The 57,671-nt window shown below is 43.2% G+C and carries 55 protein-coding genes, 2 rRNA genes and 4 pseudogenes (2 of these 61 cut by a window edge); 37 read left to right on the plus strand and 24 right to left on the minus strand.

Going from position 1 to position 57,671, the window contains the following annotated elements:
- The 8 genes from ACKTT9_RS08085 to ACKTT9_RS08120 form a co-directional block, all read left to right on the plus strand.
- Positions 1 to 2,481, plus strand: a 23S ribosomal RNA gene (locus ACKTT9_RS08085); it begins 435 nt to the left of the window's first position.
- Between the two features lie 149 nt (positions 2,482 to 2,630).
- Positions 2,631 to 2,747, plus strand: a 5S ribosomal RNA gene (gene rrf / locus ACKTT9_RS08090).
- Between the two features lie 260 nt (positions 2,748 to 3,007).
- A complete protein-coding gene (locus tag ACKTT9_RS08095; protein WP_407871143.1) occupies positions 3,008 to 3,397 on the plus strand; it encodes a hypothetical protein in 390 nt (129 codons plus the stop codon).
- A 391-nt stretch (positions 3,398 to 3,788) separates the two neighbouring features.
- Positions 3,789 to 4,400 (plus strand): zinc dependent phospholipase C family protein, encoded by a 612-nt coding sequence (locus tag ACKTT9_RS08100; RefSeq protein WP_407871144.1) that lies wholly within the window; start codon positions 3,789 to 3,791, stop codon positions 4,398 to 4,400.
- Between the two features lie 218 nt (positions 4,401 to 4,618).
- Positions 4,619 to 5,203 (plus strand): DUF2269 domain-containing protein, encoded by a 585-nt coding sequence (locus tag ACKTT9_RS08105; protein ID WP_407871145.1) that lies wholly within the window; start codon positions 4,619 to 4,621, stop codon positions 5,201 to 5,203.
- Between the two features lie 179 nt (positions 5,204 to 5,382).
- Positions 5,383 to 6,822, plus strand: a complete 1,440-nt coding sequence (locus ACKTT9_RS08110) for a spore germination protein (protein ID WP_407871146.1) — start codon at positions 5,383 to 5,385, stop codon at positions 6,820 to 6,822.
- Positions 6,823 to 7,920 carry a GerAB/ArcD/ProY family transporter gene (locus ACKTT9_RS08115; RefSeq protein WP_407871147.1) on the plus strand — a complete coding sequence of 366 codons (1,098 nt, stop codon included), beginning with the start codon at positions 6,823 to 6,825 and terminating at the stop codon, positions 7,918 to 7,920.
- Positions 7,917 to 9,056 carry a Ger(x)C family spore germination C-terminal domain-containing protein gene (locus ACKTT9_RS08120; protein WP_407871148.1) on the plus strand — a complete coding sequence of 380 codons (1,140 nt, stop codon included), beginning with the start codon at positions 7,917 to 7,919 and terminating at the stop codon, positions 9,054 to 9,056. The genes ACKTT9_RS08115 and ACKTT9_RS08120 overlap by 4 nt, the downstream gene beginning before the upstream one ends.
- 550 nt (positions 9,057 to 9,606) lie before the next feature.
- Here the strand turns inward: ACKTT9_RS08120 and ACKTT9_RS08125 are convergent.
- Complete coding sequence (locus ACKTT9_RS08125; RefSeq protein ID WP_407871149.1) at positions 9,607 to 9,921, minus strand: hypothetical protein; 315 nt, start codon at positions 9,919 to 9,921, stop codon at positions 9,607 to 9,609.
- A gap of 326 nt (positions 9,922 to 10,247) precedes the next feature.
- Positions 10,248 to 11,264: a DMT family transporter gene (locus ACKTT9_RS08130; RefSeq protein WP_407871150.1), complete on the minus strand. Its 1,017-nt coding sequence runs from the start codon at positions 11,262 to 11,264 to the stop codon at positions 10,248 to 10,250.
- Positions 11,265 to 11,398: 134 nt separating this feature from the next.
- Here ACKTT9_RS08130 and ACKTT9_RS08135 point away from each other — a divergent pair, with 134 nt between their 5' ends.
- Complete coding sequence (locus ACKTT9_RS08135; RefSeq protein WP_407871151.1) at positions 11,399 to 13,273, plus strand: ABC transporter substrate-binding protein; 1,875 nt, start codon at positions 11,399 to 11,401, stop codon at positions 13,271 to 13,273.
- A 345-nt stretch (positions 13,274 to 13,618) separates the two neighbouring features.
- Here ACKTT9_RS08135 and ACKTT9_RS08140 read toward each other — a convergent pair.
- From ACKTT9_RS08140 to ACKTT9_RS08165, 6 genes and pseudogenes are all read right to left on the minus strand, one after another.
- Positions 13,619 to 13,974, minus strand: a pseudogene (locus ACKTT9_RS08140) (Ohr subfamily peroxiredoxin).
- A 121-nt stretch (positions 13,975 to 14,095) separates the two neighbouring features.
- Positions 14,096 to 14,296 carry an alpha/beta fold hydrolase gene (locus tag ACKTT9_RS08145; RefSeq protein WP_407871152.1) on the minus strand — a complete coding sequence of 67 codons (201 nt, stop codon included), beginning with the start codon at positions 14,294 to 14,296 and terminating at the stop codon, positions 14,096 to 14,098.
- A 145-nt stretch (positions 14,297 to 14,441) separates the two neighbouring features.
- Positions 14,442 to 15,083 (minus strand): peroxiredoxin-like family protein, encoded by a 642-nt coding sequence (locus ACKTT9_RS08150; protein ID WP_407871153.1) that lies wholly within the window; start codon positions 15,081 to 15,083, stop codon positions 14,442 to 14,444.
- Positions 15,084 to 15,099: 16 nt separating this feature from the next.
- Entirely contained in the window at positions 15,100 to 15,375 is a 276-nt protein-coding gene (locus tag ACKTT9_RS08155; RefSeq protein WP_407871154.1) for a LysR family transcriptional regulator, read from the minus strand.
- A gap of 60 nt (positions 15,376 to 15,435) precedes the next feature.
- Positions 15,436 to 15,942 (minus strand): hypothetical protein, encoded by a 507-nt coding sequence (locus ACKTT9_RS08160; RefSeq protein ID WP_407871155.1) that lies wholly within the window; start codon positions 15,940 to 15,942, stop codon positions 15,436 to 15,438.
- Between the two features lie 520 nt (positions 15,943 to 16,462).
- Positions 16,463 to 17,302 (minus strand): SDR family NAD(P)-dependent oxidoreductase, encoded by an 840-nt coding sequence (locus ACKTT9_RS08165; protein ID WP_407871156.1) that lies wholly within the window; start codon positions 17,300 to 17,302, stop codon positions 16,463 to 16,465.
- A gap of 168 nt (positions 17,303 to 17,470) precedes the next feature.
- Between ACKTT9_RS08165 and ACKTT9_RS08170 the strand changes: the two genes are divergently transcribed.
- Entirely contained in the window at positions 17,471 to 18,382 is a 912-nt protein-coding gene (locus tag ACKTT9_RS08170) for an AraC family transcriptional regulator N-terminal domain-containing protein (RefSeq protein ID WP_407871157.1), read from the plus strand.
- A 230-nt stretch (positions 18,383 to 18,612) separates the two neighbouring features.
- Here the strand turns inward: ACKTT9_RS08170 and ACKTT9_RS08175 are convergent, their stop codons facing one another.
- The 3 genes from ACKTT9_RS08175 to ACKTT9_RS08185 form a co-directional block, all read right to left on the minus strand.
- Positions 18,613 to 19,257, minus strand: a complete 645-nt coding sequence (locus ACKTT9_RS08175) for a peroxiredoxin-like family protein (RefSeq protein WP_407871158.1) — start codon at positions 19,255 to 19,257, stop codon at positions 18,613 to 18,615.
- Between the two features lie 140 nt (positions 19,258 to 19,397).
- A complete protein-coding gene (locus ACKTT9_RS08180) occupies positions 19,398 to 20,099 on the minus strand; it encodes a cytochrome c biogenesis CcdA family protein (RefSeq protein ID WP_407871159.1) in 702 nt (233 codons plus the stop codon).
- 26 nt (positions 20,100 to 20,125) lie between these two features.
- A complete protein-coding gene (locus tag ACKTT9_RS08185; protein ID WP_407871160.1) occupies positions 20,126 to 20,380 on the minus strand; it encodes a thioredoxin family protein in 255 nt (84 codons plus the stop codon).
- Between the two features lie 191 nt (positions 20,381 to 20,571).
- On the opposite strand from ACKTT9_RS08185, the gene ACKTT9_RS08190 reads away from it, so the two are divergent.
- From ACKTT9_RS08190 to ACKTT9_RS08205, 4 genes and pseudogenes are all read left to right on the plus strand, one after another.
- On the plus strand, positions 20,572 to 21,285 hold the full coding sequence (locus ACKTT9_RS08190) for a response regulator transcription factor (protein ID WP_407871161.1): 714 nt from the start codon (positions 20,572 to 20,574) through the stop codon (positions 21,283 to 21,285).
- The gene (locus ACKTT9_RS08195; protein ID WP_407871162.1) at positions 21,282 to 22,316 is read left to right on the plus strand and encodes a sensor histidine kinase; all 1,035 of its coding nucleotides are present in this window, start codon (positions 21,282 to 21,284) and stop codon (positions 22,314 to 22,316) included. The genes ACKTT9_RS08190 and ACKTT9_RS08195 overlap by 4 nt, the downstream gene beginning before the upstream one ends.
- 554 nt (positions 22,317 to 22,870) lie before the next feature.
- Positions 22,871 to 22,978: pseudogene (locus tag ACKTT9_RS08200) on the plus strand (MBL fold metallo-hydrolase); the annotation flags it as partial.
- Between the two features lie 531 nt (positions 22,979 to 23,509).
- A complete protein-coding gene (locus ACKTT9_RS08205; RefSeq protein WP_407871163.1) occupies positions 23,510 to 23,635 on the plus strand; it encodes a hypothetical protein in 126 nt (41 codons plus the stop codon).
- A gap of 25 nt (positions 23,636 to 23,660) precedes the next feature.
- Here ACKTT9_RS08205 and ACKTT9_RS08210 read toward each other — a convergent pair whose 3' ends face one another.
- From ACKTT9_RS08210 to ACKTT9_RS08220, 3 genes are read right to left on the minus strand one after another with little or no spacing between them, the layout of a single operon-like run.
- Positions 23,661 to 24,761, minus strand: a complete 1,101-nt coding sequence (locus tag ACKTT9_RS08210) for a GerAB/ArcD/ProY family transporter (RefSeq protein WP_407871164.1) — start codon at positions 24,759 to 24,761, stop codon at positions 23,661 to 23,663.
- Positions 24,751 to 25,818: a Ger(x)C family spore germination protein gene (locus tag ACKTT9_RS08215; RefSeq protein WP_407871165.1), complete on the minus strand. Its 1,068-nt coding sequence runs from the start codon at positions 25,816 to 25,818 to the stop codon at positions 24,751 to 24,753. Before ACKTT9_RS08215 ends, ACKTT9_RS08210 begins: the two co-directional genes overlap by 11 nt.
- Before the next feature lie 25 nt (positions 25,819 to 25,843).
- The gene (locus ACKTT9_RS08220) at positions 25,844 to 27,310 is read right to left on the minus strand and encodes a spore germination protein (RefSeq protein ID WP_407871166.1); all 1,467 of its coding nucleotides are present in this window, start codon (positions 27,308 to 27,310) and stop codon (positions 25,844 to 25,846) included.
- A 529-nt stretch (positions 27,311 to 27,839) separates the two neighbouring features.
- Here ACKTT9_RS08220 and ACKTT9_RS08225 point away from each other — a divergent pair.
- The 5 genes from ACKTT9_RS08225 (at position 27,840) to ACKTT9_RS08245 (ending at position 31,486) form a co-directional block, all read left to right on the plus strand.
- Positions 27,840 to 28,682 carry a tyrosine-type recombinase/integrase gene (locus ACKTT9_RS08225; protein ID WP_407871167.1) on the plus strand — a complete coding sequence of 281 codons (843 nt, stop codon included), beginning with the start codon at positions 27,840 to 27,842 and terminating at the stop codon, positions 28,680 to 28,682.
- 209 nt (positions 28,683 to 28,891) lie between these two features.
- Entirely contained in the window at positions 28,892 to 29,245 is a 354-nt protein-coding gene (locus tag ACKTT9_RS08230; protein ID WP_407871168.1) for a hypothetical protein, read from the plus strand.
- A 144-nt stretch (positions 29,246 to 29,389) separates the two neighbouring features.
- Positions 29,390 to 29,680: a hypothetical protein gene (locus ACKTT9_RS08235; protein WP_407871169.1), complete on the plus strand. Its 291-nt coding sequence runs from the start codon at positions 29,390 to 29,392 to the stop codon at positions 29,678 to 29,680.
- 626 nt (positions 29,681 to 30,306) lie between these two features.
- Complete coding sequence (locus tag ACKTT9_RS08240) at positions 30,307 to 30,888, plus strand: MFS transporter (protein WP_407871170.1); 582 nt, start codon at positions 30,307 to 30,309, stop codon at positions 30,886 to 30,888.
- Between the two features lie 28 nt (positions 30,889 to 30,916).
- Positions 30,917 to 31,486: an MFS transporter gene (locus ACKTT9_RS08245; RefSeq protein ID WP_407871171.1), complete on the plus strand. Its 570-nt coding sequence runs from the start codon at positions 30,917 to 30,919 to the stop codon at positions 31,484 to 31,486.
- A 67-nt stretch (positions 31,487 to 31,553) separates the two neighbouring features.
- Here ACKTT9_RS08245 and ACKTT9_RS08250 read toward each other — a convergent pair whose 3' ends face one another.
- Entirely contained in the window at positions 31,554 to 32,447 is an 894-nt protein-coding gene (locus ACKTT9_RS08250) for a LysR family transcriptional regulator (RefSeq protein WP_407871172.1), read from the minus strand.
- A 377-nt stretch (positions 32,448 to 32,824) separates the two neighbouring features.
- On the minus strand, positions 32,825 to 33,388 hold the full coding sequence (locus tag ACKTT9_RS08255; RefSeq protein ID WP_145669738.1) for a TetR/AcrR family transcriptional regulator: 564 nt from the start codon (positions 33,386 to 33,388) through the stop codon (positions 32,825 to 32,827).
- Positions 33,389 to 33,611: 223 nt separating this feature from the next.
- Between ACKTT9_RS08255 and ACKTT9_RS08260 the strand changes: the two genes are divergently transcribed.
- The 5 genes from ACKTT9_RS08260 to ACKTT9_RS08280 all read left to right on the plus strand — a co-directional run bounded on the left by ACKTT9_RS08260 (position 33,612) and on the right by ACKTT9_RS08280 (position 37,726).
- The gene (locus tag ACKTT9_RS08260; RefSeq protein ID WP_407871173.1) at positions 33,612 to 34,619 is read left to right on the plus strand and encodes an oxidoreductase; all 1,008 of its coding nucleotides are present in this window, start codon (positions 33,612 to 33,614) and stop codon (positions 34,617 to 34,619) included.
- A 45-nt stretch (positions 34,620 to 34,664) separates the two neighbouring features.
- A complete protein-coding gene (locus ACKTT9_RS08265) occupies positions 34,665 to 35,129 on the plus strand; it encodes a cupin domain-containing protein (RefSeq protein WP_222432698.1) in 465 nt (154 codons plus the stop codon).
- 110 nt (positions 35,130 to 35,239) lie between these two features.
- Positions 35,240 to 35,665 carry an ester cyclase gene (locus tag ACKTT9_RS08270; protein WP_407871174.1) on the plus strand — a complete coding sequence of 142 codons (426 nt, stop codon included), beginning with the start codon at positions 35,240 to 35,242 and terminating at the stop codon, positions 35,663 to 35,665.
- Positions 35,666 to 35,948: 283 nt separating this feature from the next.
- A complete protein-coding gene (locus ACKTT9_RS08275; protein WP_407871175.1) occupies positions 35,949 to 36,968 on the plus strand; it encodes an SDR family NAD(P)-dependent oxidoreductase in 1,020 nt (339 codons plus the stop codon).
- 365 nt (positions 36,969 to 37,333) lie between these two features.
- Entirely contained in the window at positions 37,334 to 37,726 is a 393-nt protein-coding gene (locus tag ACKTT9_RS08280; RefSeq protein WP_407871176.1) for an NUDIX domain-containing protein, read from the plus strand.
- Between the two features lie 37 nt (positions 37,727 to 37,763).
- Here the strand turns inward: ACKTT9_RS08280 and ACKTT9_RS08285 are convergent.
- From ACKTT9_RS08285 to ACKTT9_RS08300, 4 genes and pseudogenes are all read right to left on the minus strand, one after another.
- Positions 37,764 to 37,946 (minus strand): annotated as a pseudogene (locus tag ACKTT9_RS08285) (Bcr/CflA family drug resistance efflux transporter); the annotation flags it as partial.
- 410 nt (positions 37,947 to 38,356) lie between these two features.
- A complete protein-coding gene (locus tag ACKTT9_RS08290; protein ID WP_407871177.1) occupies positions 38,357 to 39,196 on the minus strand; it encodes a carbohydrate ABC transporter permease in 840 nt (279 codons plus the stop codon).
- Positions 39,193 to 40,089, minus strand: a complete 897-nt coding sequence (locus tag ACKTT9_RS08295; RefSeq protein WP_407871178.1) for a carbohydrate ABC transporter permease — start codon at positions 40,087 to 40,089, stop codon at positions 39,193 to 39,195. Before ACKTT9_RS08295 ends, ACKTT9_RS08290 begins: the two co-directional genes overlap by 4 nt.
- Positions 40,090 to 40,207: 118 nt before the next feature.
- A complete protein-coding gene (locus tag ACKTT9_RS08300) occupies positions 40,208 to 41,542 on the minus strand; it encodes an ABC transporter substrate-binding protein (RefSeq protein WP_407871179.1) in 1,335 nt (444 codons plus the stop codon).
- A 296-nt stretch (positions 41,543 to 41,838) separates the two neighbouring features.
- Here ACKTT9_RS08300 and ACKTT9_RS08305 point away from each other — a divergent pair, with 296 nt between their 5' ends.
- Positions 41,839 to 42,627 (plus strand): response regulator, encoded by a 789-nt coding sequence (locus ACKTT9_RS08305; protein ID WP_407871180.1) that lies wholly within the window; start codon positions 41,839 to 41,841, stop codon positions 42,625 to 42,627.
- A 33-nt stretch (positions 42,628 to 42,660) separates the two neighbouring features.
- Positions 42,661 to 44,403 carry a sensor histidine kinase gene (locus tag ACKTT9_RS08310; protein ID WP_407871181.1) on the plus strand — a complete coding sequence of 581 codons (1,743 nt, stop codon included), beginning with the start codon at positions 42,661 to 42,663 and terminating at the stop codon, positions 44,401 to 44,403.
- Positions 44,404 to 44,947: 544 nt separating this feature from the next.
- Here ACKTT9_RS08310 and ACKTT9_RS08315 read toward each other — a convergent pair.
- Entirely contained in the window at positions 44,948 to 45,409 is a 462-nt protein-coding gene (locus ACKTT9_RS08315; RefSeq protein ID WP_407872989.1) for a hypothetical protein, read from the minus strand.
- A 2-nt stretch (positions 45,410 to 45,411) separates the two neighbouring features.
- Positions 45,412 to 46,203, minus strand: coding sequence for a hypothetical protein (locus tag ACKTT9_RS08320; RefSeq protein WP_407871182.1), 792 nt, complete (start codon positions 46,201 to 46,203; stop codon positions 45,412 to 45,414).
- Between the two features lie 524 nt (positions 46,204 to 46,727).
- On the opposite strand from ACKTT9_RS08320, the gene ACKTT9_RS08325 reads away from it, so the two are divergent.
- The 9 genes and pseudogenes from ACKTT9_RS08325 to ACKTT9_RS08365 all read left to right on the plus strand — a co-directional run bounded on the left by ACKTT9_RS08325 (position 46,728) and on the right by ACKTT9_RS08365 (position 52,279).
- Entirely contained in the window at positions 46,728 to 47,258 is a 531-nt protein-coding gene (locus ACKTT9_RS08325) for a hypothetical protein (RefSeq protein WP_407871183.1), read from the plus strand.
- A 305-nt stretch (positions 47,259 to 47,563) separates the two neighbouring features.
- Positions 47,564 to 47,863 (plus strand): YdcF family protein, encoded by a 300-nt coding sequence (locus ACKTT9_RS08330; protein WP_407871184.1) that lies wholly within the window; start codon positions 47,564 to 47,566, stop codon positions 47,861 to 47,863.
- A 69-nt stretch (positions 47,864 to 47,932) separates the two neighbouring features.
- Positions 47,933 to 48,391 (plus strand): GNAT family N-acetyltransferase, encoded by a 459-nt coding sequence (locus tag ACKTT9_RS08335; RefSeq protein WP_407871185.1) that lies wholly within the window; start codon positions 47,933 to 47,935, stop codon positions 48,389 to 48,391.
- A gap of 147 nt (positions 48,392 to 48,538) precedes the next feature.
- The gene (locus tag ACKTT9_RS08340) at positions 48,539 to 48,976 is read left to right on the plus strand and encodes a hypothetical protein (protein ID WP_407871186.1); all 438 of its coding nucleotides are present in this window, start codon (positions 48,539 to 48,541) and stop codon (positions 48,974 to 48,976) included.
- A 192-nt stretch (positions 48,977 to 49,168) separates the two neighbouring features.
- A pseudogene (locus tag ACKTT9_RS08345) lies at positions 49,169 to 49,760 on the plus strand (phosphotransferase-like protein).
- Positions 49,761 to 50,085: 325 nt separating this feature from the next.
- Complete coding sequence (locus ACKTT9_RS08350) at positions 50,086 to 51,009, plus strand: FAD-dependent oxidoreductase (RefSeq protein WP_315955285.1); 924 nt, start codon at positions 50,086 to 50,088, stop codon at positions 51,007 to 51,009.
- Positions 51,010 to 51,038: 29 nt separating this feature from the next.
- Positions 51,039 to 51,278: a glutaredoxin family protein gene (locus tag ACKTT9_RS08355; protein WP_127457915.1), complete on the plus strand. Its 240-nt coding sequence runs from the start codon at positions 51,039 to 51,041 to the stop codon at positions 51,276 to 51,278.
- A 44-nt stretch (positions 51,279 to 51,322) separates the two neighbouring features.
- Entirely contained in the window at positions 51,323 to 51,889 is a 567-nt protein-coding gene (locus ACKTT9_RS08360) for a peroxiredoxin (protein ID WP_407871187.1), read from the plus strand.
- A 123-nt stretch (positions 51,890 to 52,012) separates the two neighbouring features.
- Complete coding sequence (locus ACKTT9_RS08365; protein WP_127457913.1) at positions 52,013 to 52,279, plus strand: hypothetical protein; 267 nt, start codon at positions 52,013 to 52,015, stop codon at positions 52,277 to 52,279.
- A 65-nt stretch (positions 52,280 to 52,344) separates the two neighbouring features.
- Here the strand turns inward: ACKTT9_RS08365 and ACKTT9_RS08370 are convergent, their stop codons facing one another.
- Positions 52,345 to 53,391, minus strand: a complete 1,047-nt coding sequence (locus ACKTT9_RS08370) for a LacI family DNA-binding transcriptional regulator (RefSeq protein WP_407871188.1) — start codon at positions 53,389 to 53,391, stop codon at positions 52,345 to 52,347.
- 218 nt (positions 53,392 to 53,609) lie between these two features.
- On the opposite strand from ACKTT9_RS08370, the gene ACKTT9_RS08375 reads away from it, so the two are divergent.
- On the plus strand, positions 53,610 to 56,741 hold the full coding sequence (locus ACKTT9_RS08375) for a beta-galactosidase (RefSeq protein WP_407871189.1): 3,132 nt from the start codon (positions 53,610 to 53,612) through the stop codon (positions 56,739 to 56,741).
- A gap of 61 nt (positions 56,742 to 56,802) precedes the next feature.
- On the opposite strand, the gene ACKTT9_RS08380 is transcribed toward ACKTT9_RS08375, so the two are convergent.
- On the minus strand, positions 56,803 to 57,039 hold the full coding sequence (locus ACKTT9_RS08380; RefSeq protein WP_127457910.1) for an AbrB/MazE/SpoVT family DNA-binding domain-containing protein: 237 nt from the start codon (positions 57,037 to 57,039) through the stop codon (positions 56,803 to 56,805).
- A gap of 265 nt (positions 57,040 to 57,304) precedes the next feature.
- Between ACKTT9_RS08380 and ACKTT9_RS08385 the strand changes: the two genes are divergently transcribed.
- On the plus strand, positions 57,305 to 57,671 hold the 5' end (the start) of the coding sequence (locus tag ACKTT9_RS08385) for an ABC transporter substrate-binding protein (RefSeq protein WP_407871190.1). It continues 950 nt past the right edge of the window; only the first 367 of its 1,317 coding nucleotides appear in the window; it begins with the start codon at positions 57,305 to 57,307; its stop codon lies beyond the right edge, outside the window.

The raw sequence follows: 57,671 nt of genomic DNA on the forward strand, positions 1-57,671 counted from the left end.
TCGGAATCCGGCAGGACCATCTGCCAAGGCTAAATACTCCCTAGTGACCGATAGTGAAGCAGTACCGTGAGGGAAAGGTGAAAAGCACCGCGGAAGCGGAGTGAAAAAGAACCTGAAACCGTGTGCTTACAAAAAGTCAGAGCCCTCTATATGGGTGATGGCGTGCCTTTTGTAGAATGAACCGGCGAGTTACGTTCCCGTGCGAGGTTAAGTCGAAGAGACGGAGCCGCAGCGAAAGCGAGTCTGAATAGGGCGCATTAGTACGTGGACGTAGACCCGAAACCGTGTGATCTACCCCTGTCCAGGGTGAAGGTGAGGTAACACTCACTGGAGGCCCGAACCCACGAATGTTGAAAAATTCGGGGATGAGGTGGGGGTAGCGGAGAAATTCCAATCGAACTCGGAGATAGCTGGTTCTCCCCGAAATAGCTTTAGGGCTAGCCTCGGATGTGGAGTTGTGGAGGTAAAGCACTGATTGGGTGCGGGGCCCGCCAAGGGTTACCAAGTCCAGTCAAACTCTGAATGCCACAAACTTAAATCCGGGAGTCAGACAGTGAGTGCTAAGATCCATTGTCAAAAGGGAAACAGCCCAGACCATCAGCTAAGGTCCCCAAGTGTGTGTTAAGTGGGAAAGGATGTGGAGTTGCACAGACAACCAGGATGTTGGCTTAGAAGCAGCCACCATTGAAAGAGTGCGTAATAGCTCACTGGTCGAGTGACTCTGCGCCGAAAATGTAACGGGGCTAAACACGCCACCGAAGCTATGGCTTGCACTTTGTGCATGGGTAGGGGAGCGTTGTATGTACGTTGAATTCTGACCGTAAGGACAGGTGGAGCGCATACAAGTGAGAATGCCGGTATAAGTAACGAAAAGATCAGTGAGAATCTGATCCGCCGAAAACCTAAGGGTTCCTGAGGAAGGCTCGTCCGCTCAGGGTAAGTCGGGACCTAAGGCGAGGCCGAAAGGCGTAGTCGATGGACAACAGGTGGAAATTCCTGTACCACCGTAGCCGTTATGAGCAATGGAGTGACGCAGAAGGATAGTGACGCGAGCTGATGGATGCTCGTCCAAGCAGTGAGGCTGGTTAGTAGGCAAATCCGCTAACCGTAAGGCTGGGCTGTGATGGGGAGGGAAATTTTAAGTACCGAAGGTCATGATTTCACACTGCCAAGAAAAGCTTCTAGCCAGGCGAAGGTGCCCGTACCGCAAACCGACACAGGTGGGTGAGAAGAGAATTCTAAGGCGCGCGGAAGAACTCTCGTTAAGGAACTCGGCAAAATGACCCCGTAACTTCGGGAGAAGGGGTGCCTCGGTAGGGTGAATAGCCCGAGGGGGCCGCAGTGAAAAGGCCCAAGCGACTGTTTAGCAAAAACACAGGTCTGTGCGAAGCCGCAAGGCGAAGTATACGGGCTGACGCCTGCCCGGTGCTGGAAGGTTAAGAGGAGTGGTTAGGGGTTAAACCCGAAGCTATGAATTGAAGCCCCAGTAAACGGCGGCCGTAACTATAACGGTCCTAAGGTAGCGAAATTCCTTGTCAGGTAAATTCTGACCCGCACGAATGGCGTAACGACTTGGGCGCTGTCTCAACGAGAGATCCGGTGAAATTTTAATACCTGTGAAGATGCAGGTTACCCGCGACAAGACGGAAAGACCCCATGGAGCTTTACTGCAGCTTGATATTGGACTTTGGTACGATCTGTACAGGATAGGTGGGAGCCTTTGAAGCCTGAGCGCCAGCTTGGGTGGAGGCGCCGTTGGGATACCACCCTGATCGTATCGGAGTTCTAACCTGGTACCGTAATCCGGTATGGGGACAGTGTCAGGTGGGCAGTTTGACTGGGGCGGTCGCCTCCTAAAATGTAACGGAGGCGTTTAAAGGTTCCCTCAGAATGGTTGGAAATCATTCGCAGAGTGCAAAGGCATAAGGGAGCTTGACTGCGAGACCTACAAGTCGAGCAGGGACGAAAGTCGGACTTAGTGATCCGGTGGTACCGAATGGAAGGGCCATCGCTCAACGGATAAAAGCTACCCTGGGGATAACAGGCTTATCTCCCCCAAGAGTCCACATCGACGGGGAGGTTTGGCACCTCGATGTCGGCTCATCGCATCCTGGGGCTGAAGTAGGTCCCAAGGGTTGGGCTGTTCGCCCATTAAAGCGGTACGCGAGCTGGGTTCAGAACGTCGTGAGACAGTTCGGTCCCTATCTGTCGCGGGCGTAGGAAATTTGAGAGGAGCTGTCCTTAGTACGAGAGGACCGGGATGGACGTACCGCTGGTGTACCAGTTGTCTCGCCAGAGGCACCGCTGGGTAGCTATGTACGGAGGGGATAAGCGCTGAAAGCATCTAAGCGCGAAGCCCCCCTCAAGATGAGATTTCCCAGTATGTAAGACCCCTTGTAGACGACGAGGTTGATAGGTTCGAGGTGGAAGTGCAGCAATGTATGCAGCTGACGAATACTAATCGGTCGAGGGCTTAACCTATTCCCATTAAAGTGATGAAGAGCTCCGAAGTGGACTCAAGTACTTTAACGGGGCCCAAAGGATTTAACCCCTAAGGGCAAAATCTAAGATATTCAAACCTTTACGCAAGTTTCGTATCTAGTTTTCAAGGCGCAAACACGCTTTGACTGTTTGGTGATGATGGCGGAGGGGACCCACGCGTTCCCATCTCGAACACGACCGTTAAGCCCTCCAGCGTCGATGGTACTTGAACCGCAGGGTTCTGGGAGAGTAGAACGTTGCCAAGCACACAGACTTCACTTTAAAAGTGAGGTCTTTTTTATTTTTTTGAACGTTATCGATTATGCTAGCGGTGAACTTAGTTTAGCGATCAGGGAGCAGTTTGCCATCTTGGCAGCTGCTCCTTCTGTCGTTGCGCTAACGGGAGATTAGCGTGGTGATTGTCTCAAAAATTGAAGTATAATAATGGTATTAATTACTAACAAAGTGGGTGTAATTATACCCGAATGTTCACATTTCCAAACGAATTCCAGTAGGAGGAGAATAAATGGACAACTATCCCAAGTACGTAACTAGGGAAGCCATTGAAAGTCTCGTTAAAAAATTGAGCTTACCTAAACTCGAACCATTTACCCAAGATTGGGAATACGAAGTGGCAGATGATACAAGAATAGATGAATTTCTTTCTTGTTATGAAAGTTTAACTCTTAACGAAGAAGAAAAATTTGCTTTAATGATCGTAATTATTGGTTCACTCAATGACGCTATTGAAAAAGAAGATGTTAGTGATTCAATAATGAGAAAAGCAAAAGAGCTACTATTAAAAGATATAGCCATCCATACAAATACAATATTATATTGGTCATTAGAAAGTGAGGATCTAGAGGATTGCTTTGCCATAACTCCATTTATTAGGTGTGTTAAGGAGAGCATATAAATCAAACTGGTAGTAGTCTTGGAAAATTTGTAAAATTTCTAAATATGACGTCATACGTAATGTGCTAAATTTGCATTTTTTTTTGGAGTGAAATACATGAAGATTAGATGTACATGTGGAGATAGATATCATCTTAGATCAAACGAATTTTCATTCAAATAAAGGATACATCATTGCAGATCAAGATAATGAGTATTAGATATCTTATTGGTGAATTACACAATTCAAGAACAAGTATTTAATGCAGATTCTATATGTAGGAACCATCGCTTAACACCATATCTACGCAGCGTGCTGTTGCGACTAAAAAATATCCTATGATTATTATACTTAAAAATGATTGATTATCTTCCATATTTTGTGGTGAATTTATAAAGAAGGAGGCATACAGATGGGTTCAAGAATCATGCATTATTGTATTTCATCTCTATTAGCTGATAGGTTAGGTATTGAGAACAGGAACGAGTTTATGCTCGGGGGGATAGCACCTGATATACATGGGCTCATGGGTGTGGCAAAAGGAGTAACACATTTTAAGGATATTGATGTAAGTGGAAAAAGTCGTATCAACTACTTTCGCTTTTATGATACGTACAAGGATAACATGAATAAACCCTTTTACCTTGGTTATTTATGTCACTTAATTTCGAATGTAGTTTGGCTGGAACTATATTTAAAAATCGTGGGATTCGCATCTCCTCAGCAATTGAAGGAGAAAGGACTAGTCGCTTATCGTGACTTTGAAAGACTAAATGGAAGAATTATAAAACAATATTCTCTGAAACTGCATCAACATGTACTGCCTACCGTGAACATTGACGGGTATAACAGCCAATACTTACCTGCCTTACTAAATTTGCTAAGAAAGGACTTTACAATTGATGAAGTCCTTATGAATGAAGCGCTGGAGCTGTTTAACAACAATAACTTTGAAATCATTGACTATATTAACAAGTCGGTTGACGAGAGTATGGTGTTTTTGTCCAATATGCGATTAAGTTAACGGATAAATGTTAGCAAAATACTAACATTTGTGCAGTCGGCCAGAATGATCGGCTGCTTTTTCATAAAAAGTGAAGAGCTGGCACAATTTTTGAACAGAAGTGACTATGAAAAATAATTATTTTTTAACACTGACACATCGCTGTCAGCAATCGACCTGTAAGATAAAACTTGGAAACAGTTGCAAGTAAAATTTTATGGGCGAGGGGTCAGATTTTAATGATTGCTTTTTTGTGGACATTTTTAATGGTTATACTAATTGCGGGATCAGTCATCTTGGTTGGCAAATCGAGGGCTACCAGATTAGATGCAAAACGGAAAAAATGGTGGGTAATCTTCCATGTTCTCTTTGTGATTATGTATTTTACAGGGGTGTTAGGTAATTTCGTCTTAACGCTATTTACACTCTATTTAAAAGATCGTGAACTTATTTATGCTGCTCATTATTTTATCAAATATTTTGACTATTACTTAATTGTTCCAGGGGCTTTGGGGAGTTTGGCAACTGGTATTTGGCTAGCTGTCGGAGCGTGGGGGATCACCACACATTACTGGATTATCGCGAAGTGGGTCGGCAATTTAATGACGATTTTCTTTGGTAGTATTTTTATTGGTACGTGGATTGAAGAGGCATTAAATGCGCTTTCTCTAAAGGAGCTTGAACCCATGTACAATTCCGAATACCTTCATAGTCAAAAAATGATACTGATTGGAAGCGCATTAGTGTTAGCCATATTAGTCTTTTTAACCGCAATCTCCTATCTAAAACCGTGGGGGAAGAGAAAAGTAAGTCAACGACGATAATTTTGCTTACATCATTCTTTTCAATTGTAAAACAGTCGCCTGGAACAAAAAATTTCTAGCCGGCTGTTTATTTTTGTGGATGTGTTTGATACCATGTCTCCACCAAAAATTGGAATATAAAAAGCTGTATGTGGGGAAAATAACCGAAACTTTCCATTCCTAGAAGAGAGGGAACTCATATGAAAGTCGATCCATCTCTAAACGTCAACGAGAAGTCGCTGCAAAATATGCTGTTTAATAGCGCTGACTTTAAATCGAGCACCTTTCAATCCGGTAACCGCAGTTGTCGTCTCTTCTATTTAGACACAATGATTGAACTTGCAGTGGTACAGGAGCACGTTATTCGACCCTTGCTTCAGCAAACGGAAGACCTTAATCTTCGTGAAACTGTGTCTGTATTGGAATTTACGGAGACGGAACTGCTGAACGATGCGGTGAATGCCCTTGTGGAAGGTAAGACGGTGCTTCAAATCGACGGAGAAATGAAGTTATATTTACTTGGAACGGAAACAAAGAAAGAACGTGCTGTTAACCTGCCCGTGAATGAACGAGTGCTGCGCGGATCTAATGAAGCGTTGATTGAAAATGTGAGTACAAATATTAATTTGCTGCGTAAAATGATTGTCTCACCAGATCTCGTTGTCAAATATTATCGCCTTGGCAGACGATCGAATACGAAAGTCGCCTTACTGTACTTGCAAGAGCTTGCTAACGAACAAGTTATCCAAGAGTTTGAGCGTAGAATTGACCTTATCGACATTGATTATGTTGAAGCACCAGGCTTTATTCAAGAACTTATAGAGGATCGGAAATTCTCTTTATTTCCACAATTGATGATTACGGAGAGACCAGATCGCGTTAGATCATATTTAATGAATGGAAAAATAGGGATCCTAACCGATGGTTCGCCGGATTGTATTATTACTCCCGTCTCCTTCTGGGCATTCTTGCAATCCCCTGATGATTATCAAATAGGTTGGTTACTTGGCAGTGCTTTCAGGTTTCTTCGTATAATAAGCTTCATTATTGCAATGAGCTTGCCAGGCGTGTATGTTGCGTTAGTCACATTTGATCCGCGTATGCTTCCTTTTGAAATTTCATTAACGCTTCAAAGCTCTATGCAATACGTTGCCATGCCTCCCGTACTCGAAGCCATATTCATGTTGGTCACGCTTGAAATATTAAGAGAAGCGACGGTAAGGCTAGCAAGTCCTATTGGACAAACCATTGGTGTTGTTGGCGGTATAGTCATCGGAACTGTTGTTGTTCAGTCAAATCTGGTTTCCACCATGATGGTCATCATCATTGCCTTTACGGCTGTCGCTTCTTTTAGTATCCCGTCTTATGAAATGAGCAGTGCCGCACGTTTGTTATCATTTCCTTTCATCTTAATGGCCGCAACCTTCGGATTAATCGGCCTGGAATTGTCATACCTGATTGTGCTGACGCATTTAGCGCGTTTAAGCACGATGGGACTCCCCTACTTTTACAGTGGACTCAGCAAAAGCACAATTATGGATACCTTTTTCAGGGGGCCAATTCAGAGTCTAAGGGAACGTACGAAAGAAAGCTTGTCCAAAGATAAAACGAGAATCCGAATGCAAAGGGGTAAAAAATGAATGATTCACCTTAAGAAGCTTTCGTTAACACAGCTTTTTAATCTCATTATTTTAACTCAAGTGGGTGTATCCGTCTTATCAATTCCCTTTGCAGAGTCCAAACACGCAGGTTACGACTCATGGATATCTGTATTCATTGGAGGGGTTATTGCGCAAGCGATAATCACGATTATCTATTGCCTTAGTGCGAGATACGCCGATCGGGCGTTGCCTCAGTATATGTCTAACATTGTTGGAAAGATAATGGGATCAATACTGAATATAGCCATAGGATTATACTGTGCCGAGTCCAGTCTAATGGTTATTGTTTCTTATTCCGATGTGTTAGGCAGATGGGTGTTGATTAGGACGCCCTGGTTAGTTCTGGTTGGGATCTCATTCGGAATTGCTGCGTACATCGCTTCTTCTTCACTCCGGTCTATTGCGGTAATTACACAGAACATCATGATTATGTTTTTTATTGCCATGGTCATTATTTTTATCAGTGGGATAGGAAAAGGGGATATACGTCATTTTTTCCCAATCGGCAGTCATGGGGTGGGAGCTATCATGAGGGATGCTCTTCCGGCCTTTTGGGCATATGCCGGTTATGAGCTCCTTCTGTATGTCTTTCCAGCATTAAGTTATCGCAAAAAGAAAGATGTTTTTCTTGTAATGACTGTCGCTAATGGATGTACCACTCTTTTTTATATGTTAATCGCCTTAATTGTTACGTTTAATTTCAGTGAAAATCAGCTTAAAGTAATCCCTGAGCCTATGGTTTTTATACTCCGCCAATTCAAATGGCCTGTCGTACAAAGTTTAGATATCGTATTTATGACCATTTGGCTTGCGGTTACGACTGTAACCGCGTATATATATTTGTTTTTAGCAGCCCGCTACCTTTCTTATTCTTTTGGAAAAGAGATGGGGAACCATGCGGTCATCGTCTGGTTATTAGCGATCTTTTGTTTCGGATTAGGTATATTTGGATCGGACCGCAAAGTTATCTTTCAATTTTCCAACTATCATAGTTTTGCTACAATTGTCGTTATTGCCATTATACCGTTACTCCTTCTGTTAATATCGATAACGCGGGGGAAGGTAGGGGCAAGATGAAGAGGGTTGTCGTAAGTATTATGATTTTGTTACTTCTCACCGGATGCTGGGACAGATTGCCGCTGCGCAACCTTAAAATAGTTGATATAGCTGCAATTAATTATGATGAGAAGAGTAAAAAAGTATTGCTGAACTATGTTGTAACCAAATCAAGTAAGGCCGGGCAAGGGAGCGATGTGTCTCTTTCGGAATCAACAGAGATTTCAGATTCAAGTGTAATCAAAGCGGTTGGGCAGGGGTTATATAAAGAACAGGGTCCCTTTATTGGGATTAATACAAGATTGTTTTTATTGAGCGAAAGTTTTGCAGCACATCAACCCGTGCATGAGCTTGCTTTTTTACTCGAAACGCCATTTACGACCATTAATTCGCCGGTAGTCATTCTTGACGACCAAGATGCGGCATTTTTCAAACAGTTTAATAGCAGCACAATCACTGATAAAACAAAACTGCTGAATGATTTTGTGAAATCTTTAGAAACATACGGGATTGTTCCCAACGTTACGATGATGGATTTTCTTTTATCTAAGGAAGAACCATTAAATGATTTGGTATTACCTGTAATCAAACATGTCAATTCTCGAATGGAGTTTAATGGAGCTTTATTATTTCGTCAGAGTGAGAGCACAAGTATGATGCTTAATAATGAACAAGTTCAAAGCTTAATGTTTCTCGTAGGGAACGGGAATGTTGTGCAGAAATTAAAGGGATTTTCATCAAAATTCAACTATGGGCGGGTTGCAAGGACGGGCCATTTGGATGACAAGGATTACGCTTTTTTTATCAAGAAAATAAACAGCAAAATCATCGCACGTCAACGCTTGAGTAAACTTCCGGATATTACAATTAAGGTAAGCATGAATATATATGCAACCGAACTTGGAGAACAGCTTTCTGGTCTTAAGACTGAATACGTCAATGAAATGGAAAAAGCACTAAGTAATCATTTAAACGAAATGGCAACCAATACGATAAAAAAAATACAAGAGGCGAATTCGGATGTTCTTGGCATCGGAAAGGAGTTAAGAGCGTTTCATCCAGCTATATGGAAAACGTTGGAGTGGAGAAAAGATTATCCTCAAGTGTTGATTGAGCCACAATTTGAAGTTCGGATTTTGAATACAGAGATTGAGTGATAGAGTATTTTAGCACAGGCAAATGAATGAAGAAGTGAAAAACAAGCGGTCAATTCAATTTGACACGCTTGTTTTTGTTTTTTTAATTTACGCATGGCAGCTGCCGTGGCTGAGTACAACGACATAATAATCCCGATTTAGAACCTTGATAAATCAAGGTTCTTTTTCATTTGTCCGTATTTTCATGTCGTTTTGTTTTGAACGTGAAAATCCCTTTATACTGTGCTAGCGACAAGAAAACCACTTTATTGAGTATTGTATGAGCAATATTAGAGCGTGTTAGACTGAAAAAATGTAATGAAGACAGACAAGAGTTCATTAACGGGAACGATAGCGGAGCGATGGAGTTGATCCATCGCTTATTTAGTTATTACTCAATCCGCTCAACTAAAGGGCAGGTTAACTTAGCAAATATACCTTGAATTTATGATACGGGTCACCGTAATGTATCCAAGCACAAAGTACAATTTGACCACAAAATTTATATCAGTGTATAAAAAGAAGCCACTCCGAGAAAGGAGCGGTTCTTCTTTGAATTAGAATTTTTCGTTTATTTTTTAGCTACAATTGTAAATTCCCATGGAATGTTTTCATTTTCCCAACCAAGATGCTCATCAAATTTCTTTATATTAAAGTTAGATGTAATAACGGAATTTATTATTTCGCTAAGGGTATAAAGCCTAATCGAAACATCTGGAAAGTCTTGTTGTTCCTGTTCATCGAAATAGTGTTTATATGCTACATCCCCACTATGTAATTCTTCGTCAAAGTAGCTTTGTTGGATTTGATGCTCGATTTTAGAATTAGAGGAAACACGGAATGAAAGAGCACAGCGATGGAACAGAACCATCGCTTTTTCGTTCAACCTCGCCATTGAGTACCGCGATTTGTCGGTATGGTATTTGGAAGTCAGAAGCATTCATTTTTGGATATCGAATGAAGTAATTCGCGGTTTTCTACCTTTTCTCACAAAATCTATAACTGAGTAGAGATAGATTGAATGAAAAAAAATTTTTTCTCGAATTATAAATATATGGCGAAAGTTACTAAGGGTTTAGCAAAAAGTGAATTATGTTAGGTGCCAAGGTATCATTGGTGCTCAAGCTTACCCACGTAGTAAAGACTATCACGGCGTTTTATTCTCTCCAACTGTTCCTCTTGGTACCTCAAATAGTGGAAAAACCCCAGTTTCTATTTATCGGATTCGCTTGGTAATTGTTTATGCTTTCTCAACAACGGCGCAAGCTGCACAGCAATAATGGCCGTTCCGGTGATACATAACGAACCTGCTTGCAAATAGGTAATATTGCGTCCAAGAAACAAAATATCCATCAGGGCAACTTCCAGCAGCATTAAATTATTAATGAGGCTACTTTCATAGGCGCGCAGCTGCTTTTGGGACCAAGCCCAAAGTGTAAAGGCAAGTGCTCCATTGATGGGTCCAAGCCATAACAGAATAAGGATCAGCTTTAAAGAGAAAGGCGGAATACCCTCTAGTATGAATCCAGCTAATAGCATACCTGCAGCCCCGATTAGCATTGGTGTAAGAACGAGTGCAGAAGGGGCTGTTTGTTTTCGGGAAAGCAAATAACGGGAATAGGTCAAGTGCACAACGTTACCAACACAGGATATCAGGATCAAGAAGATGCCGATCAGGCTGCTTTGGGCTAAATGCCACGGAAAATAGTAAATGACGATGCCGGCCATAGCAGCGAGAACAGCCAGGAAGGTGGCGCGACCCTTCAACTCACGTAGCCAAAATGCGTCAATAACGAGCAGGAACAGCATATTTCCCATTGATAAGAACATGTTGGATTGCATAGGGGTCAAATAAAACTGACCTGCATACTGAAGTCCTTGTGCCAGAATAAACCCAGTAATTCCGAGTAACAAATTCTCTTTCCAGGTCAGCTTCCATTTCCCTTGTGATACTTTTTTGTTAACGCTTTGAACCTCATGTCCTCTTTTTCGCTGAGCGTGCTTTTGATTACGAAGCCGCAGCACCACCCATAAGGTAAATGCCGCTGCACTATAGCGCATGCCTGCAAGGGTAAAGGGACCTACGCCCTCAAAAAAAGCATATTGATTCAAAATGTAAGAGGAGGACCACAATAGCGTTACGAAGACGGCTGCTGTAATCGAAAGTACACGAATCATCGATAGTACCCGTATGTTGCTATTGTTCTTAACTTTCTTTTCTGCATCCATAATAGTTACTTCCCTTCTCTAACAAGGCTGTTGGTAACTCCATAGTAACCTTGTAAAAAGGGGTTAAAAAGAGTAGTATTTTTAATAAATTATTTTCCCCTTTTTAAACCATCACCCTGTTTAAGGAGATTTGTATGCAAATTGCTTATCACTACTTGAAGCTAAGGGAGTTTTATGGTTATGCAGAAAAAGAGACTGTAGAGGTTTCACTGGAGCAGCTTGCAGAAGTGTTGTACTGTACACCACGTAACGTGAAGCTGATTGTGAAGCAATGCCAGGAGCTAGGGTGGATCGAGTGGCAGCCTGGGCGGGGGAGGGGGAATCGTTCGACCATAACATTTAACATGGAATCGAATAACGTAATAAGCTCATGGGCCCAGACCAAAATAGACAAAGGCCAGTATTCGCAAGCGATGGAGCTTATGCGTAGGTATGATCCGAACTCACCCCTTCAACAAGAAATAACAGAATCGATCTATAAGCAATTTGGCATCCAATCCACGCCGTATAAGAAGGGGCACATCGATTTGCTGCGGCTTCCTTTTTACCGGGAAATGCCTTTACTGGATCCGATCAACGCAACCCTCAGGACAGAGCTACATATGATCGGTCAGCTTTTTGACACACTTGTTGAATGGGATTGTTCACAGGCAGTTTTTGTACCCCGGCTTGCTGTGAACTGGGAGCAGAATAGGGATGGAACCGTATGGACGTTTTATTTGCGCAAAGGCGTCCTTTTTCATAATAAAAAAGAGCTGACCTCAGCAGATGTCCGTCATACGTTAATGCGCCTTAGCAAGTTGGATTCGGATTGTGCAAATCAGGAACGGAATAGTCTGTGCAGTGAATGGAAGCTACTTCATATTCGGAATATAGAAGCCACACATCGGTATGCACTGCGTATTCAACTGGATGCACCATGTTCTTTACTACTGCATTATCTAGCTGCACCCAAGGCATCTATTACTCCATGTCAGACTCACGAAAATAATGAGTGGTTACCGATTGGAACTGGACCGTTTAAGCTATTACGTAATGACGCGGAGATGGTAGTTCTGGAGGCATTCGAGGACTATTACCGGGAGAGGGCACAGCTGGATAAGGTTGAGATTTGGATATTGAAGGAGCTGCTCACACAAAAAATGCCTGATGGTGGTTTAGGTGGACAACCTATTCTCTACACACACCCATTTCAAATTCCTGCGCCTGCTCCTACGGGGACCACGATTATGGAGCAGACGGAGGGAGGCTGCGCGTTCATGATCATGAACGGCCGCAAGCAAGGACCATTACAGGATCCTGCTATGCGGCACAGGCTGCGCAAACTTTTGCAGCCCGAACAGTGCGTGGCAGAGCTTGGAGGTAATCGGATCGGAGCGGCTTACAGCTTTTTTCCGGATTGGAGTGCTGCTATAGCGGCTCATCTATCGGTAGAGCATGAAACCGAGAGCGAGGAGACAGAGCAGGAAGTGGCTACAGTCGACACGATGGTTTCTTTACAAACCGATGGTTATCAAAACTCGCTTCAGCTGTACACGCACTCCATCTTGAACAATTCGCTTGAGCAGACGGCTCAGTGGATTCAGGAACGGTGTGCCTCTGCAAGCATCACTGTACACATTCACGTTCTGCCTTATGAACATTTCAGTCGACCTGGAGTGATAGATGCTGCGGATATTGTGCTGCTTAACGCTATAACAACGAATAATCGGGAGTGGTCGCTGCTGCATGTACTGCTCCATGAAAACTATGGGGTTCATCGCTTCGTTGATCCAGTATTGTTAATCGAGCTTGATCAAAGATATGCTGCCATCGCCTATGAAATGGATTCTGCTGCCCGATCCGTACTTTTGCAGGAAGTGGAAACTTTGCTGCTACGTCATGATGCGCTGCATTTCCTTTACCATTTGCGGCATGCTGCCTTTTACCATCCGAACCTGCTCGGAACAGAAAAAATCAACCCCTATGGCTGGGTTAATTTTCGTGATCTGTCACTGCGTCCTGAATAGTTTTAACAGCGTAGATCAACTTATACTTCACCACTAATGGTAGTTGAGCGGCACCGTTTTATAAGCTTTGCGATGTGGGGCGGACAATCAACTCGTTAATCGTCACGTTAGTCGGTTGCTGGATTGCAAACATAATCGTTTTGGCAATGTCGTTATAGTGATATCCGTGGCTTCATTTTAAGGCAGCAAACCAACCAGCGAATTGATAAGTCGTGAAGATACGTGTAACTTGCTGAAAACCTGCTTCATTTAATAACTCTTTAATCCTCTGTGAGGATTGTCCGCCAAATACGCCCCTTGTCCGTATATCGACAAGGGGCGCCGCTCGGGTGCATGGATCACGGATTAACCAACAACGTTTGTAATGACTTCGATATTGCCGGCAGTTGCTTTGGCATATGGCCACGTGAGATGGGCTTCTGCTACTACAAATCCGTCGCTGGCATCTTTACCAATCGAAACATTGGAAACGATCGATATACCTTCCGGATACTCCTTTTTCTAAGAACAATACCCATAGCACCCTCAAAAAATGCCGCAAATCCTGCAGCGAACAATTGCTCCGAATTTGTTCCGCCTCCGTTACCACCCATTTCCTTAGGATATCTCAAGTCCAAGTTAAGATTGCCGTCGGTGGAAACTGCTTTTCCATCTCTTCCACTTTCAACGATTACAGTAGCCGTGTACAATGTCTTTTCCATTTCAATCATTCTCGTAACACTCCTATAAAGTTGGTTTTTTATATGGCCGCGCAAGAGTAGCATCTCTAGCGCAGCTGTATTTCACAAATGAGCTGTTCTCAAAGCGAGCTAGAACTTACTTTTAATTTAAATTAAGGATCTCTTGGTTGTACTTGTCTTTCTCATCATAGAAGACGCCGTGGCCGCTGTTTTCGAAAGTCAACAGCTTGGAGTTTTTGATTCCCTTTTGCAAGGCTTCCGCAACTGCAAATGGAACGGTTCGATCTTTAAGACCGTGCAAAATAAGAGTCGGCTGTTTGATTTGACTCAATTTACTGGTCAAATCCGATCATACTTACGACGGTAACATATTCAGACCTATGCAGATGATGTTCACGGCGTCGTCAAGAGACAAGAATTATTTGGCTTCTATGCTAACTGTTTCAAGGTTTTAGGCTATGTTTGAAGCTGCGAAAGTGAGTCATTAATTAAAGCTTTCTCAATTCACGCAGAATCTTCTCAGGTTCCACCCGCTGCATAAAGTCCGGATTCACGTAGGCGGAACGGATAATACCGGATTCATCGATCATAAAGGTGGAAGGAATCGGCAGGATCCAACGGTTCGTCGCGTTGTATTCCGCTAGGTCCATGCCTATTTGTTTCATAATGTCCTGGATGTAATCCGGAACGTCGTAAAGGATGTTATAGAAAGCGGCCACGAGACCGTTTGTGTCGCTAAGCACTTGGAAGGTCAGCTCTTCCTTCTCCTGCTGGGAAAGCGTGTTGTCCGGGCTTTGCGGGCTAACCGCAATCAACTGGCCTCCAAGGGCTTCGATGTCCGGCAGTAGCTTCTGATAGGACTTAAGCTGCCTGTTGCAGAAGGGGCACCATCCGCCACGGTAGAAAGTCAGGACAACTGGTCCTTTGGACAGTTCATCATAAAGGTTAATCGTTTCTCCCAAAGCATTCTTGAGTGTAAAATCCTTTGCCTTCTGCCCCTCCTGCAGGCCGTAAGCAATGCCGGATTCCTGCTGCTCCCGGATCTGACGGAACATCTCTGTTTGAATCTCCAAAGGAGTATGCACAATAAATTCCTGTTTGGCTTCCGCTAAAGCTTGAGTTAATGACATGTTTTGCAACTCCTTTTTAATTTAATATCCTCTCGGCATTCGCCGAGGCAGATGGTACAAAGATGCAAGCTCGACGAAATGCCTGCCGGCCTTTGTCAGCCGGACCGCGCATGGGCTCGAACAAGCGGATGCCAAGGTATTCCTCCAGCGTTTTCACGCGGGCGCTGATGCTCGACAGGCTGATTCCCGGCGCGTTGGCTGCATGGCAAAAGTTCAGGTATTCGGCGACGGCGAACGTCTGGATCAGCGACGCGAGGGGAATGCCTAACCTAGCGAGGACGGCACTCCCCATTGACGTTCGATCATCGGTGTTGAACGCTGTCGTATTATCTGCCCTTCAACATCATTCTGTTTACATCTTGGCAGTCGAGTCGTATTTCGCGAGCCTGCCCAGCCTGCGCAAATGGACGATTTGTGCTGTCAAGCCAACGATGAGAATGACGAGGAGAATAGCTTGACATCCGAGAAGAATTGGCGATCTCGTATCAGTGACTAAGGGGTGGCCGTTTGGAACACGGGTCAGGGTTTCGGTAACGGTCGGCAACATCAGTAGAAACGCCGTCAGGCTGAGGAAGATTGTTTCGAGGTACTTGCCCGCACGTTTAAAGCTCGAAATACGCCCGATGCCGTACCCGGCGAGCAGCAGCAGGGTCGTTACCGCGCCAATGCCATAGCTGGCCGACGATTTTGCGATGATGAATACTGTAATAGAGCCGATCAGCATCGAAATGAAGTAGACGATACCGGGCTTTGACCGCGGCACAATCCGTCCGTAGCGAGCAAACATATATATAGCCAGCGGAATGGCGGGCAAGCTGCCGAGCGTATGCACCCAACCGAGTGGTGAAATTCCAAACATAATTGTCTCCTTTTTGTCCTTAAGGACATGTGTAATTTGTTCTGTTCTGTCGATAGACTGGCGCGAGCCTATATTAGCGGCTGATAGCATCTCTGAACGGGTCGGTGATGGCTTAAGATGGCGGGCCTATGCAGCTTTCCTCCGCAATTGGCCCACGGTCAGCCACATGGATGAAACAAGAAAATAGAACGCACCTAATGCGGCATAGCAAGTCACGTTTGTGATGGATCGAGCCATCGGCATTCTCGCTGTACGATGAAGAAAGTGCCTGCCAGCGCGGATTGCCTCATCATACACCGGTCTCTGTTCGAACGTGGCAACTGCCTTTATGCAATCAAGCGAAGGATCGTGATTAAATTCGCTGTATTCACTGTAGACTGACAATGTGTGGTCAGCATGCATTATATCGGCACTTGGCGGATATCATGCGATTTGTTCGTAAGTTGAGCTTACCCTCAGTAATATGTAGCCTGCTCTCTCGAAGGGTTAAGCTAGCGTTTTCTATTAAAGATAAATAAAATTAGTTAATATCCGACTTAGCACTTATCTCTTTGTTGGCATATAATTCTTCAAGTAGTTTGTGCAATTTGTCGGTCGCCCTTTGGTACGCATCAGACCCTAAAAATAAATGGGTCGGCGGGTTGGGGGAATTAACTAATTCAATAAAAACCTCTGCAGCCTTTTCCGGATCACCTAGTTGATTGCCATCATTTCTTATAAACTCTTTAATACCTTCGTGAAGAGGCAGATAATCAGATATTCTATTATCTGCAACTACTAGAGAGCCCGCTTTGTTAAACTCAGTTCTAAAACCGCCAGGTGCAACAACCGTTACATTAATCCCAAATGATTTTACATCTTGGGCAATTACATCAGACATTCCGATAATAGCCGATTTGGTAGCGGCATAAACACTCCATCCCATGTGCGGGGCAAGCCCGGCGATGGACGAAACATTGATGATGTGACCGGAACGCTTCATTCTCATATAAGGCAGCACGCTTTGGATTACGAAGATGTTACCAAACACATTCACTTCAAAGCTCGCCATTATCTCTTTCTTGGATAGTTCTTCAATTGCACCTCCTATTCCATAACCGGCATTATTCACCGCTACGTCAATCTGTCCGAAATGTTCATATGCCATCTTCATGGATTCATTAATGGAATCGAAGTCGGTCAGATCCACCTGAAGCGGCAAAAACTGATGCTCTGAACACGAACCAACTGCTCGTTGTAGATCTTCGATATTCCTTGATGTTGCTACGACTCGATAATTGTTTTCGAGTAACTTTTTTACCAAAGAGAGGCCTAATCCTTTCGAAGCGCCTGTAACATACCATACTTTTTGCTCTTCCATTCCTATCTTCCTTTCATTTTGATATGTTTTCATTATGCGGTGATATCAACTCTCACAGGTATAAGATTACTTCCAACTTTATGCCTAATCTTGTCAAAGGCTTAACAAACTTTATGCTTTGTCTTATCATTGTGATATGAACAGTGCAATATAAGAGTAGGGGTGCGCATGACTGATATTACTCAGAAACAGAAAGAATTAGCCAGACTCATCAAAAAATTCACCGGTAAAGACGGAGACCACTCTACACTCATTCCTTCACTAAATCTAATTCATGACTCTAATGCCTTGGTCCCTATTTGTAGAATTCAGAAACCCTCATTATGCATCGTTGTCCAAGGACAAAAAGTGATTATGTTAGGCAATGAAACTTATAGGTATGGTGTTTGCGATTATTTGGCGGTGTCTTTGGATGTGCCGATATCCGGACAGGCGATCAAGCCCTCATCGGGGTCACCCTTTTTATCCATCCGACTTGATCTTGACGTTGGCGAGATCTTTAATGTGATGAAGGAGAACAATCTCTTTTCAAATAGTACAGAAAGGTACCCGAAAAGTTTATTCGTTGGGAAAATGAGTAGTTTTCTTTTGGATGCTATGTTAAGACTAATTAGTCTATTGGAAAGTCCAAAAGATATTCCGGCTTTGGCGCCATTGACCATTAAAGAAATCATATACAGACTTCTAAGCGAAAAAGAAGGGGAAGCATTTAGGCAAATTGCTACAGCGGGTAGCCATTTTGCAGCAATTGCCGATGTTGTGGAAAGGATCAAAATAAATTATAATGAACCGCTGCGCATAGATGATCTGGCCAAACTGGCCCAAATGAGTCCCTCATCGTTGTATCGGCATTTCAAACAAGTCACCGCAATGACCCCCGTTCAATATCAGAAACAACTACGCCTACAAGAAGGACGACGTCTTTTATTGACGGAATCGCACAGTGTTGCGGATATCGCATTTTGTGTTGGTTACGAAAGTCCGTCTCAATTTAGCAGGGAATATACCCGGTTATTTGGATACTCTCCGACTACCGATATATTACGGATTCAATCCACACCGAATATGCCCAAAAATTAAAAGGCTTATCTATATCACTGAATTTTTTTAAATCGGAACGCTAAACTAACGGGCACGTTAGTTCAATTGCGGACAACGGGGTCCTAATCACGCTGATTTTCTCCCTTTGGCTGCTTACTTGAAAACGAACAAAAAAGGTGAAGGCGCTTTTTACAGCGTCTTTTTTGTTCAATATTTCTGCTAGTAAGCAATCAATCTCTCTTTGATAAGTATCTCAGGCATGCTAGTGGTTACAACTTGCGCAATTCATATAATATATCTTCAGGCTCAAACCGTTTCATGAAGTCTGGATTAACGTATACCGAACGGACGAAGCCACTCTCGTCAATCAGGAATGTTGAGGGCACCGGCAGAATCCATCGGCTTGTGGCGTTGTATTCTGCTAGATTGAGACCTAAGCCTTGCTGAAATTCGTCCTGTATGTAGTCTGGAACGTCGTAAAGTATACGATACATCGCCGCAACCAAACCGTTCCGGTCGCTGAGCACATGGAAGCGCAGCTCATCCTTCTCCGTTTGGGAGAGTGTAGCATCTGGGCTTTGCGGACTGATCGCGATCAGTTGAGCACCTAGCTTTTCTATCTCAGGTAGTACTTGCTGATAGGACTTGAGCTGCCTGCTGCAGTAAGGGCACCAACCTCCACGGTAAAAGGTTAAAACGACCGGGCCTCTGGCTAACTCATCATATAAATTGACCGCCCGACCGAGTGCATCCTGCAGGGTGAAATCCTTGGCTTTCTGTCCAATCTGCAGACCAAATGGGTTAGCAGATTCCTGCTGCTCTCGGATTAGCCGAGACAGAGCGGCCTGCGCTTCCAACGGCGTATGAGGATCAAACATCTTCTTCATCTGCGCTAACTCCTGATTTAAGGTCATCGTCATTCTCCCTTTAAATTTTAGACTTTTTCGTCATCATGTGATTGAAGCGAGAATTGTGTAGGCTTCTCGTGAGCAAAGATTGGCCCTTCCATTCGCTCTGAGATTTCCTGCAAACTCGGATGCTGCCATCGTTTTAACTAATTATTCGTTTTCATAAACCCAATAACCAGAAAAATGATGCCAATCGCGATGGAGAGGTAGCCGGCAACTTTTTTAACAGGGCCACCCCATCTTGCTAATTTGCTTAGAATGGAAATGGAAAAGACTGCGACGGCCACGAGTATCACACCTTTCCCTAACGAATAGGTTGTCATGAGCAACGCTCCGTGCAGCGGGCTTCCCTGAAGTGCGATATAACTAATCAATGTAAAAAAGATAGGAATCGCGCAGGGCGAAATAACAAGTCCATAAGGAATCCCTAGCTTGAAAGCGGCATAGTTGCTTTGCGGGAGTCGTGGCCGGCTGAGCGACTTTTGGAAAGTAGGCATTGCGAATGAAATGACACCAAGCAACTGCAACCCGGCGAATATATCAAAGACGGGGGGAACCCAGGTTAGTAAATTGTATTTCTCAACAAAGGGCAGGAACTGTTGGCCGAGCAGCGCGATGATCAAACCAATCAACACCGAAGTGATAACCATACCCAAGATAAAGTTGATAGCGATCCGAATGGCTTTTCTTTTATCACCAGCAGCTCCTTTCTGTACATAATCCGCAAACATTGCAAGCACGGGCAAATAACATGCTAATACCGCGCTCACGATTCCGACGATGAACACAAGAATGTAGGTAGAGATGGAAATTCCGGCTGCAATCGTAAAATGATATAAATCTTCCATTTGTTTCTCCTTCTAATCTAGTGGATTTATGGATTAAACAATTCATACACACGTTCACGAAGCTTGGGTAGCGAGGGCAAAATGGCAAATTCCACTTTCCCATTGATGAGAATCGCTCCGGCGCTGAAAATGTTCAGTTCCTGAAGACGTTCAAACTGATCGACCACATGTAACTCCTGAAACTCGATTTGCGGAAATTCCGTCGATACTTGCTTCACTACCTTTATTGCTTTTTGACAGATGGAACAACCTGGTCCAGCAGATACAACCTCGATTAACAAAAGAACTCCTCCTTCTTGCCATTCTGATAAACATCCTCCATGCAAAAGGAAGATTTGCTTTTATTATAAAGGTCGAGCTGTTAAATCCTTGTTAAGTCAGTGAAGCTCCGAAAGTCTGAATGATTTTCCTCGTTTCATGAAAAAATGTGTGATATTCTAATGTCATTGTCATGGAAGGAAGGAGTGGTTATATGCGAATCCTCATTGTCGAAGATGAGGAAGACCTATCACGTGCATTAGCCAAGGGTTTAAGGAGAGAAGGGTATGCAGTGGACATCGCGGTTGACGGTGTAACAGGGTGGGAGCTAGCGGATACCAATGAGTATGATGTGATTCTCCTCGATATCAATCTTCCGGAGCTGGATGGCATTTCACTTTGTCAACGAATTCGCCAGTCCTCGCACCATAACGATGTTTTTATTCTCATGCTGACAGCGCGCAGCCATCCAGACGAAGTGGAAGAAGGGCTCGATTCGGGCGCGGATGACTACCTCCGCAAACCCTTTGTGTTTAATGAATTGCTTGCCCGCATCCGGGCGCTCCTTCGCCGGAGCTCGTCGGTGAAAAGCACCGTCCTGCAGTTCGATCAGCTCACCCTTGATTCGAAGACAAGGGAAGTCTGGTTCGAGAATGCTCTAATTTCATTGACGAAAAAAGAATTCGGATTGCTCGAATACCTGATGCTGCATCCCGGCGATGTCATTTCGTCAGAACGGCTTCTCGAACATGTTTGGGATATCCATGCGGATCCCCTTTCCTCAACAGTCCGGGTTCACATCAATTCTTTGCGCAGAAAGCTCTCGCATCATGAGCCAGAGGCAGGAGAACGTTATATTCAGACCGTTCAAGGTTATGGGTATAAATGGGCTCTAAGCACTGCTGCAAAGAAAGAGGACATGACATGAAACCATGGAACAGGCTTTCGCTGCGTGCAAGAGTGACGCTGTTTTCTATTCTTTTTTTGGCGATATTGATTACTTTATATGTGGCTATAGAGTCTTTTTTCTCTGTTTTCAGAATTGTATCCGAGTTGCAGGGGCGAATCATAAGCTTGGTTGTCGTTCTAACAGGCATGATTCTCAGTTCGCACTGGCTTGCCGTGATTATCCTGAAGCCTGTGAAACGGATGAGCGAAACAGCCGCTGGAATAACGGCAACAACCCTGCACAAACGTCTCGAAATTGATCAACTACATGACGAATTAAAGAAACTCGGGGTCGTATTTAATACGATGATGGATGGGCTGGAACACTCTTTTAAACAACAGGCCCGTTTCGTTTCCGCAGCCGCGCATGAATTAAGAACGCCGCTTTCCATCCTGCGCACGAATCTTGAAGTGGCCGGAGACGGCGATGGCATTGATCCAAGCGATTGGAGAGATTACAAGGCGATAACCGAGCGGACGCTTGCACGACTAGAGTCATTGACGGAGGATTTGTTGCTGCTGGCTGATGGCAAGTACGACCAGACGCATAGTGAGCACAAGATTGTAGAGCTGGCCAACATTCTCGCAGATGCAAAATCATTTATGGAACCGATGGCAGTCAAATACGGGGTAACACTTCATCTGATGGAGCCTTGCGATGCTCTGGTTAAGGGGGAAGAAAGCTTCTTATTCCTAGTCTTTCGAAATCTGTTGGACAACGCCATCCGGTATAATCGGCCAAACGGGGATGTTACTCTGGAAGTATCGCAGGAAGATGAACGGGTTGTGGTTCGGGTTTCGGACACAGGAAAAGGAATATCCCCTCCATCAAGGGAGCTGATTTTCGAACGGTTTTTCCGACTTGACTCGTCACGGGCACGTAGTCATGGCGGGGCTGGCCTAGGTCTGTCGATTGTTCGCCATTTGCTTGGAATCTTACAGGGAACCGTTGAACTGGAGTCGAGTTCCGAATTTGGAAGCGTGTTTAAGGTCACTTTGATCCGGGGTTAAGAAGCTGGGAGTGCTGATTGAAGTAACTTGTGACGTTAGTTCAACCATCCAGGAGCAGTTTGCCACAACGGCAGCTGCTCCTTTTGTTTAAGATAATGGGTACTTTAACGGAATTAGGCGGGTGAAGGAAGATGCTACAAGAAATCGATTTTTCTCCAGGTATTAGATTAACCTGAAAAATGAAACAACAGCAGCCATGGATAGAAAATAAAGTCCTAGACTGCTGCTGTTTAATTGATCTACGCCCCCAATAGTCCAATAACAAGACATTCTAATCTTAAATGTTGCTCTTGACTTGGAGTGTACTCCAAGATAGTTAGTCAATTAAATATCACTTTTGGGAGGCGTAATCATGATCACATCAAAAATAGTTTTGATCACGGTGCGAACAAAGGTATTAGTCTTGAAACTGCTAGGCAATTGGGCAAACTAGGATTCACAATATTGCTCGGTTCAAGAGATGAAGCAAGAGGACAGGAAGCGACCTGACGGCTGAGAACATAAATGCAAAGGCAATTAGCCTGGACTTAACACACTTGGATACAACACAAACCGCCATTATTGATGAAATCAAACCCACACTACTCAGCTCTTCACATGGATATGAATTTCTCTATAATGATGAATTGTATACAAATCATGTGATTCTGTATCGAGACTGACCTCCTTATTAGTACAACGACATAATAATCCCGATTTAGAACCTTGATAAATCAAGGTTCTTTTTCATTTGTCCGTATTTTCATGTCGTTTTGTTTTGAACGTGAAAATCCCTTTATACTGTGCTAGCGACAAGAAAACCACTTTATTGAGTATTGTATGAGCAATATTAGAGCGTGTTAGACTGAAAAAATGTAATGAAGACAGACAAGAGTTCATTAAGCTAACAGGCAGATTACTTTAACATTTTCCTATTTATGCAGTTGTGATTTTTTGATTTGCTATGATGACAATCGAAGTATAAAAATTAGGAATTGTAATCTTATGACGATGTATCATACTAGGGATTGATAACGATCTCAATAAAAATGTGAGAAGATGTTTACAAATGAAAATAGCTATCATTTGCTTTGATGATTTTACTCCTTGCTCAAGGACCCGGCTTATCTAAGTCGATTTCAACTTACACGGATCGGCAATTGATTGGATCCATGTGTTCGGGTGCTTTGCTCCTGGGAGCTTTGGGTTTCTAGATGACAGAGAAGCAGGGTACCACTTATCCGACCGCAGCTTCATTTGGCGTGGATGTCGTTAATGAGAGTTTTGTAAATATTTATGTAGGAGCTGATTTAATGCATTTGAGTGAAAATAATCCCTAAACAGGAGACATAAAGTGAAGCTGAATTAAGCCGCATTCAACTTCGCTTTTCTTTTGCCACGGATCAAGTAGAGTATAAACAGCAATGGGATGTAGGCGTATACAAAATAAAATCCCGCCTGTAAGGTAAGGTTCCCCAGCGCACCTACTTTATATTTTTCGTTGATTTGAACAACAACAAGGAAGAAGACCGCAAGTATGAAAACTAATGATGTTCGAGGTTTGATATGTGTGACTCTCTTCAATATTCTTGTACAGCACCAAATTGAAATGCAAAGGGACGGAATGAACATGATGAGCCAACAAAAGATAAAAATAAACTCAATCCTTTCTATGAAATCAAAATCAATAATTTTGGTGATGCCTAAGAGGGGATAGAGCGTTCTTTGCAATAGGCCTGGACTATAATACAGCAGGCTGGAAATGGTGATGGCCACAAATTGAACCGTATTCATCAACATGCCAAGATGGGCCCATTTCGTTTGTTTATCATTGAACCTTATAAAGGGGAAGTACACAAGCAAAGCTTCAAATCCGATAAAAATCCCGTAAGAAGCTTTGGAAGCTTGCAGAAGTTCCGGGATAGAATGGTTCCATACCGGCATTAAATGACTAAGATTTCCTAAATTTATCGGGAAATAGACGAGAAGAAACAATAGGAGGCCAGTGATCGTTGCGAACAAAGCTAGCCCGGTTAACACCCTGAATCCCCCGCAAACCAGATAAGAAATCAAACAAATGAATAACAGCGCCAATTCCCAAGTTCTAATATTCGGAAATACCCATTCCTGGACGATGTCAATGTAAGTTCGAAACACATATAAGGCGGACAGGAAGTAATAGCTGATCATAAGCAACGAAAGACAGCTCCCTAAAAAACGCCCGAAAATCATCTTGTGTAAGTCAATGACGTCTTTAACGGGATTCCCCAGCATCTTATAGATCATCCAGATTATGATGTGGAGGCTTAAACCCATGATGAGGACAGAAATCCAGGCGTCTTGACCTGAGTATGTAAATATGAAATTCGGAGAAGCCAAACCTCCAATTCCGGACTGTGTAGCAAAGATCAAGAAAAACACGAAAAACCCTGAAATGAGGTGGTTCTCTTTCACGTTATTGTGCACTAACGCCAACTCCTGAATATAAAATTACAATCTCTGGATTTACCTCAAAATAAAGCTTAGAATATGTATCCTTTTTAAATTCCTGTTCGTTCCAATCTCGATGATTGCTTCTGAAAATTTCGCCAAAACCAATCGGATCGACATCATTCATTTGGAATTTCTTTAGCATCACTTCAAATTCGTTTGTCAAATGTTGTTTAATGTCTTGTTCAAGTTCAAGTAAATTGCTTTTGTTTTCATAGTTTTTGTTTTTTGGGAGTCCTTTAATTTGTAAATAGAGCTTCAAAGAAATGGTAACTTGGTCATTCTGCTCAAATAATATTTTTCTTCTTCCATGTAAAACCCTGAAATATACAGCTTCATCATTTCTCCACTTAAATTCGTATGAACCGGACATAGACTTCGGTTTATCTTTGAGAAGTTTCAGCAGGAGGGATTCTTTTTGGGTTAGGAAAAGACGTAATTTGTCATCTTTAAATACACCAAGGCCATCCATGAAAATGAGACCATTCTCGTCTAGATTCAGCACGGGCACGTACACATCTTGACCTTCTCCATAAAATTGATCGAGAACATAATGTGCATTCGTCAAAGGTGTGTTCCCTTTTTCCATGTTCTGTTTGATTAAGCCCGCTAGATAGAATGGTGGATCTCTGAAAGTTTTGGATATCACTGTACTTATCTCTGGTTTGCTTATAACAATTGCAGCGTTATTACTGATGGTTGGGTCACGAAGAAGATTCACGGCCAGATCGCTAATGCTTTTTCTCGCTAGCTTTTCACTAATAACAATCGTCCGTACTTGACCGAGTACGACTTGGTCATCAGATTTCGTATTTTGCGGAAGCCAGACTCCGGGTAATGTTAATGCTTCTGCAGTAATGGGGTCCAGGCGTTTCTTTTTGTCATAGGAAGCGTAGGAGATACTTGACTTATAGGTATCTCCTTGGACGTCAAGACCGATGCTCTGGACAATTTTAATCCGATCTATGATTTCTTGTTTGGCGCATCCGGGTATGAGGAAGCAAACGAGAAGAAGGCTTACATACTTTTTCATTCATGCCAGTTCCTTTGCAGTGATGTTATTCGTTACTATAATCGTCACTGATGTCTTTATGCTTTTGTACAGTATAACTTTTATCCTTGAGTGAACGTAAGAAACCTGGTCGTTCCGAATTCATACTGAAAGGAGTTCGTATGAATTCTCTCAAACCTTTGTATCGAAATGGAAATAACGGAACAAGGTAAGGGGTCCCTAGAGACTTTAAGCGCAGCAGATGGCCCAATAAAAACATGACGCCAATTATCATGCCCAAGCCGCCCCAACCCGCTGCCAACAAGATCATCGGAAACCGGAGAAAGCGAATGGTGTTGGCCATCTTGAAAATCGGAGTGACGAAGGACGCCAGCGCGGAAAGCGAAACAATAATAATCAAGGTATTACTCGTCAATCCAGCTTGAACGGCGGCTTGGCCGAGAACGACGCCGCCTACGATCCCTAACGTCTGACCGACTTTTGTTGGCAGCCTAGCTCCAGCTTCACGTAACAGCTCAACCGTAATTTCCATGAAGAGTACTTCCAGAAATGGCGGGAAGGGTACGTTCATTCTCGACTCGATAATCGGACCTAACAGCGCTCTTGGAACGATGGTGTAGTGATAGGTCATGACCGAAACGTAGACAGACGAGGCAAAAATAGAAAAGACAATCGCTATAAAACGAATGAATCTAAAAAAAGTCCCCAAAATCCATGGCAAATAAAAGTCCTCAGGCGAATTGAAAAAATCAAAAAAGGTAGTAGGGCCTGATATGACGTAGGGGGAACCATTGCTTATCACAGCTATATGTCCTCTCGTCAAGTTGACTTTCATTCGATCCACCCGCTCAGTGGACATAAATAAAGGAAATGGCGTATTAGTATTGTCGGATATAATCTGATCGATGGTAGATGTGTCATAAATGACATCGAAGTCCAAATCTCCAAGTCGCTGCCTGACCGTATTGAGATGCTGAGGATTAACAACCCCATCGATATAGGCGATAACGACTCTTGTCTTGGACATGGTTCCTTTAATTTGCTCTTCAAAGACTAGGTTTACCGATATAATTTCTTTTCTCAGCAAATTCAGGTTTGTATCGAGGTCTTCGACGAAAGCTACTTTCGGACCGATGACACTGTATTCGTTCTCAGCTAAATTATTTTCCCGATAGCCTCTTTCCAAATCGGCAACATTGATTAGTAAGCCCTCATGCAGATCTTGATCCATTTGGATAAAGATGAAACCTTGGAGGAGACGGAGTGTAATTTCATCCAGGTTTGATGACATATAGATCCCATCAAGGGGGATAGCATTCTTCAAATCGTTCAAGTCACCGATGTCTGTGTTTGAATGTTGAATAGCGGCAAGCAGATCCCGATGGATCATTTCATGATTAACAGTAGAATTGTAATAGGAGAGATGCAGCAGCTTTTGCCGGATTGTCATGACAGATTGCATAAAATCGTCCGACTTGGAAGTTCTTTTTAGAGCTTCATATATGTTTTCCATTTACGTTGACCGCCCTGCGATAACTTTGTTCTTAGGTTGCCAAGTTAATTGGAGAATTATTCAAAAGTGTTGAATTATTATGTAAGCAGAATACCGAGAATCGGTTGAGCTTGATACTGTCCTTTTTATTATGTCTACATGACGGGTCTTTATAAGCTCCTACAGAAGGTTACGAATCGAAGCCTTGTTGATTTAAAAACCATGATGAAAAGTTAAGTTCACGTAACCAAGACCCAAATATATATACTTTTGGGCATTCAGCTCCCATGAAAGTTAAATCCGGAGTATCGGAAAATGGTAACACTAAATAAGACACTTCCTAATCATTTTTTGAAGCGTCTTGACTTAAATGAAGTAAAGGCAAGAACCCTGCTAAATTTGAAACGAATGTTTTGGAAATTCTTAAAGCTTTAAGATTGGACGTTTAATTGTTGTTTATTACGCTAACGAGGAACGTTAGTTAATCATCAGTTTAAAACCTTCTATTAGAAGCAAACTAGAATTAGTTGCTCTAATAGGAGGTTTTTTTATGAATTTAAGCGAACTTTGGCATCATTATGAAGCGGACAAGCGAATCCAAGGATTTAGTCCAAATACGTTGAAAGCATATGCCTTGCAACTTCAGATGCTGGTTAAGAATCTAGGAGATATAGATATATCCGAGGTTAATTTGAATCTTCTAAAGGAATACCTGGTCAAGCAGTCCGATCGACTAAAACCAAGTAGCCTTGGACACCGTATTCGGTTTGTTCGTTCTCTATTTCGCTTTGCATATGAAGAAACTTACTTACCTTCCAACCCTTCGCTCAAGCTACGTGAGCCTAAAATGGATAAGCGAATTCCTAAGTTTTTGATGGAGGAAGATGTAATTCATTTAAAAATCTCATGTCAATCTTTAAGGGAAAGAGCCCTTCTTGAATTTCTGTACAGTACAGGCTGCCGTATTGGAGAGGTCGAGAAGATAAACATTGAGGATTTGAACTGGGAGAACTGCTCTGCAATTGTAAACGGGAAGGGATCAAAGCAGAGAGAAGTTTATTTCACTACGGAATGCAAAGTATGGCTGAAGAAGTATGTATCTAATCGTAAGGACTCATGTAAAGCCTTATTTGTTACTGATACAAACCCAGTTAAGCGTATGGCCATACCAACGCTCAGGTGGACATTAAAAAGGCTTGCGAATCGCGGAGAAATTGAGGCAAATGTGTATCCTCACCGATTTCGTCATACCTATGCATGCCAACTACTTGATAACGGAGCGCCTTTGGATTTTATCCAGGGAATGTTGGGGCATGAAAAAGCCTCCACTACTCAAATCTATGCTCAGCTCCGCGGAGAGCGCCGGAGAGAACTTTATCGTCGATTCTTTTAGTATGTCTACGTGGCGGATACTTCTTTAAAATCCGCCGGTATTCAACTATTGGGCAGGTTAGCGTGGTGATTGTCTCAAAAAGTGAAGTATAATAATGGTAGTAATTACTAACTAAAGAGTGTCATTATACCCGAATATTCTCATTCCAAACGAATTCCAGTAGGAGGGGAGTTAATGGAAAAACATCCTTTAAGTAAGGGGGGGATTTGATGAAGAAAATATCAATAGAAGAACTTTATGAACTGTATGTTGATACGATTAAGCGATGTGGAACTTATCTATTAGACTCTGACGATTTGGTAATTGGATATAACATCTTTGAAGAGTTCGATATTGGTGCTATAACATTTTTACACACCGACAACTTAAAAAAATTAGTCTATGATGGGCTAATTAGTTATGAAATGATGTTTAAAAGTTCAACTTTAAGAGGTAAATTTCTGGCATTACAGCAAGGTGATGAATGGAATATTAATGCGGTGAGGCAATCATCTCAATGGAAGGAAATTCTTGAACTGGCTGATGAGATCAATTCAATGGTAGTGCGTTACGCAGAACTATAGTTGAATGACGAAGCTACCGACACGATCGGCAGCTTTATTACGTTAACGGGCAGTAAAGTGAAGTTTAATCTTATCTGGGAATAAATTACATATAGTGGTATTATGGAGGGGAAATGCGCCAAAAAATCTTGGGGGAGGGTTGAGTTGCCAAATAATTTAAATCAAAAGAAAAAGATGCTTTGGTCTTTCTTTTCTTTCATATCATTTTCGATTATTGGACTGATATTAATATTTAACGGTTTATTACACGGCAAGGAAAGTGCATTCAATAATTCAAGACCAAAAGGAGCTACCAGTTGGAGTACATCCGATGAGGCAATAAAAGCTTTTACATACTTACCAATTTTAATCGGTGTGTTGTTGCTTATACTCGCTATAATCATTTTTACAATTACCTTTTATTTTTGGATTAAGAATACCTCAGTTAATCCATAAAATTTTTCCACGACCAAGAACAAGGCATTAATTAATCAACGGTGACTAAGCGCACTGACCGGTAGTAGGCTCACTTCGCTCAACTAACGGGATACGTTTGTTCAAACAAAACCAGGGAGCAGATTGCCGCGGCAACTGCTCTTTTTGTCATTAAGCTATTGGGCAGATTAGTTACAATATATGGTATAATTAACTCATTAAATTTATTGATATTGATGACTTTTTGAAGCTAGTTTCGAAGAGATGAAGATCAATTTGAGCCGGTTCTCTTAGTGGTAACGAAGGATTTCAATTTTTTTAACCGGGGAACAGAAGGGGCGAGTTTTCGCTCCTTTTTTTACTGCTCTGTTGCACGCTGCTCCATGTACCTCCGGAGGCTTTCACCGAGGTAAAAGCGCACAGATACCAAGAGGACATCACCAAGTTATTTATGCAAGCGTGTTCATCAAAATTCATAAACACTATCATCAAAAAGTATCGGTAATTACAATGAAAAGGTTGTGCTATATTATAAATCACATCTGCAATCTCACATAGATCGCACTGGAGGGGATCCTTAATTTATAACATAGATCAAGGTTTCGAATATCATACATGCACAAATATTTAGCAGGGAGATGTTGACATTGAGTATTACGAATAGGAATCCATGGTTTGCTATTATTGCAATTGCATTAGGTGCTTTTTCAATTTCTCTTACCGAGTTTCTGCCAGTTGGTCTACTTTTTGAAATTAGCAGAAGCTTTGATATATCGGAGGGGACTGCCGGAATTACAGTAACGTCCACTTCTATACTTGCGGCCATTGCGGGGCCGTTTGCCATGATAACTATCGGACGTCTGGATCGGAGGACGGTGTTCCTCGGACTGTCGTTACTGCTTATTGTATCTGGCGTACTGTCGATGATTACAACCCATTTCTTTGTGCTAGTCATTGCGCGAATCATCCTTGGAATAAGTGTTGGAGGTTTCTGGGCTGTGTCTTTACCTGCTCAAGCAAAGTTAGTTCCACAAGAGACGGTGGCAAAAGCAATATCGATTGTCCTCGGAGGATTTGGAATTGGTACGGTTTTAAGTGTTCCATTAGCGTCTTTTATTGCCGCACATTTTGATTTGAGAATCGCATTCATGGTAGGGTGCATACTTGCTATCGCTGTTTTTATCATACAGTTCATATTGCTTCCGAGAATTCCGATGGAACAAGGTTAGGGGAAAGGATTACTTGGAGTTGTTAAAAATGAAGAAAGTAAGAGCGGTCCTTGTTATTGCGATTCTCTTTGTGGGTGGTCAATTTGCAGGTTACACGTATATAACACCCTTTTTCCAGCAAGTGACTGGATTGGGACCGAATTTACTCAGTGCGATACTGTTAGTCTACGGGGTTGCTTCCTTCATAAGTAATTTTGCCGCTGGTTTCATAGCCAGTCGCAGCCTCAAGGTATTGATAGTATTAACAGTAGTTTTGTCCCTTATTTCATTACTGAGCATTTCGCTGTTTGGTCATAACAGTGTTATTTCAATTATTGCTTTCATTATTTGGGCGATCGCATGGGGAATGGCTCCTTTGGGCCTGCAGCTATTAGTTATTTCATCTGCTCGGGATGCTGTAGAAGCCATAACTCCGGTCTATGTAGGTGTTTATCAGTTGTCTGTCAGCCTGGGAGCTTTAATAGGAGGACTAGCAGTCGATACTACCAATGTAACCGGTGCGATGTGGCTAGGTGCTCTCTCCTTCGCTTCGGTACTCTTCATTCTTATGGTGAGACCGACAGTCAATAACCGTTCTTTAGTCAGTCAAACAGAATAACACAAAAATAGATGAAGGCGATCGTAATTAAATCCCTTAGAAAAAAGCGATCGCCTTTATTTATGTTTTAAGCGCTCACGGCTTGATTTACACGGTGAGATAACATATCTATGAATTCTTGAAGGGATGACGATACCCGTTTGTTTTTGTGCAGAATAATTTGGGTGTAAAAAGATGGAAGAAGATTATCCTGCAGAGTAAAGAAAGATAGTTGATTCTTGGCGATCTGTTCTTGAACTACAATCAATGGGATAAAAGCAAGCCCCATGCCATACATGACACACTGTTTAACGCATTCAATGCTGCCCATTTCCGAAACAATTTGATAAGAGATATCGTGGTCTTCCAGTAATCTTTCCAATGCTGCACGGTATCCACAATCTTTCTCGGTCAGTATGAAGGAACTGTTCTGCAATTCCGACATATTAATATTTTTCTCCCCGCTCAAAGGATGATCTGGCGGGCAAACGATGACAAGCTTTTCCTCACGGATTTGTATCGTTCTCATCTCTGGATCAGAAAGATGAGGACTGAGGATGAGACCCATGTCGAGTTCATTCTGTTTGATCTTCCGAATCAAGTCAAGTTCGCAACTAGGAAAAAATGAGATGCTTCGATCCATAAATTTTCTTTTATATGCTTCATAAGGGGGCAAAAAATAAGTAGCTAAGGCTTCGATTGCTCCTATTGCAAGATTTGTTTTTGGTTCCTTGGTGAAATGGTCCTCCGCGTTGAAGTATGCATTGACGATCGAATCCGCGAATTGAAGCAACTGCAAGCCGGATTCCGTTAGTTTAAATTTTTTACTGGTTCGATCAAATAACTTTTGATTGTAATGTTTCTCTAGGGTTTGAATTTGTATACTGACTGTTGATTGCGCATATCCAAGACGTTCAGCAGCTCGCGTTAAGCTCTGACAGCGTGATACTTCACGAAAAGTAATAAAATACTGGATGTCCAAGAGAATCCTCCTTGCAAGTATCAATTTTTTTGATGAATTTGCAATTACAACATTGTGTTTTTCAATATTTTTAGTATAACAGAAAGTCACCTTATCGATACAGTTCGTTCGACTTCCGACCGTTCCAATTCCCTGTGCAGGCGAACACGACGAAGGACCCGTCCCTTCAATGTAGCCGTATTTATAGAGCTATATCGCCATCAATGCGATGAAGCAACCTGCCTAGATAACACCCACTGCTTTCAAGCCAAATTAAAAAACGAGCACCGATTGATTACCAGTGCACGTTGGCGGCCTAGCTTTTTAATTTGTCTGCTTGACAGGGAGGACCCAAAGTCAGCTTTCCTGATGGCTGAAGATGAATGATATATCCTCTACTAATTGTAATGGTCAAGAATAATTCGAACCAAGTCTTCAATCATTTCGCGAAGCTCCGAAGAGTTTTTGGCGACAATTTTAAACCCGCGAGTTGCACTTGTTAAAAGATGAGCCAATTTCTCTGGAGATAGGCTATTTAAGCTGCTGGCCGATATCGACTGAGATTCCAAGATTGAGATCAGAATAACCTCAAGCTTATTGTAGCTGACATGCATTGCTTCTTGAGCAAATGTATATGAGCTGTCGGTCATTTCTTTTACTTCCGGTGAGTCCAACGATTGATCGAAATTGTTTATAGACCACACCTCGAACGCATATAAAATTTTGTCCTCAGGCGTTTTCTTGGAAGAGAGTCCTTCTTTTATTTCTTCAATAAGAAGGTCGCCATAATGAAGAATCGTCGCGTTAAAAACTTCCTCCTTGTTCTTAAAGTACAAATAAAGACCCGCACGCGATATGCCGGCGGCTTCTGCTATTTCATTCATTGACACTCGCTTATAGCCATACTTGAAAAACACGTCCAATGCAACGGTTAGTATATGAAGCTTTTTTTTATCGTCCATGTTGTAATTATTATACACTTTACAAACTTTGTCTAGTCGTATAATATGTGCGTATAGACATAAAACATTTTTTGTCTAAATATAAAATGAGGAGACTTATTATGATGTTCAAGCATAAATAAAGCGAATTGAATTCGCTGGACTTTGCGGTGATCGTTTCGATACGGACAGTAAACGCACGATAAACCATTTATTATACTAACCTTCAAAGGAGAACTTTATTATGACAACAAAGCAAACACCAATCGGCTCCGGGTTTGGAGCTTCTGCAACAGCTGAAGACGTGATTAATGGGATTAATCTTTCCGGCAAAACTGCCATCGTTACCGGAGGCTATTCCGGACTTGGTCTTGAGACCGTGCGAGTACTACGTTCTGCTGGCGCCAAGGTTATCGTTCCAACGCGAGACTACAATAGAGCTGTGAACGCCCTTGCAAACATCGATGGCGTTGATATTGAAGTGATGGACTTGATGGACCCTGCTTCGATTAATGCTTTTGCAGACAAGTTTCTTGCCACCGGGCAACCATTGCATATTCTGGTAAACAGTGCAGGCATAATGGCGTCTCCGCTGTCACGAGATTCGAGAGGATATGAATCGCAATTCGCGACCAACCATCTGGGCCATTTCCAGCTTGTTGCACGGCTATGGCCAGCGCTGCGCAAGGCGAACGGCGCGCGGGTGGTGTCAGTATCATCTTGGGGGCATCACTTCTCGCCTGTCGTGTTTGATGATCCCAACTTCGACCGACGCGATTATGATCGTTGGGCAGCCTATGGCCAGTCCAAGACGGCTAACGTTCTCTTCGCGGTCGCGCTGGACAAACGCGGTCAAGCCGACGGCGTGCGGGCTTTCTCCCTTCATCCGGGCAGCATCGTCGGCACCGGACTCGAAAAGCATCTTTCGGAGGAGGAGCTGCGAGCAGCCGGCGTCATTGACGAGCAGGGACAGCCGGTTCTAGACCCCGCGAAAAATCTCAAGACGGTAGGACAAGGGGCAGCTACCAGCATATGGTGCGCGACAAGCCCGCAGCTTAACAATATGGGCGGCGTCTACTGTGAGAACTGTGATATCGCTCCTCTGGGGCATGATGCTGAGTCGGACTTTTATTTGGACAACGAATCGACTTTAACGGATTCCGGCGTGATGCCGTATGCGGTTGATTCCGAAGCGGCGGATCGGCTTTGGAGCCTTAGTGAACAACTGATAGGTCAAAAGTTCGCAATATAAAAGCGTTTATGCAGCGGATAGAAACGAGAGCGAGGAGAAATAAAAATGGAACAGATTAATAAGGCTGTAACCAAAGCAGCGGTTACTTTCGCCAAGGATCTCGAATGGTTCGATACGATGCCAGGCGAACAAATGGCTATTCGTATTCATAGCAGTCAAGTTGGGGGAGCGATTACCGTCATTGAAGCGCGTGTACCAGCTTTGATTGGTCCACCGAAGCATATTCATAAGGAAAGGGAAGAGGTATTCGAGATTCTAGAAGGAACTTTCCTATTCCAAGTGGGAGAAGAGGAATTTGAAGCCACTCCGGGAACGAGTGTTGTGGTTCCCCGTGGCGTACCGCATGCGTGGGCAAATATCGGGCTGGATAGGGGACGTATTCTATTCACCTTTGCGCCTGGCGGAATCGACGATTTCTTCCCTGAAATCGGTCGACATTCAATCGAAGAAATTGGGCGGCTGGCCGAGCAAAATGATACTTTAATTATTGGGCCTCCATTGCTGCCGTAATCCCATTAATCTTAGAGATTGGCAATTGGACTTCATAAAATAACCAAAACGGGACAGTCGAGGACTAATTCTGGCTGTCCCGTTAAATAGGCAAGAGGTGATGATGACAGATGAATTTATCCGTTAACCACGGCGAAGAGCTTCTCACGGAGTTTTGGACCAATGTTTATAACCTTCCGCAAAATCTCGATGTCATCGACCATCTCTGTACGGATGACTTTATTCTCTCGAATCCGGATGGTGACATTGTCGGTCGCGCTGCCTTTAAGGAGTGGGCACGAACGTTCACTTCGAAGATCCGCGACATCAAGTTAGAGAGCCTCGATATGTTCAGCGGCGCCGACGGCAAGCGTGTTGTATCGCGATGGGTAGTCACGGGAAATAACCAAGGCGTACTTGGTTCCTTGCCTGATGACCGCTCGATTCAGCTTACCGGCATCGCGGTATGGGAGGTTCGTGATGGCAAGCTCGCCCACAATTGGGTAGAGCGTAGCGCATACGAGCTCTCGAAGCAACTTATGAAGCCCATAAAGTAACAGACTGCAGCATCACACAAAAATAAAAAGCGCGAAAGTCTGCGTATTCGCGTCTTTTCGTGTCAATAGGTTAACCAGTATATACTGGTTAACCTATTTTTTATATTTTTATGATGGGCGGTCCCTCGGTATTTGGACTGTCTCCGGCAGCGAAAATGCAATTCCGGAAGAGAATAAACTTTCATTTGGAGGACAACTTAATATCAACGTCATTGATTTTTAGTATTCATGCTTGTTACTACATATCCTAATTAATTGAAAACACTTAAAGGAGCTTTAGCTTATGATAACTGAGCAGAAACCGTTGCATTCCGGATATGGACCCGAAACAACAGCGCAGGAAATTATAGCTGATCAAGACCTTCGTGGAAAGACAGCTATCGTGACAGGTGGGCATGGGGGTATTGGACTTGAAACAACGCGCGTGTTAGCAGGTGCCGGGGCAACCGTTATTGTCGGTGCCCGAAGCGTGGATCGTGGACGAGAAATTCTTGCTTCTCTTCCTAACGTTGAGGTTGTCAGACTCGACCTAATGGATCCGAACTCGGTTGAAGCATTTGCAAAAGTATTTATGAACTCTAATCGAGGGCTGGACCTGTTGGTTTTAAACGCTGGCGTAAGTTTTCCCCCTGAACTAAAAGAAGCACGCGGGTTCGATACCCATTTCGCTACGAATTATCTCGGACATTTTCAACTGACGTTACGCTTGTGGGAAGCTTTGAAGCGTCCTGGTAAAGCACGGGTCGTCGCTCTTTCGTCCATTGGTCACATGATAGGGCCGATCGATTTTGATGATCTGCATTTTAACAAAAGGCCATATGATAAAAACATATCCTATGGGGAGTCGAAGACTGCATGTTCTTTGTTCGCTGTGGAGCTCGATCGACGCGGACAAGAATCCGGGGTTCGCGCATTCGCAGTTCACCCCGGAGCGATCTTGTCAGGTTTGGTTCGGCATTTGAGCAACGAAGATTTGGCCGCATATGGCGTCACTCGTAATGTAGACGGTACCTATACTTCATCCGGTGGCTTCAAAACTGTCGAGCAAGGTGCCGCTACCTCGGTTTGGTGTGCGGTAAGTCCAATGCTGAATGGCAGGGGCGGTGTCTATTGTGAAGACTGCGATATCGCGGAGGTCGTGCCGACAGACAGCCAGCTTCAACATGGCGTTCGCCCTTGGGCCATAGATCCGGTGTCAGCAAAGAAGTTATGGGATATTAGTGAGAAGATCCTTAATATTCAAAAGGATACGATTCCCAGTGTTGGATCAGATTTGAATTCAGATCGTTTGTTAAATAAATAATCATCGAGGATGTAATTCCGTACGATTTTCAGGGGAAACTCATTGAAGTAACGGATAACGATAGTTCAATTACACCTAGGATAAAGTGATAATCCTAATAAAGAATTGTTTAAGTCTGCAAAAGGAGATGGGTAGGTAGTTTATTAATACCCTATTCAGTTAACGTAAGAACGTTAGTTGAATACGAACACCGCGACAGCCGGCCAGAATTATGGGACAATATAGTTTAATAACAGAAAGGGTTGCCGCTTGGCAGCCCTTTGCTCAATTAACTGGCAGATTACTACATTTGCAATCGTACAGGAATCACAAAACTCCCCTCGAATAGTAACTATATATAATTCCTTTTGTCAGGAGGAGACGTATTGAAAGTTCGATGTGGTGTTAAGGGAATCGTAATTAAAAATAATAGGTTGTTAACCATCAAGAAACATGACGATAAATTCGAAGCAGATTATACTTTACCAGGTGGCGGTCAAGAACATGGTGAAAATTTAGTTGAAGCCCTTCGAAGAGAATTTCTAGAGGAAATAGGTTGCCTAATAGAAGTAATAGACCACGTTTTTATTTGTGAAATAATCGATGAGCATAACATAGGAAATGGAATAGCTCCAGATGAGGACTACATTGGAATTGAGTGGATTCCAATTACAAGTCTTAATGAATATAGGTTTTTCCCAAATGGATTAATTAACTACATAATTGGAATTTCAAATGGTGAAATACCTCATGGACTCTACATAGGAGATATAAATTAATACTTTCCTTCAACTAACTGTTCAACTAACGGACACGGAATACACCTGCGGCAAAGCCTAAGAAATAAATACCGACAGTTAACTGAATCGTATTTTCACTTGCTTTAAGATTATTAACTAAATCAGGCAAAATAGGTGAATAAATCGTTTCGCTTATTTGTGGAAAACCAATCAACACAATTAACAACGGTAACGACAAGTTTGAAATTTTTTGTTTCATTGCGGGTTCCCTCCTGAACCATAGATTATGCTTGGTTAGGAGGGTAAACCGGGAATTGGTGGACATTTGTTAATTCTACAAATACCAATTATAACAGTCAAAACAGTTTACTCCTTTACTTAAAATAACGATTACAACCGTCGTCAAGAATTTCAACACTAAATTTTATAAATGAGGGTTGACGGTGTATACAGTATAATATCCACAAATGTTATGGATATCAGATAATCGTCCCAGTATCATATCCGCTTCGAATTGTGACCGAACAGCCCTGATGCAACATCAGCATCGTAACGCAGCAAAGAACGTTGGGCTCAAAAATAGGCATAACCATAATAAAAACCGGGGCATATTGGAAGTAATTCCGATATTGCTCCTTTTTTGTGTGTTTTCAGCGATAGAGGAAAGTATTACCCCTTAATCCCGGTAGTCGCGATCCCTTCCACAAAATATTTTTGTGCAAAGAAGAAGACTAGCACACATGGGACAATGGCGATTACGGACATGGCCAGAACCTGGTTCCAGGCGACGCTGGTGGAGTTATCAAGCGCCATGCGGAGTCCGAGGGCAACGGTAAACTTTTTCACGCTGGTGATATAAATCAATGAATTAAAGAAGTCGTTCCAGGTCCAGATAAACTGAAAAATCCCTGCCGAGATGAGCGCCGGCTTGGATAACGGAAGCAGGATCCGCACCAGAATCATAAACGAATTACAGCCGTCCATTTTGGCTGATTCATCCAGCTCCCGAGGTAAGCCACGGAAAAACTGCATGATCATAAAGATGAAAAAAGCGTGTGTTGCCAGCACGGCAGGCATAATAAACGGCATGTAGCTATTAAGCCAATCGAAATTTTTAAACATAATGTACTTGGGAATTATAACGACTGCATTAGGCAGCATCAAGGTGGAAATCATTAAAGCGAACAGCACTTTTTTTAATGGGAAGTTAAAACGGGCGAATCCATAAGCGACAACGGTGCAAGAAACAATAGTAAAAAATACAGTTGGTATTACCATTTTGAACGTATTGAAAATGAAAAGGCCAAATGAGTATTGACCGGAGCCCTTCCAGCCCTTAATATACCCGTCCCAATTGAAATGACTGGGCAGCAGGCTAAGCGAGCCGAAAATCTCCTCATTCGATTTAAACGATGCGCCGAACAGCCATAATAGAGGGTAAATCATGATAAGTCCGAACACACACAACAGCACGAACGTAAGCGCATTTCTTGGTTTTTCCGATTTCATCGTTTATCACCGCCATCTTCGTAATGTGCCCAATAAGATGAAGATCTGAACACCAGTGCGGTAAACACAAGAATGATCGCGAACAGCACCCAGGACAGAGAGGACGCATAGCCCATTTTCAAAAATTTAAAGCCTTCATCGTACAACTTCATACCAAACAGGTAAGTCGATTTCAGCGGTCCGCCGTCAGGCAAGATGACAAATGCTCCGGTGAATTCCTGAAAGGCGTTTACGATTTGCATGACCAGATTAAACAAGACAATAGGCGTAATTAAAGGCAGGGTAACGGAGAAAAACATCCGCACCTTAGAAGCCCCTTCTACTCGGCCAACCTCGTACAGCTCTTGAGGAACCTGCTTCAAGCCGGCAAGGAATAGTACCATCGAGGAACCAAACTGCCAGACATTCAGTCCTGAAATCGTGTATAGCGCTAGGCTCGGGTCTCCCAGCCAATCGACTGCCGGAATATGAACGGTAGAGGTTAATTTGTTGACGATGCCTTCTTTCATGAATAAAAATCTCCATAATACAGCTACGGCGACGCTTCCGCCGAGAATCGACGGTAGGTAATAAATCGTACGGAATACATTTACGCTTTTCAGCTTGGCTGTTAGTATGACAGCCACGAACAAGGCAAAAGCGAGCTTGGCTGGCACAGCAATAATTGCGTAAATCAAGGTAACTTTTAAGGACTGATAAAACATGTCATCCTTAGTAAATATATCAATATAGTTTTTCAAGCCGATAAATTTCGGCGGATTAATCAAGTCGAAGGATGTAAACGAATAGTAGAAGGAAGAGAGAAAAGGATACAATTCCAATAACGCGAAACCGATAATCCAGGGACTGATATAGAGCAGACCGATGTATTGATAATTTTTTTTGACTTTCACTCGTTATCACACCCTTACATGAGCTTGTACTTAATGTGGAAGTGCCGCTGAAACTCAGCGGCACTTGGGAAATGCTGCGTATCGGTGTCATTTCTTAAAAGAGAGGAGCTACTGGCCGTTACTTTTTCAATTCCTTTAATTTATCCGTTTGGCGTTTGATCAGCTCATCAGCTGCGGCTGCAGGAGTTGCTTTATCGAACGCCACCCGTTGGATCAGATCTTTCAGAATATCGCCTACTTGCGAATTCTGGGAAATCGCATTGTCCGGAATCGCCTGACTCTTGGAGGCCAAATCAACAGCATCCGCTACGTTTTTATCCAGCTTGTTCGCTTGTACGATAGCGGTTTTAGTTGCTTCGACTGCAGGCACCGCTCTCACATCGCCAAGCACCTTGGCCGCTTCCGGATCGCTCAGCATCCAGTTAACGAATTTCATTGCTTCTTCCTGGTTTTCCGATCTTTTGTTTACGGCCACTACCATGGAAGGACGAATGACGGCTGCGCCTGTTTTTGCATCGCTAAAGGAAGCCGGGAGCACAGATTGAATTTCCGATCCTTTAGGCAGCGTATCTTTAAACTTGGTAACCTCGCTGCTCCAGCCTTCGACGGCGACTAGCTCTTGATTGATCCATTTCGGGTTCTGGTCGGTTTTTCCAGAGAACAGCTGGCTTTCACCAAGCGGTTGGAAAACACCGGCTTTGTAGGCCTTTTGAATCCAATCAAACGCCTCAGTCGCTTGTTCCTTTGAATAGGCCAAAGTATAATCGTCCTTGATCAGCGGGGTGTTGGTTCTTTGTCTCAACATGGAAGTAAACATAACTTGAATAACGCCCAGATCGGAATTCATGAGGTACAGCTTGCTGTCCTTTTCATGCAGCTTTTTGCCTTCCTCCAGCACCCGGTCCCAGGTCCAAGGCTGGTCCAATTTGATGCCCAGCTTGTCGGCTAGTGTTTTGTTAAATACCAGCGTACGACCGTTGGTTCCCATCGGCAAGCCGACGATTTTATTATTGTAGGTAACGAAGTTTTTCAAATAGTTGGCGTCGAAGTTTTTCAGCTCGATGCTCTTTTGATTGTTCAAGTCAAGCAGCAGCTCATTGCCCGTAGTCAGTTCTGCGAGCCAAGGCTGATCCAGCTGCATAATATCAGGGGCGCTGCCGCCGGCTAGCTGGGTTTTCATTTTTTGTTCATACCCGTCAAATCCGCCGTATTCTGCTTCAATAGTAACGTTCGGATTTTTCTGCTTGTATAAGTTGATGACATCCAGAGTGGCTTTATGCCGGGAGTCGCTGCCCCACCAGGCGAATCTGAGGTTTATAGGCTTGGAGGGATCGCTTTTACCGCCATTACCGCCTTGAGCGGAAGGTGTATCGCTGCTACCGCAGGCGGCAAGGCTAGCTGTAAGCAGTGATAAAACTACAGCGAAGCCGACAAGTTTCTTTGTCTTTTTCATGTTGTATTCCCCTTTACATTCATATATTTCATTCATTTTGGCTTGCACAATTTATTATAGCAATGGGTTTGCCCTGATAAAATCCATCTGATTTGGCAAAAGGTTTGATTATTTGTCTGAATCCGTCTGGCGAAATCGTTTGAAAAGGAGTCCAACTTTGACATTTAGGTTCAAATTTTGTGATAATACGGGTCATCCCTGATCGAAAGGTATCGAATTTGTTATACTGTTCTTAAGCTTTCCATGCATCTTTTAGTCTATCCGAATCGATCAATCCGGGAACAGGAGGGACCGCCATGTATAAACTGCTGGTTGCCGACGATGAAACGAAAATACGAAACGGCATTTGCAACTATTTCCCCTGGAGTGAAATCGGCTTCGAAATTGTGGCAGAGGCCAAAAATGGCCGGCAAGCCTTGGAATATTTGATTAAGCATGAGGTCGATGTGGTCCTAAGCGATATTAAAATGCCGGTGATGTCCGGGGTGGAGCTGGCCCAGGAGCTGTACAACCGGAAGAGCAAAACAAAAGTTGTGTTCCTTACCGGCTACAAAGAATTTGAATACGCTCAAAAGGCATTGCAATACGGAGTCAAAAGCTACATCATCAAGCCGACCAAATATGAGGAGCTAGTGGAGGTCTTCTCGCGGATTAGAGAAGAGCTGGATGAGGAAAACAGCAAAGAGGCGGCGGTAACGGCTGCTCTTGCAGAGGAAGGTGTGCAGGGAAAAACCCGCGACGAACCGATGACCGAGGGACAAGGCTACCATGAAAAGAAAATAGGGGCCATTAAAGCTTATGTGCAGGAGCATTATAAGGATGTTACGCTGGAGGGAATCGCCCGGCTGTTTCATATGAATCTGTTCTATGTAAGCAAATATTTTAAAAAGTGGTCTGGGCAAAACTTCTCCGATTATGTTATCTCCGTTAAGATGGAAAAGGCAGCAGAGCTGCTGCAGGACATTACGTATAAAACCTATGAAATTGGAAGTGCGGTGGGCTACGATAATGCAAAAAACTTCTCGCGGGCGTTCAAGCTGTATTTTGGCAAAAGCCCCAGAGAATACCGCGATACACCTCATTAAGCTAAGGTATACTGCGAGCGGAAAGGCGGTCCGATGAAAGCCAGATTTTTTATTAAGCATTTGACGATGTTCCTGATCCCTATGTTCATCTCGCTCATTATTCTCGGGGCGCTTTCTTTGTTGATTACAAAAAATTATATAAAGGAAGATATCAATAAATCTTCGGTTAATTTACTGAAGCAGACCAAGGCTAATATTGAGCTGATCTTGAGTGAAACGGATCCGATGAGTCTCGTTTACGGAAATGATACGAAGGTTATTGAAGCTCTAAACTCGATTTTGAAAAATAGCTCACTTACCCATGAAGAGCTGATCTCCTATGACATTCTGAAGGGTTTTTTGAATGCGCCTGCCAATGCCCGCCCGTATATTGACTCCTTCTATTTATATTTTCCGAATGAGCATGGAAGGTTTATTTCCAAGCAGGGATTAACGGAATTATATAGCTATTACGACAAAGACTGGTATAAGCATTACATGGAGAAGGATAGCAGCGTCCGGCTGTGGATTGAATCCCGGATGGTCAAGCCTTTTAACTTCGAAACGAAACCGACCCGCATCGTCACCCTGTACCAGCGCATTGCGGCTACCGACGGCGTGATTGTCCTTAATATATTGCCGGGTTACATCGAGTCGATTCTGAAATCGTTATCTACCTTAGCCGAGCAGTGTATCCTGGTTGTCAATGAGAACAATCAGATTATTTTCAGCGATAAGCAGCCAGACTATTTGCAGCATCTGCAGCTGGAGCAATTGAAGCAATCGGAGCAAGCTTTTTATACGGTGCATGACGGGCAGGATACCTATATTGTGACCCGGCTAGGTTCATCCCGTTACGGATGGACATACATGTCTATCGTTCCGCAGCGGGCACTGTACGAGGTGCCGTTTATGATTATTCAAATGACAGTGGTGCTACTGCTGTTTTCATTGGTGGTCGGTTTTGTGCTGGCCTTTTATTTTACGAAAAACCGTTACAAGCAGTTGACTAACATTATTCATATTTTGGATTCCGCAGAAAATGGCAGTACGTTGCCCCAGCTGCCGGACAGGGTTAAGGACGAGTACGGGTATATCATTCAAAATATCATCAAAACGTTTATCGAACAAAACTTTCTCAAGGTTCAGCTCTCGGAACGGCGTTACAAGCTTCAGGTCGCCCAGCTGACGGCGCTGCAGTCGCAAATAAACCCTCACTTTCTGTTTAATACGCTAGAGACGCTGAATTGGGAAACGATCGCCTTGACGGGACGACCAAATCAGGTGACGCGAATCATAGATAATCTTTCGGAAATTCTCCGTTATTCCCTCACGAATCCGGAGGAGCCGGTGTCCTTGAAGAAGGAAATCAAAAATTTGCAAAGCTATATTGAAATCCAAAAGTACCGGTATGAGGACAAATTCGATATGATCTGGGAATACGATCCTGTTTTGATCGGCGGCAAGGTTATGAAACTGCTGCTACAGCCGTTCGTGGAGAACAGCATTTATCATGGTATTAAAGAAAAAGATGACAGTAGTTTGATTAAAATCCGTATTGAACTGGAGGGTGAGGATGTACTTATCGGCATCATCGATAACGGTTTAGGCATGTCGCGAAAGCAGCTGAACAAGATAAGAAACGGACTATTGCAGGAGCATGAATATTCGGAGAGCATCGGCATGATCAATACGAATAAGCGGATCAAGCTGGCCTACGGTGATGATTACGGCATCGTGATCCGTAGTAAATCTGGCTGGGGGACGGCCGTCTACATGCGGCTGCCTATGCTTTGAGCGAGCATCGTCCGGGCTGGCGGTGAAGGGTGAAGAATGAGGGGAGCTGTGAGAAATGAATCGCGTTGCCAGTCGAACGATTGTTTTGCCCGAAATTCCATGCTTGAGCCACCACAAAGATCTGGAAGTAAGAAGACTATAGAGTTATACATGACAGAACTTCTGTCCTTGAATAAACAAGTAGACTAAGCTAAAGCATAACGATAAAGGAACAGCGGTTGCTTCGGTAGCCGTTTTTGCTATCCCTGCTAACTGGAAGTCAGGGGTAAGACTCCCGTGCTATGCATTTTTCGGTAACAATGGACTGACACTAGAGTAACTAACTTATCATAGATGCGATGCGAGAGAAGTGTAATTGAAAACGAAGATTTAAGGGTAAAGGGATGCTGTAATGCTGTCGGGTGACAAGAACTTGATCCCATTCCCGACAGAATCATTCAAGCGTTCTTTGTTAAGCTCTAACAAGATACTTTAGTTCAATCAAACATGAGTTACGTTTGGCTGTCTTCGCTAAACTACCGGGCAGTATTGTTTAATAAGGTTATTAACATTGAACTCTTGCAATTCCTAATGCCAAGTGATGCCAGAGGATATTTTCAATGCGATCTGCTTGGTTATCTTCACATTCCACGATTAAGATAACCTCCCCGTTTTTCCCGCGTAGAAGTTGTTTACGCTTTTTTATTACTTTATATATAAAAAGATCTATAAGAAATCCGAATAAAAATCCTCCTACTGCTCCAATAAGTCCCCAGTAAATTGGCCCCCATTGTAATTTAAATCCAAGACTTGCTCCAACGACAGAAAATGCCGTGCCCAATGCTGCTCCTGTGCTTATAAGGGAAACCCCATCTGAATTATGAATGGAGTCAAAAATTCTCCGCTCCACTTTTCGATTAGTTAAAGGGACAGCGAAAATGTTTTCTTTGGTCACACCGCTTTTTTCCAACTCATTGATAGCTAACTCTAAATATGTTGAATGCTCAAAGGTGGAGAAAATTTGCAACATTAGCTCACCACCTTTCCTCTTTTAACTTTAAACCCCGGATTTTGATAATTTTTAACAAGGAAATCTTGTTGTTCTTTCTCGAACAATTTGTTATTTTCTACGGTATTGATATAGGAGTCGAAAATAGAAAACCCCCACATGGAAGGCATATATAACAGCCATTGTTTGTCCAATATTTCTGTTGCATTTTGAATTTTACCATAGAAAAGAAGCTGGACGGCTTCGAGCAAATGTGAAAAATACAAGAACACAATTGTCCAAGTAATTGAGAAAAATGCTACAATAATTCGGTGAATATGCAATTGCCCAAGTCCAGGCATAAAAATCGACCAAAAAACAGACATGATCGGACTACGTTTGTCCAAATAGTTAATTTCCAGTGCTCCTAGACTGAAAGAATTAAAGGGAGCGTTTTCTTGTTCCGCGAGCAAATACACCTTGTTCATGTCGACCGCAGTCCGATAACTGTCCCAAATGCCAAAAAGATAAACGGGAATATACATTAACAACCATCTGGAGTCCAAGGTTTGTTTAGCTAGGTCAATATCTCCACAAAATGTATGGATCATAGCTAAATTGATTTTGGCATTGTAATTAACAACCACCTCCCAAATGAAAAGGACCAATCCGCGTAAGTATTTACTTAATAGAAGGTGTCCAAAGCCCGGAAAAGCTGCTGACCACCATGCCATAATGTACGGATTTCGCAAATGAAATTGGGTTGTCCCAAAGATACTTACATGTGCTTTGAAACGCCGATACTTGTTATCTACGTTTTTAAAGTTATCCATGAAAATGCCCTCATTGTATTGTTTTGAGATGATGCAAAGGTAGTATTTCCAATTCGTGTAAATTTTAATGATTTACTTTGTTTTTTAACGCTCTTTTTGTATTCGGGTATTATCGGAGTGAATGATGTGCGTTAAAAATCCCGTTAAAAATCCATCCTAAGGAAAACAGGTGCTATCTTTATTAGAGGAAAGCACCTGTTTTGCTGTTTTAGAATATCTTCATTTTGGCTTAACATTTTTAGTGAAAATCACGAGTTGAAAAACATTGATTAACCTAACGGATACGTTAGTTTATAAATAACAATCAAAATGGGCCGCCGGCATGATCGGCAGCCTTTGCTCAACTAAAGGGCAGTATAGGTGAAATCTTACTCGCACTGATTTGGACAAACAGGATAGTTGGAAAACTTCACGAATGCCTTAATCAATCAGATATGTGAAATTTTATGAAGTTCATTAATAGGGCTTTATCCGAAACTCGGTTTAATATCTGAAAATAGTTTAATATGCGAGGAGATAATATCATGAATGAAGCGAATGATCTAAAACAAGAAATAATTAATGACTTGCTTATATTAATTCCAAAAGCAGTAAAGGAAATAAGTATACCTGAAGCCCAAAAAGTTTGTTTTGTGGCACTCTACAGAAATGATTACGATCCATTAGTAAGGGTAATTCAATTAGGATTTGAAGATGTAAGACAATCCAATTTTGAAAAAGACGGAATTTGGTTGGCTTGGAACTCCGGGGACCAACCACGTAAATACCGAAATGATTTAAGCGGAACTTCAATTAAAGAGAAAGAAGAACGATTTATTAATATGCATGATCCTGATGAGTACTATGGAGAATGGTGGAAACAGTGTATTAGTATTATGGATCAAGTTTCACTCAAATTAAATGAATATGACTGGAATAGTATATTTGGCAATATTACAGATGATTTTGTAGTGTATGTAGACTGGGAAGGATTAGATGTTGAGAATGGAGATTTAACAAATTGTATACCACCTAAAAAGCTTGAAAAACTTAAAAATAAAGGACTTATTAACTAATTTCTGAGTGTTTATCGATTAGGATAACTCCGTATTCATGCTACGGGGCTACGCCATTGGTTTTGCTCGAGACAATTCATTGAAGTAGATTCGAGCAGACTACACTGCACTGACTAACCGCCATCGCATCACTGAACTAAACGGTGAACTATAGCTTACGATCGGCTGCCTTTTCCACGGGCAGAATAACGTAGCAATTGAAATAATTTAATAAGTCTAATAACAACGTTTTTGGTGGTAAAATATGGACGATCTGTACCATTGGAGGATCTGTTCACACCAAATAAGATGCTTAGGGGGTTTTTATGCCTTTTCCATTCGATTGTATTAGCGATTTTATGTTTTTTGAAACGGAACTTGAGCAATCAGATGTTATTTTAATACCAGGCGCTAGTCATCCTCAATTAATGGAAAGAGCTTCAATGTTATATCATCAAGGCATCGCTCCATTTATACTACCTTCTGGTAGTTCCACCCCACATGTAGAAACAACTGAATGGGAATTTCTGAGGAATGTTGGAATGTCAGTAGGAGTCCCTTCAGAATCAATATTTAAAGAAGATAAAGCAACTAACACATTTGAAAATTCTTTTTCGTTGAACTAATTGCTGTTCTATCTTCAAAAAAAACGCATCAAAATATAGTAACTTAATAGTTCAATTAGGGGGATGAATGTGAATTTTAAATTCCTAGATTTTGACCTCATTTCAGGTAAGGAAATAACTTTATGCATTCATAGAAAGATTCCTGGAGATGAAGGGAAGGGATTTGTCCCTGCATATAAATATAACATCGTTCTTACGAGTTCTAATGAAATAGTAGGTAAAATTGATGTTCGAATTGGGAACAATGAAAACCTTTACTACGGTGGACATATAGGTTATTCGATAATTGAAAAATTTCAAGGAAAACATTATGCTGCAAAGGCTTGTCTGTTGATTAAGCAAGTAGCTCTGGCACATTTCATGGAGAATCTAATAATTACATGTAATCCAGATAATATTCCCTCCAGAAAAACATGTGAATACATCGGGGCTAAATTGAATGATATTGTTGACCTTCCTCCCAATAATGATATGTACCTTGAAGGAGAAAGACAAAAGTGTATTTATGAGTGGTCTTTATTAAACTAAAGGCGAACTATAGTTGAGGGGCATGCTTCGTGGCAGCTCCTCATTTGTTTATCAAAGTAACAGGCAGGATAACCAAACTTATGCTTCCTCACATGGTATAATATGGTATATTGGGGGGGTTCAAAAGTAGGAGGTGTTATTGAACTCATGAAATATCGAATATTGTTTTCTCTTGTTTTATCAATTCTTTTATTTATTTCAGGTTGTACAAACAAAGAATCAGTTATTAATTTAAAAGGAAAGTCAGATGAGGTTGTTTATTATGGGAAAGGAGAAGAGTGGCTTGCCACCTATTCAATATTTAAAGTTAAAAATTCATTGTTTGATTCGATATATATTCAAAATATTGGGGGAAACAGAGAAGCAAAAATCGGACCAATTGAGTATCAATTAGTTGGCGGAGAAGGGTTTAAGTTTGAAAGCCAGTATCCTCAGGAATTACAAGGAGTTAGAAGTTTTCACACGTCATCTGAAGCAAATGCTGATGTTGTCACCATTAAACCCACTACGGATGACGTTTTCAAACTCACCATAAAATACAATGGAAAGATAGAAACTCTAACACTCAGTTCCATTGCGCATTAAACTAACGAATAACGTTTGTTTAATATACAGTTAATAGGAGGCTGCCGGCACGATCGGCAGCCTTTCGCTTACGATAGGACAGGTTAATTCAATCGTTTCTAGAATATTTTATGAGTTGGATAATTTTATAAATTTGTAATTACGACGTTATCTGAAAGATAGAAATGACTATTTTTTGAAGGGATGATTAAATTGAAGCAAGGGATGTTAGTTTTTCTAAATGGAACTTCAAGTTCCGGAAAGTCCTCCATATCGACTGAACTGATAAATCTGAAAGAGATTCCCTTTTATCATTTATCAATCGATGATTTTTTTAATAATTACAATGATTTTATTAATAATATTTCCAGATGAACCTCCAAGAGAAATAGATCATCAGGTTGTCTCACAAATACTTGATGATTCCATATTCTCAGTGTACCATTCCACGATTAAATTGTTATTAGAATTAGGTTTTAATGTAATAGCAGTTACCGTAATCGACAATGACAAGAGGTTTAATGAGTTTGTTGATCTGTTTTTTGATCAGCCTACGTTATTTATAGGTGTAATATGCTCGAAAGAAGAACTCATAAGAAGAGAGCAAATACGAGGAGATAGACGGATTGGACTAGTAGCCTCACAGTTTAGTAAAGTTTATTGCTTTGATGAATATGACCTCGAAGTAAATACAGAAGAGATGAATCCAACAGAATGTGCCGGAAAGATATTAAGTTTTATTAAATCAAATAAGGAATACTCTTTATTTAAGAAATTACGTAAAAGAAATGTTAGTGTTTTCTAGATGGCGTAACCAGATACCACCATATTCAAGTATTGGGGCTATCCCCCCTCGGGTTGCCGAGGGATTTCGGGAATTGATCTAACGATGAACGTTAGTTAAATGGGACAGTGCAGCAGCCGGTTAATAATGCCGGCTGCTGACGTTGTATTTAAGGGCAAATACTTGTTCAAAAATTAAACGGGACTTTCTTGTCGTTGTACTCCTCCTTATTTATAATAATTATCAAAAAGTATTGACTTTCATTTATATTTATTTATAATAATTATTATCTGATATCGATTATCAGTGGACAAGCAGTGGAACGGATAGAAAGGGTGCAGCGGCAATGTACGATGTCATTATTATTGGAGCAGGACCGGCAGGAGCTTCAGCTGCCATCTATACAGCTAGAGGAAACTTGAAGACGTTGGTGATTGATAAGGCACCGAATACGGGAGCTTTGGCCATCACGCACAAAATTGCGAATTACCCAGGGGTAATTGGGGCGATGTCTGGCAAGGAACTGCTGGATACGATGCGGGAGCAAGCAAAAGGCTTCGGCGCTGAATTTATTCAAACAACAATTACGGCTGTAGATGTGGAAGATGAGACGAAAGTCGTGTTTACGGCGGACGGTATGTATGAAGGCAAATCGATTATCATTGCGACAGGGTCGAAAGGACGCAACCGTATGCTTCCTGGTGAAGAGAACCTGCTTGGGCGTGGCGTGAGTACTTGTGCAACGTGTGACGGAGCTTTTTTTGAGGGGAAAACGGTCGCAGTCATCGGTGATTCGGAAGAAGCGCTCGAAGAAGCCCAGGCACTAAGCAAATTTGCGGAAAAAATCCATTTCGTGGTGCCGCGCCCTGAATTGCAAGGCGTTCATCATACCCCGGAGATACCTGGCACGGACATCCTCTACAAAGCCAAACCGCTTGAAGTGCTTGGCACCAATAAGGTAGAAGGACTTCGCATTCGCACAGGCGTTGGTACGGAGGAAGTTCTTGAGGTGGACGGCGTTTTCGTCTTCCTATCCGGCAGCAAACCGGGGACAGACTTCCTGCAGGGTCAAGTGCCGCTGGATGAAGAGGGCTTTATGATTCTCGACAGCTCGATGCAATCATCAGTTCCAGGCGTTTTTGGCGCAGGCGAAGTTAGACGCACACCTGTTAAGCAAGCGGTCGTTGCAGCTGCGGATGGAGCGATTGCAGCCATGGCCGTTGATAAATTTATTAATAAACGGGCTCAATTGATCCCGCAATATAAATAATCTTACAACTTATTAGGAGATGAAATCATATGTCTAATGTCATTGTTTATTCAAGCACGAATTGCCCTTATTGCCAGCAGTTAAAAAAATACTTAACCGATCAGCAAGTGGCCTATGAAGAAAGAAATATTGATCTAAATGACCAATATGGCCAAGAGCTTCACGATATGGGCATGATGTCACTGCCGGTAACGGTGATTGGCGAGCACAAAATTCTAGGTCTCAATGTGACCAAGCTCAAAAAGGCTTTGGCTGAAGTAACTGTTTAATCCACAATCCACATAAAATAGATAGATAAAGAGGAGAGAGAACCATGACACAATTAACTGCACAACCATCCCAATCTTTTGCTAAAATAGGACTGCCAGCACCAAGCTTTTCACTCTTGTCCACGAAAAACATGGAAACTTTAGAAGAAAAAATTTCTCTTGAGGATTACAGAGGCAAGTGGTTAGTATTCTTCTTCTGGCCTTTCGATTTCACTTACGTATGTCCAACGGAAATTACGGCTTTCAGCGACAACTATGAAGAGTTCCTAGATTTGGATTGCGAAATCGTAGGGGCATCCGTGGATAGTGTGTACACGCATAGAGCCTGGACACAAACGCCGCGCGATCAAAGCGGTATCGGTCCCGTGAAATTCCCGCTCGTCAGCGATTTCTCCAAAGAAACAGCGCGCGCTTATGGCGTTCTGGATGATGAAACAGGTGCGGCTCACCGCGGTTTGTTCATTATCGACCCTGAAGGCGTGCTGCGCTACCAAGTCGTAACAGACATGAATGTTGGACGTTCGGTAGACGAGACGCTGCGTGTGCTTCAAGCGCTTCAAGCTGGAGGGCTTTGCCCGGCGAACTGGAAACCAGGCGATAAAACACTATAATTGATAAATATAGTAAGCCCCAATCCGTATCTAATCCACGGATTGGGGCTTTCGTGTGCATTCGGGGCTGCATTTGCAGTATAATAGAAAAGCAAATGAGGTAACGACAGAAAGGTTAGATCGATGATGCAGTCCATTTCGGACAAACTATTTATGGGTTCTTTGATTTTATTGATGATTTCCGTTGTGGTCAGCGGTATCGGGTTTCAATTCGTGAACTGGCGCACGCAAGTGACAGATGAGTTGGATGAGGAGACGAATTCCAGTTCCGCCCGCAAGAAGGCGGTCATGGAGCGTCAAGATAAGAGCTTAAAACGTGTGATTCGTTCCTATTTATTTTGGATCGCGATTGCCGGCATGCTCGTATCCGTCTTACTCTCTCGATTGTAGGCTCTTTTAATACAGAAAAAGGCGTATAGCGGCTCTTGGAGCCCGTGCTATATGCCTTTTTTCGTTTAACCGGAATCTCGCGCGATGAAACGGGACGAGAGAATGATCTTCTCGGCTTGTCTTCCCGGGTGTTTGAGCCGGTACAGGAGAGTTTCCACTGCCCGAATGCCAAGCGATTCTTTCGCAAGCTCAATGGTGCTAAGAGGCGGATGCGCATAAGCGGAGGCATCAATGTTATCGATTCCGATGACCTTAACCTGGCCCGGAACATCGATGCCATGGCGTTTAAGAATGGGAATCAGCTCCAGCGCGATTTGATCGTTAGCACAGATCATGCCTTCGGGCAGGCTTTCAGGTGAAAGTGCCGACACTTTGCGCTCCAGGTATTGGAGGACCTGACGACTCTGGTAGGGAATGCTCCATTTCTTCAACGAGTAGTCCTCGTCCGGTTTGCTCAAATCCTCCATGGCCATTCGGCAGCCCCAGAAGCGCTCCTTGAAGCTGACGGCAAATTGATCATCGCCGACGAAAACAAGCCGTTTCAAACCGGCGGCGAGAAGGCGTTGACAGGCCATTTTACCCGAGTCCAGATTATTATTGAGAACGCAATCTACATCCACCAGAGGTTCGGAATGGTCAATTAATACGAGCGGAATCCCGGTTTGCTGGAGGGAGATGACCGAAAGGGTAGGAAAAGTTCCTGCCAGAAGATGGCCAGCGCAGTGGTCAGGATTCACATACGAAGGAATCTGCAGCTGTTCATTATGATGAGCCGGAACAGGGATAATCAGATGCTCGAAGCCCAGCTCCTTGCTGGCCGTCCCGATCCCCGCGAGAACTTTCCCCCAGAAGGGATTGTCCTGCTGATAAATGGCCTGAATCCAAACCAGAATGTAAGGCGTTTGCCCGTTAACGCTCATCGTTTCATTATTCAGGCTTCCGGAGGTCTGCGCTGCTGATTGCATGAGATATCCCATGGCTTTCGCCATTTCTTGGATACGAAGCCGGTTCTCCTCGCTTACACCTGATTTTCCGGACAACGCTTGGGACACGGTATATTTAGACAGTCCTAGTCGATCTGCTATTTGCTGCATGGAAACTTTTTTGCTCAATGAATGCACCTACTTCATTAAAATCATAAATTACATAACAAAACTAACAAATCTCATTGTTCACTAAAAAAGAAATATTGTCAATCTACAAGGAAGTCTACGTATAAAAATGAATTGACGTTAAGAGTGAAAATGATTACAGTAGGGGTGCTGAAGTAGATGTTAGCCTAACAAAAATAACAATTAATGAAATGCTAAGCACAACGGGAGGTTTTAAAATGGGTAACTGTGTAATTTTTTATGATGCAGCGTTTCCTTATGAAGGCACTCGGCCGGACAGCCGCAGTCTAGAAGCATTGGCACAATTGGGCCGCATTGTTGGCGCTGAGGAGTTACCGGAAGTTTTGCTGCAAGGGACGGCTGACAATTTTCTTCATCTTCATGGGCGGTATTTTCCAAAAGCAGCTTGGGAAGCGGTGATGTCGCATGTCCGCAGAGGGAAAGGGCTGCTTCATATCGGGAGCGCGCCATTTCGAGTACCGGTTTATCCAAGCAGCGAGGGATGGACGGCGGAAGCAGAGCAAACCGGCTACCACCAGCTTTTGCAGATTCACGAGGTGCTGCCTGTCGATCCGGCGCCGATTGCCCGTTATGCGGCTCATGCGGATTTGCCTTTGTTAGCCGGCAAAGAGGCGCTGTTTCAAGTGCAGCCAACGGTTGGTCTGGCACTTCACGTAACTCGCGCGGATGATCATCCGGGTCAAGTTGGCTCGAGCGGACCGATGGACGCCCACCTTTTGCCGCTGCTGAAAGGAGTTTCGCCAGAAGGCCGCGAAGTTGCGGCGCCAATCGTGCTGCTGGAGAACACGAAGGGTGATTTTGCAGGCGGACGCTGGATTTTCGCCAACTTGGTGACGGATGATGCCTTCTGGACACAAGGGGGAGCGGAGGTGCTGAGGGACTTGGCTGCCTTCACGGCGCGGGGAGTAACCGAAATTTGGTTCAAGCCGAACTACGCCTGTTATGATCCCGGTGATCGAGCGGCATTGACCATTCAATTGCAAACGCTTGCCAATCGCGAAGCAGCTGTCTCGGCTAATACGTCGTGGACATTCCATGTTCAGGTGAAGAAAGACGGCGTTTCGGAGCCGTTATGGTCAACTTCTGTTCAAATGGATGCATCACGCGAGCTGACTTATAAAAAACTGAACGTGCCGGTCGACCTAGAACCCAGTTATTATTCGGCGGTATGTACAGCCGTTGCAAATACAGGAGAGAAGCGCATCTACCAGCAGGGTTTCTGGGGATATGATGCGGAATTGCTGCGCGAAGGAACACCGCTTTCCTGCGATCGCGACTATTTCATCAAAGATGGACGTCCGCTGCCGATCGTTGGCATGACCTATATGACGAGCGATGTGGCGCGGAAATTTCTTTTTCTGCCTAACGTATCGGTTTGGGACAAGGATATCGCACAAATGGTCAAAGCAGGAATTAACCTGCTGCGCACAGGGATTTGGTCCGCATGGCGCCAAGTGATGTTCGTCGATGGACATCCTTATGAAGAAGTGCTGCGTGCCATTGATGCTTTCATTTTGACTTGTAAAAAGCACAACATTGAAGTCACGTTTAATTTCTTCGCCTTTACACCGGAGCTGTGGGAAGGTGTCAATCCGTATCTGGATCCGCGCAGCGTGGAAGCTCAGAAGCGATTTATTTCGGCAATCGTGTCGCGCCATAAAGAAACAACGAATGTCCATTGGGATTTGATCAATGAGCCGTCCATGTTTAACCCGAATAAGCCATTTTCCGGGCCACAATCCGCTCAGGACAAATTCGAGAAAGCAGCGTTCACCGCATGGCTGGAAAACCGTCACGGCGATATTCGCAAGCTGCAGGAGCGTTGGAATATGACGCCAATTGAACTGCCAGATTTTCAGAGCGCAAAACTACCCGATGTTTCGGAAATGAACATGAAGACGACCGAAATGCTGGAGAAAAAAGGCGGGCCATGGCTGGATTATACGTATTTTACGATGGATATGCATAATCGCTGGGCTAGTGAATTAATTGCGACCATCCGCAGCATCAATCCTGCTCATTTGGCAACGGTTGGTCAGGATGAGGGACTTGGCGCACTGCGTCCATCACCATTTTTCTATGCGGAAGTAGTGGACTATACGACGGTTCATACCTGGTGGTTAATGGATCAGTTAGTGTGGGACGGTATTTTCTCCAAAGCGCCGGATAAGCCGAGCCTGATTCAGGAAACTGGCATCATGTATATAGAAACAGCTGATGGACGCGCAAAACGTTCGGAGCATGAGCTTCGGAACATTTTGGAGCGCAAGTATGCCTATGCCTTTTCGACGGGCGGGGCGGGCGCTGTGCAGTGGATTTGGAATATTAACTTCTATATGAACAATATTAATGAATCGCATATTGGTGCGCTTCGAGCAGATGGCACAGAGAAACCGGAAGCGGATGTTTCGTATGATTTCGGCGCTTTTATGGGTCGTATTCGGGATTTGTTTGTAGACCGTCAGTTGGAAGAAGTCGTGACTATTTTCCCTTACTCCAATGATTTTTCAACCCGAAGATTAGCTGGCGAAGCCACTTCCAAGCTGACTCGCACGCTGGCGTATTCAATGAATGTGCCTTTCCGTGGCATGGGTGAGTATCAATTGGATGCTTTGGAGCACAATCCTCCTAAGCTGATTATTGTACCTAGTGCACACAATTTCAGCGATGAAGCGTTGGAAAAGCTGACTCAGCATGTGCGCACGCATGGCGGAACGCTTTTATTCACAGGGCCGCTTGGGCTGAATGAATACTGGACACCGGTATCGCGTCTGACAGATGTGGTGGGCGAGACGGTGTTGAGCAACATTTTGCGGGAAGAAATGATGGTCTTGAACGGTAGCCAGTACCCTGTCTCATTCAGCGGTGCCCGGATTTCACAAGTGAACAAAGAGGTCGCGCTCTCTGAAGGCGATGATGAGAACAGCGGATGGAGCTCTGGGCACGGAACCACCCGCCGTTATGCGCTTGGCAAAGGGCAGCTCATCTGGTGTCCGCTGCCGGTTGAATTAAATGAGCGTGGTGAAAGTATAGAAGCGTTGTACAACTATGCTTTGGCGGAAGCCGGCGTATCAGAGGAAATGAAGTGGGTGAAAGGTGGGCAACTGCCGGGCGTTTACGGACGCAAGCTGAGCTTCTCCAAAGGTTCATTGTATATTTTCGTGTCGGAGTATAGCGTAGATACAGCGATCGAAGTGAAAGATCCGGGTACTGGCCGAAGCTATGCTTTTGAGCTTGAGTCGGAGCGTACCGTCATGTTCGCGGCAGATCGGGAAGGCGCATTGTTAGCTGTTTACCGCCCGGATCAAGTGGTCGTCAACGTGAAATAAATAAAAAAGCCTCTGCGCCGCAGCAGCTGACGACAGTCAGCTTAGCGGACAGAGGCTTTTATTAATTGATTTCCTCAACGCAGGAGCTACAAACCATTTTCCCTTTGAAATAGGTCATATCCTCGAAATTACCGCAGAATACACAAGCGGGCATATACTTTTTCAAGGTGATACGTTCCGGATCGACATAAACTTCAATTGCGTCACCAATATCAATGTGCAGCGTTCTCCGAAGCTCAATCGGCAAAACGATGCGCCCTAATTCGTCAACTTTCCTTACAATCCCCGTTGATCTCATGTTAAACAGCCTCCTGGACAATTTGAGTTTAATCGTTTCATTACATGGATAACTACTCTTATTCCACATTTGAACTTGAATTCCTTTTATTTACTCGAAGGTATTATGTTAAACTTTGCATAAGTATTGGAGGATGCCTATAATGGTGATCAATATCGGGCAAATTTATAATAATTCGTGCATCTCTCTTATATAAAGCCTAATCCACTATTGGTACTATAAATGTAAGCAAAACATCACTGACGAAGTAGGGGGATTACAAACGATGATTAAATGGAAGCGTTCTCTAGGCGTTGTGTTAGCGACCGCGTTGGCCGGGTCTCTAGTAGCCTGTGCTAACGGCGGCAATACAAATAGCAAAGCAGATTCACAAGGCACAGCGACAGCAACGACCGCAGCGGCTTCGAATGAGCCGGTGAAATTACGCATTATGTGGTGGGGGGCTACGGTTCGCCATGAAGCAACACTCGCTGCATTGAAATTGTACACGGAAAAGCATCCGAACGTTACTTTTGAGCCTGAGTATTCCGGCATTGACGGCTATTTGGACAAGCTGTCTACGCAAGCAGCTGCGAATAATGCGCCAGATATTATGCAGCTTGATCCAGGTTGGATTTCGGATTGGGCGGGAC

The sequence above is a fragment of the Paenibacillus sp. P36 genome, from assembly GCF_045866505.1.
Lineage (GTDB): Bacteria > Bacillota > Bacilli > Paenibacillales > NBRC-103111 > Paenibacillus_E > Paenibacillus_E chondroitinus.

Coding starts and splice junctions, on each gene's coding strand:
- ACKTT9_RS08095 (WP_407871143.1), top strand. CDS start 3,008: ATGGACAACTATCCCAAGTACGTAACTAGGGAAGCCATTGAAAGTCTC.
- ACKTT9_RS08100 (WP_407871144.1), top strand. CDS start 3,789: ATGGGTTCAAGAATCATGCATTATTGTATTTCATCTCTATTAGCTGAT.
- ACKTT9_RS08105 (WP_407871145.1), top strand. CDS start 4,619: ATGATTGCTTTTTTGTGGACATTTTTAATGGTTATACTAATTGCGGGA.
- ACKTT9_RS08110 (WP_407871146.1), top strand. CDS start 5,383: ATGAAAGTCGATCCATCTCTAAACGTCAACGAGAAGTCGCTGCAAAAT.
- ACKTT9_RS08115 (WP_407871147.1), top strand. CDS start 6,823: ATGATTCACCTTAAGAAGCTTTCGTTAACACAGCTTTTTAATCTCATT.
- ACKTT9_RS08120 (WP_407871148.1), top strand. CDS start 7,917: ATGAAGAGGGTTGTCGTAAGTATTATGATTTTGTTACTTCTCACCGGA.
- ACKTT9_RS08130 (WP_407871150.1), bottom strand. CDS start 11,264: ATGGATGCAGAAAAGAAAGTTAAGAACAATAGCAACATACGGGTACTA.
- ACKTT9_RS08135 (WP_407871151.1), top strand. CDS start 11,399: ATGCAAATTGCTTATCACTACTTGAAGCTAAGGGAGTTTTATGGTTAT.
- ACKTT9_RS08150 (WP_407871153.1), bottom strand. CDS start 15,083: ATGTCATTAACTCAAGCTTTAGCGGAAGCCAAACAGGAATTTATTGTG.
- ACKTT9_RS08155 (WP_407871154.1), bottom strand. CDS start 15,375: ATGGGGAGTGCCGTCCTCGCTAGGTTAGGCATTCCCCTCGCGTCGCTG.
- ACKTT9_RS08160 (WP_407871155.1), bottom strand. CDS start 15,942: ATGTTTGGAATTTCACCACTCGGTTGGGTGCATACGCTCGGCAGCTTG.
- ACKTT9_RS08165 (WP_407871156.1), bottom strand. CDS start 17,302: ATGGAAGAGCAAAAAGTATGGTATGTTACAGGCGCTTCGAAAGGATTA.
- ACKTT9_RS08170 (WP_407871157.1), top strand. CDS start 17,471: ATGACTGATATTACTCAGAAACAGAAAGAATTAGCCAGACTCATCAAA.
- ACKTT9_RS08175 (WP_407871158.1), bottom strand. CDS start 19,257: ATGACCTTAAATCAGGAGTTAGCGCAGATGAAGAAGATGTTTGATCCT.
- ACKTT9_RS08180 (WP_407871159.1), bottom strand. CDS start 20,099: ATGGAAGATTTATATCATTTTACGATTGCAGCCGGAATTTCCATCTCT.
- ACKTT9_RS08190 (WP_407871161.1), top strand. CDS start 20,572: ATGCGAATCCTCATTGTCGAAGATGAGGAAGACCTATCACGTGCATTA.
- ACKTT9_RS08195 (WP_407871162.1), top strand. CDS start 21,282: ATGAAACCATGGAACAGGCTTTCGCTGCGTGCAAGAGTGACGCTGTTT.
- ACKTT9_RS08205 (WP_407871163.1), top strand. CDS start 23,510: ATGACAGAGAAGCAGGGTACCACTTATCCGACCGCAGCTTCATTTGGC.
- ACKTT9_RS08215 (WP_407871165.1), bottom strand. CDS start 25,818: ATGAAAAAGTATGTAAGCCTTCTTCTCGTTTGCTTCCTCATACCCGGA.
- ACKTT9_RS08220 (WP_407871166.1), bottom strand. CDS start 27,310: ATGGAAAACATATATGAAGCTCTAAAAAGAACTTCCAAGTCGGACGAT.
- ACKTT9_RS08225 (WP_407871167.1), top strand. CDS start 27,840: ATGAATTTAAGCGAACTTTGGCATCATTATGAAGCGGACAAGCGAATC.
- ACKTT9_RS08230 (WP_407871168.1), top strand. CDS start 28,892: ATGAAGAAAATATCAATAGAAGAACTTTATGAACTGTATGTTGATACG.
- ACKTT9_RS08245 (WP_407871171.1), top strand. CDS start 30,917: ATGAAGAAAGTAAGAGCGGTCCTTGTTATTGCGATTCTCTTTGTGGGT.
- ACKTT9_RS08255 (WP_145669738.1), bottom strand. CDS start 33,388: ATGGACGATAAAAAAAAGCTTCATATACTAACCGTTGCATTGGACGTG.
- ACKTT9_RS08260 (WP_407871173.1), top strand. CDS start 33,612: ATGACAACAAAGCAAACACCAATCGGCTCCGGGTTTGGAGCTTCTGCA.
- ACKTT9_RS08265 (WP_222432698.1), top strand. CDS start 34,665: ATGGAACAGATTAATAAGGCTGTAACCAAAGCAGCGGTTACTTTCGCC.
- ACKTT9_RS08270 (WP_407871174.1), top strand. CDS start 35,240: ATGAATTTATCCGTTAACCACGGCGAAGAGCTTCTCACGGAGTTTTGG.
- ACKTT9_RS08275 (WP_407871175.1), top strand. CDS start 35,949: ATGATAACTGAGCAGAAACCGTTGCATTCCGGATATGGACCCGAAACA.
- ACKTT9_RS08290 (WP_407871177.1), bottom strand. CDS start 39,196: ATGAAATCGGAAAAACCAAGAAATGCGCTTACGTTCGTGCTGTTGTGT.
- ACKTT9_RS08300 (WP_407871179.1), bottom strand. CDS start 41,542: ATGAAAAAGACAAAGAAACTTGTCGGCTTCGCTGTAGTTTTATCACTG.
- ACKTT9_RS08305 (WP_407871180.1), top strand. CDS start 41,839: ATGTATAAACTGCTGGTTGCCGACGATGAAACGAAAATACGAAACGGC.
- ACKTT9_RS08310 (WP_407871181.1), top strand. CDS start 42,661: ATGAAAGCCAGATTTTTTATTAAGCATTTGACGATGTTCCTGATCCCT.
- ACKTT9_RS08320 (WP_407871182.1), bottom strand. CDS start 46,203: ATGGATAACTTTAAAAACGTAGATAACAAGTATCGGCGTTTCAAAGCA.
- ACKTT9_RS08325 (WP_407871183.1), top strand. CDS start 46,728: ATGAATGAAGCGAATGATCTAAAACAAGAAATAATTAATGACTTGCTT.
- ACKTT9_RS08330 (WP_407871184.1), top strand. CDS start 47,564: ATGCCTTTTCCATTCGATTGTATTAGCGATTTTATGTTTTTTGAAACG.
- ACKTT9_RS08340 (WP_407871186.1), top strand. CDS start 48,539: ATGAAATATCGAATATTGTTTTCTCTTGTTTTATCAATTCTTTTATTT.
- ACKTT9_RS08350 (WP_315955285.1), top strand. CDS start 50,086: ATGTACGATGTCATTATTATTGGAGCAGGACCGGCAGGAGCTTCAGCT.
- ACKTT9_RS08355 (WP_127457915.1), top strand. CDS start 51,039: ATGTCTAATGTCATTGTTTATTCAAGCACGAATTGCCCTTATTGCCAG.
- ACKTT9_RS08360 (WP_407871187.1), top strand. CDS start 51,323: ATGACACAATTAACTGCACAACCATCCCAATCTTTTGCTAAAATAGGA.
- ACKTT9_RS08365 (WP_127457913.1), top strand. CDS start 52,013: ATGATGCAGTCCATTTCGGACAAACTATTTATGGGTTCTTTGATTTTA.
- ACKTT9_RS08375 (WP_407871189.1), top strand. CDS start 53,610: ATGGGTAACTGTGTAATTTTTTATGATGCAGCGTTTCCTTATGAAGGC.
- ACKTT9_RS08380 (WP_127457910.1), bottom strand. CDS start 57,039: ATGAGATCAACGGGGATTGTAAGGAAAGTTGACGAATTAGGGCGCATC.